General features: G+C 56.7%; 64 protein-coding genes (1 of these 64 running past the window's edge). 7 read left to right on the top strand and 57 right to left on the bottom strand.

Translation table 11 applies throughout. The features are described 5' to 3' along the window. On the top strand, positions 1-810 hold the 3' portion of the coding sequence (locus FCS96_RS18750) for a glycosyltransferase family 9 protein (protein ID WP_138441881.1). 255 nt of this gene lie to the left of the window's left edge; 810 of the gene's 1,065 nt are visible here — the last part of the coding sequence; the start codon falls outside the window, past its left edge; the stop codon is at positions 808-810. 81 nt (positions 811-891) lie between these two features. Here the strand turns inward: FCS96_RS18750 and FCS96_RS18745 are convergent, their stop codons facing one another. The 3 genes from FCS96_RS18745 to glnE all read right to left on the bottom strand — a co-directional run bounded on the left by FCS96_RS18745 (position 892) and on the right by glnE (position 5,294). Then, the gene (locus FCS96_RS18745) at positions 892-1,296 is read right to left on the bottom strand and encodes a DUF6165 family protein (RefSeq protein ID WP_138441880.1); all 405 of its coding nucleotides are present in this window, start codon (positions 1,294-1,296) and stop codon (positions 892-894) included. Positions 1,297-1,384: 88 nt separating this feature from the next. Further along, positions 1,385-2,311, bottom strand: coding sequence for a branched-chain amino acid transaminase (locus FCS96_RS18740; RefSeq protein ID WP_138441879.1), 927 nt, complete (start codon positions 2,309-2,311; stop codon positions 1,385-1,387). Between the two features lie 79 nt (positions 2,312-2,390). After that, positions 2,391-5,294, bottom strand: coding sequence for a bifunctional [glutamate--ammonia ligase]-adenylyl-L-tyrosine phosphorylase/[glutamate--ammonia-ligase] adenylyltransferase (gene glnE / locus FCS96_RS18735; RefSeq protein ID WP_138441878.1), 2,904 nt, complete (start codon positions 5,292-5,294; stop codon positions 2,391-2,393). An 80-nt stretch (positions 5,295-5,374) separates the two neighbouring features. Between glnE and FCS96_RS18730 the strand changes: the two genes are divergently transcribed. Then, positions 5,375-6,523 carry a potassium channel family protein gene (locus tag FCS96_RS18730; RefSeq protein WP_138441877.1) on the top strand — a complete coding sequence of 383 codons (1,149 nt, stop codon included), beginning with the start codon at positions 5,375-5,377 and terminating at the stop codon, positions 6,521-6,523. Positions 6,524-6,538: 15 nt separating this feature from the next. On the opposite strand, the gene FCS96_RS18725 is transcribed toward FCS96_RS18730, so the two are convergent. The 6 genes from FCS96_RS18725 to typA all read right to left on the bottom strand — a co-directional run bounded on the left by FCS96_RS18725 (position 6,539) and on the right by typA (position 13,291). After that, positions 6,539-7,402, bottom strand: coding sequence for a CYTH domain-containing protein (locus tag FCS96_RS18725; protein WP_138441876.1), 864 nt, complete (start codon positions 7,400-7,402; stop codon positions 6,539-6,541). Between the two features lie 15 nt (positions 7,403-7,417). Beyond that, on the bottom strand, positions 7,418-8,221 hold the full coding sequence (locus tag FCS96_RS18720; protein ID WP_138441875.1) for a DUF547 domain-containing protein: 804 nt from the start codon (positions 8,219-8,221) through the stop codon (positions 7,418-7,420). Between the two features lie 127 nt (positions 8,222-8,348). After that, the gene (locus FCS96_RS18715; protein WP_138441874.1) at positions 8,349-9,356 is read right to left on the bottom strand and encodes a porin; all 1,008 of its coding nucleotides are present in this window, start codon (positions 9,354-9,356) and stop codon (positions 8,349-8,351) included. Between the two features lie 520 nt (positions 9,357-9,876). Further along, on the bottom strand, positions 9,877-10,326 hold the full coding sequence (gene dtd / locus FCS96_RS18710; protein WP_138441873.1) for a D-aminoacyl-tRNA deacylase: 450 nt from the start codon (positions 10,324-10,326) through the stop codon (positions 9,877-9,879). Positions 10,327-10,418: 92 nt separating this feature from the next. After that, positions 10,419-11,381 carry a prolyl aminopeptidase gene (gene pip, locus FCS96_RS18705; protein WP_138441872.1) on the bottom strand — a complete coding sequence of 321 codons (963 nt, stop codon included), beginning with the start codon at positions 11,379-11,381 and terminating at the stop codon, positions 10,419-10,421. A 98-nt stretch (positions 11,382-11,479) separates the two neighbouring features. Beyond that, positions 11,480-13,291 (bottom strand): translational GTPase TypA, encoded by a 1,812-nt coding sequence (typA, locus tag FCS96_RS18700; RefSeq protein ID WP_138441871.1) that lies wholly within the window; start codon positions 13,289-13,291, stop codon positions 11,480-11,482. Positions 13,292-13,838: 547 nt separating this feature from the next. On the opposite strand from typA, the gene glnA reads away from it, so the two are divergent. The 4 genes from glnA (at position 13,839) to ntrC (ending at position 18,727) form a co-directional block, all read left to right on the top strand. Continuing rightward, positions 13,839-15,242 (top strand): glutamate--ammonia ligase, encoded by a 1,404-nt coding sequence (glnA, locus tag FCS96_RS18695; protein WP_138441870.1) that lies wholly within the window; start codon positions 13,839-13,841, stop codon positions 15,240-15,242. A 193-nt stretch (positions 15,243-15,435) separates the two neighbouring features. Continuing rightward, positions 15,436-15,960, top strand: coding sequence for a DUF4124 domain-containing protein (locus tag FCS96_RS18690; protein WP_138441869.1), 525 nt, complete (start codon positions 15,436-15,438; stop codon positions 15,958-15,960). Positions 15,961-16,208: 248 nt separating this feature from the next. Beyond that, positions 16,209-17,303, top strand: coding sequence for a nitrogen regulation protein NR(II) (gene glnL, locus FCS96_RS18685; protein ID WP_138441868.1), 1,095 nt, complete (start codon positions 16,209-16,211; stop codon positions 17,301-17,303). Beyond that, positions 17,300-18,727 carry a nitrogen regulation protein NR(I) gene (gene ntrC / locus FCS96_RS18680; protein WP_138441867.1) on the top strand — a complete coding sequence of 476 codons (1,428 nt, stop codon included), beginning with the start codon at positions 17,300-17,302 and terminating at the stop codon, positions 18,725-18,727. Before glnL ends, ntrC begins: the two co-directional genes overlap by 4 nt. A 73-nt stretch (positions 18,728-18,800) precedes the next feature. Here the strand turns inward: ntrC and FCS96_RS18675 are convergent, their stop codons facing one another. The 19 genes from FCS96_RS18675 to FCS96_RS18585 all read right to left on the bottom strand — a co-directional run bounded on the left by FCS96_RS18675 (position 18,801) and on the right by FCS96_RS18585 (position 38,913). After that, complete coding sequence (locus tag FCS96_RS18675) at positions 18,801-23,525, bottom strand: DUF6701 domain-containing protein (RefSeq protein ID WP_138441866.1); 4,725 nt, start codon at positions 23,523-23,525, stop codon at positions 18,801-18,803. Then, complete coding sequence (locus FCS96_RS18670) at positions 23,522-23,935, bottom strand: hypothetical protein (protein WP_138441865.1); 414 nt, start codon at positions 23,933-23,935, stop codon at positions 23,522-23,524. Before FCS96_RS18670 ends, FCS96_RS18675 begins: the two co-directional genes overlap by 4 nt. Then, positions 23,925-24,710 (bottom strand): PulJ/GspJ family protein, encoded by a 786-nt coding sequence (locus tag FCS96_RS18665; RefSeq protein WP_138441864.1) that lies wholly within the window; start codon positions 24,708-24,710, stop codon positions 23,925-23,927. The genes FCS96_RS18670 and FCS96_RS18665 overlap by 11 nt, the downstream gene beginning before the upstream one ends. Next, positions 24,710-25,219, bottom strand: a complete 510-nt coding sequence (locus tag FCS96_RS18660; protein ID WP_138441863.1) for a type IV pilus modification PilV family protein — start codon at positions 25,217-25,219, stop codon at positions 24,710-24,712. The genes FCS96_RS18665 and FCS96_RS18660 overlap by 1 nt, the downstream gene beginning before the upstream one ends. Beyond that, positions 25,216-25,695: a pilus assembly FimT family protein gene (locus FCS96_RS18655; protein WP_138441862.1), complete on the bottom strand. Its 480-nt coding sequence runs from the start codon at positions 25,693-25,695 to the stop codon at positions 25,216-25,218. Before FCS96_RS18655 ends, FCS96_RS18660 begins: the two co-directional genes overlap by 4 nt. Positions 25,696-25,842: 147 nt before the next feature. After that, a complete protein-coding gene (locus tag FCS96_RS20325; RefSeq protein WP_138441861.1) occupies positions 25,843-26,334 on the bottom strand; it encodes a prepilin-type N-terminal cleavage/methylation domain-containing protein in 492 nt (163 codons plus the stop codon). A 35-nt stretch (positions 26,335-26,369) separates the two neighbouring features. Then, positions 26,370-26,879 carry a type II secretion system protein gene (locus tag FCS96_RS18645; RefSeq protein ID WP_138441860.1) on the bottom strand — a complete coding sequence of 170 codons (510 nt, stop codon included), beginning with the start codon at positions 26,877-26,879 and terminating at the stop codon, positions 26,370-26,372. A gap of 33 nt (positions 26,880-26,912) precedes the next feature. Beyond that, the gene (locus tag FCS96_RS18640) at positions 26,913-27,494 is read right to left on the bottom strand and encodes a hypothetical protein (protein ID WP_228264170.1); all 582 of its coding nucleotides are present in this window, start codon (positions 27,492-27,494) and stop codon (positions 26,913-26,915) included. Then, complete coding sequence (locus tag FCS96_RS18635; RefSeq protein ID WP_138441859.1) at positions 27,495-28,724, bottom strand: type II secretion system F family protein; 1,230 nt, start codon at positions 28,722-28,724, stop codon at positions 27,495-27,497. Next, positions 28,724-30,490 (bottom strand): GspE/PulE family protein, encoded by a 1,767-nt coding sequence (locus FCS96_RS18630; RefSeq protein ID WP_138441858.1) that lies wholly within the window; start codon positions 30,488-30,490, stop codon positions 28,724-28,726. The genes FCS96_RS18635 and FCS96_RS18630 overlap by 1 nt, the downstream gene beginning before the upstream one ends. A gap of 2 nt (positions 30,491-30,492) precedes the next feature. Beyond that, complete coding sequence (locus FCS96_RS18625) at positions 30,493-31,608, bottom strand: tetratricopeptide repeat protein (RefSeq protein WP_138441857.1); 1,116 nt, start codon at positions 31,606-31,608, stop codon at positions 30,493-30,495. Further along, entirely contained in the window at positions 31,605-32,444 is an 840-nt protein-coding gene (locus FCS96_RS18620) for an ExeA family protein (RefSeq protein ID WP_138441856.1), read from the bottom strand. The genes FCS96_RS18625 and FCS96_RS18620 overlap by 4 nt, the downstream gene beginning before the upstream one ends. 1 nt (position 32,445) lies before the next feature. After that, entirely contained in the window at positions 32,446-34,155 is a 1,710-nt protein-coding gene (gene mshL, locus FCS96_RS18615; protein ID WP_138441855.1) for a pilus (MSHA type) biogenesis protein MshL, read from the bottom strand. 17 nt (positions 34,156-34,172) lie between these two features. Further along, a complete protein-coding gene (locus tag FCS96_RS18610; RefSeq protein WP_228264169.1) occupies positions 34,173-34,520 on the bottom strand; it encodes a hypothetical protein in 348 nt (115 codons plus the stop codon). A 1-nt stretch (position 34,521) separates the two neighbouring features. After that, on the bottom strand, positions 34,522-35,223 hold the full coding sequence (locus tag FCS96_RS18605; RefSeq protein WP_138441854.1) for an MSHA biogenesis protein MshJ: 702 nt from the start codon (positions 35,221-35,223) through the stop codon (positions 34,522-34,524). After that, positions 35,223-35,828 (bottom strand): PilN domain-containing protein, encoded by a 606-nt coding sequence (locus FCS96_RS18600; protein ID WP_138441853.1) that lies wholly within the window; start codon positions 35,826-35,828, stop codon positions 35,223-35,225. Before FCS96_RS18600 ends, FCS96_RS18605 begins: the two co-directional genes overlap by 1 nt. Then, on the bottom strand, positions 35,825-36,757 hold the full coding sequence (locus tag FCS96_RS18595; RefSeq protein ID WP_228264168.1) for a type IV pilus biogenesis protein PilM: 933 nt from the start codon (positions 36,755-36,757) through the stop codon (positions 35,825-35,827). The genes FCS96_RS18600 and FCS96_RS18595 overlap by 4 nt, the downstream gene beginning before the upstream one ends. A 199-nt stretch (positions 36,758-36,956) precedes the next feature. Continuing rightward, a complete protein-coding gene (ssb, locus tag FCS96_RS18590; RefSeq protein WP_138441852.1) occupies positions 36,957-37,484 on the bottom strand; it encodes a single-stranded DNA-binding protein in 528 nt (175 codons plus the stop codon). Positions 37,485-37,542: 58 nt separating this feature from the next. Beyond that, positions 37,543-38,913, bottom strand: a complete 1,371-nt coding sequence (locus tag FCS96_RS18585) for an MFS transporter (RefSeq protein ID WP_138441851.1) — start codon at positions 38,911-38,913, stop codon at positions 37,543-37,545. Between the two features lie 185 nt (positions 38,914-39,098). Here FCS96_RS18585 and uvrA point away from each other — a divergent pair, with 185 nt between their 5' ends. Then, positions 39,099-41,921: an excinuclease ABC subunit UvrA gene (gene uvrA, locus FCS96_RS18580; RefSeq protein ID WP_138441850.1), complete on the top strand. Its 2,823-nt coding sequence runs from the start codon at positions 39,099-39,101 to the stop codon at positions 41,919-41,921. A 92-nt stretch (positions 41,922-42,013) separates the two neighbouring features. Here uvrA and rplQ read toward each other — a convergent pair whose 3' ends face one another. The 29 genes from rplQ to FCS96_RS18435 all read right to left on the bottom strand — a co-directional run. Continuing rightward, on the bottom strand, positions 42,014-42,412 hold the full coding sequence (gene rplQ / locus FCS96_RS18575; protein ID WP_041341481.1) for a 50S ribosomal protein L17: 399 nt from the start codon (positions 42,410-42,412) through the stop codon (positions 42,014-42,016). Between the two features lie 33 nt (positions 42,413-42,445). Then, complete coding sequence (locus FCS96_RS18570) at positions 42,446-43,450, bottom strand: DNA-directed RNA polymerase subunit alpha (RefSeq protein WP_138441849.1); 1,005 nt, start codon at positions 43,448-43,450, stop codon at positions 42,446-42,448. Positions 43,451-43,485: 35 nt separating this feature from the next. Further along, complete coding sequence (gene rpsD / locus FCS96_RS18565) at positions 43,486-44,106, bottom strand: 30S ribosomal protein S4 (RefSeq protein ID WP_070970489.1); 621 nt, start codon at positions 44,104-44,106, stop codon at positions 43,486-43,488. A gap of 18 nt (positions 44,107-44,124) precedes the next feature. Beyond that, a complete protein-coding gene (gene rpsK / locus FCS96_RS18560) occupies positions 44,125-44,514 on the bottom strand; it encodes a 30S ribosomal protein S11 (RefSeq protein ID WP_007153992.1) in 390 nt (129 codons plus the stop codon). A 13-nt stretch (positions 44,515-44,527) separates the two neighbouring features. After that, positions 44,528-44,884 carry a 30S ribosomal protein S13 gene (rpsM, locus tag FCS96_RS18555; protein WP_012139789.1) on the bottom strand — a complete coding sequence of 119 codons (357 nt, stop codon included), beginning with the start codon at positions 44,882-44,884 and terminating at the stop codon, positions 44,528-44,530. A 140-nt stretch (positions 44,885-45,024) separates the two neighbouring features. After that, positions 45,025-45,138 carry a 50S ribosomal protein L36 gene (rpmJ, locus tag FCS96_RS18550; RefSeq protein ID WP_008174902.1) on the bottom strand — a complete coding sequence of 38 codons (114 nt, stop codon included), beginning with the start codon at positions 45,136-45,138 and terminating at the stop codon, positions 45,025-45,027. A 29-nt stretch (positions 45,139-45,167) separates the two neighbouring features. After that, positions 45,168-46,490: a preprotein translocase subunit SecY gene (secY, locus tag FCS96_RS18545; protein WP_041341470.1), complete on the bottom strand. Its 1,323-nt coding sequence runs from the start codon at positions 46,488-46,490 to the stop codon at positions 45,168-45,170. Between the two features lie 17 nt (positions 46,491-46,507). Then, complete coding sequence (gene rplO / locus FCS96_RS18540; RefSeq protein ID WP_041341467.1) at positions 46,508-46,942, bottom strand: 50S ribosomal protein L15; 435 nt, start codon at positions 46,940-46,942, stop codon at positions 46,508-46,510. A gap of 1 nt (position 46,943) precedes the next feature. Then, on the bottom strand, positions 46,944-47,132 hold the full coding sequence (rpmD, locus tag FCS96_RS18535) for a 50S ribosomal protein L30 (RefSeq protein ID WP_138441848.1): 189 nt from the start codon (positions 47,130-47,132) through the stop codon (positions 46,944-46,946). 4 nt (positions 47,133-47,136) lie between these two features. Next, positions 47,137-47,637, bottom strand: a complete 501-nt coding sequence (gene rpsE, locus FCS96_RS18530) for a 30S ribosomal protein S5 (protein ID WP_041341461.1) — start codon at positions 47,635-47,637, stop codon at positions 47,137-47,139. Positions 47,638-47,649: 12 nt separating this feature from the next. Further along, positions 47,650-47,997: a 50S ribosomal protein L18 gene (rplR, locus tag FCS96_RS18525; protein WP_041341459.1), complete on the bottom strand. Its 348-nt coding sequence runs from the start codon at positions 47,995-47,997 to the stop codon at positions 47,650-47,652. A gap of 9 nt (positions 47,998-48,006) precedes the next feature. Beyond that, on the bottom strand, positions 48,007-48,540 hold the full coding sequence (rplF, locus tag FCS96_RS18520; RefSeq protein WP_138441847.1) for a 50S ribosomal protein L6: 534 nt from the start codon (positions 48,538-48,540) through the stop codon (positions 48,007-48,009). Positions 48,541-48,549: 9 nt separating this feature from the next. After that, positions 48,550-48,942 carry a 30S ribosomal protein S8 gene (gene rpsH, locus FCS96_RS18515; RefSeq protein WP_041341454.1) on the bottom strand — a complete coding sequence of 131 codons (393 nt, stop codon included), beginning with the start codon at positions 48,940-48,942 and terminating at the stop codon, positions 48,550-48,552. Positions 48,943-49,030: 88 nt separating this feature from the next. Continuing rightward, positions 49,031-49,336, bottom strand: coding sequence for a 30S ribosomal protein S14 (gene rpsN / locus FCS96_RS18510; RefSeq protein WP_138441846.1), 306 nt, complete (start codon positions 49,334-49,336; stop codon positions 49,031-49,033). Positions 49,337-49,349: 13 nt separating this feature from the next. Next, a complete protein-coding gene (gene rplE, locus FCS96_RS18505; RefSeq protein ID WP_041341448.1) occupies positions 49,350-49,889 on the bottom strand; it encodes a 50S ribosomal protein L5 in 540 nt (179 codons plus the stop codon). 15 nt (positions 49,890-49,904) lie between these two features. Then, entirely contained in the window at positions 49,905-50,225 is a 321-nt protein-coding gene (gene rplX, locus FCS96_RS18500) for a 50S ribosomal protein L24 (protein WP_041341445.1), read from the bottom strand. Between the two features lie 17 nt (positions 50,226-50,242). Continuing rightward, positions 50,243-50,611: a 50S ribosomal protein L14 gene (rplN, locus tag FCS96_RS18495; protein WP_041341441.1), complete on the bottom strand. Its 369-nt coding sequence runs from the start codon at positions 50,609-50,611 to the stop codon at positions 50,243-50,245. A 15-nt stretch (positions 50,612-50,626) separates the two neighbouring features. After that, positions 50,627-50,893 carry a 30S ribosomal protein S17 gene (gene rpsQ / locus FCS96_RS18490; RefSeq protein ID WP_012139774.1) on the bottom strand — a complete coding sequence of 89 codons (267 nt, stop codon included), beginning with the start codon at positions 50,891-50,893 and terminating at the stop codon, positions 50,627-50,629. Between the two features lies 1 nt (position 50,894). After that, complete coding sequence (rpmC, locus tag FCS96_RS18485; RefSeq protein ID WP_041341437.1) at positions 50,895-51,086, bottom strand: 50S ribosomal protein L29; 192 nt, start codon at positions 51,084-51,086, stop codon at positions 50,895-50,897. Beyond that, complete coding sequence (gene rplP, locus FCS96_RS18480) at positions 51,086-51,499, bottom strand: 50S ribosomal protein L16 (RefSeq protein WP_008174875.1); 414 nt, start codon at positions 51,497-51,499, stop codon at positions 51,086-51,088. Before rplP ends, rpmC begins: the two co-directional genes overlap by 1 nt. Positions 51,500-51,511: 12 nt before the next feature. Next, positions 51,512-52,195 carry a 30S ribosomal protein S3 gene (rpsC, locus tag FCS96_RS18475; RefSeq protein WP_041341433.1) on the bottom strand — a complete coding sequence of 228 codons (684 nt, stop codon included), beginning with the start codon at positions 52,193-52,195 and terminating at the stop codon, positions 51,512-51,514. 11 nt (positions 52,196-52,206) lie between these two features. Then, positions 52,207-52,539, bottom strand: a complete 333-nt coding sequence (gene rplV / locus FCS96_RS18470) for a 50S ribosomal protein L22 (RefSeq protein ID WP_041341430.1) — start codon at positions 52,537-52,539, stop codon at positions 52,207-52,209. 16 nt (positions 52,540-52,555) lie between these two features. Continuing rightward, on the bottom strand, positions 52,556-52,831 hold the full coding sequence (gene rpsS / locus FCS96_RS18465; RefSeq protein WP_007154011.1) for a 30S ribosomal protein S19: 276 nt from the start codon (positions 52,829-52,831) through the stop codon (positions 52,556-52,558). A gap of 23 nt (positions 52,832-52,854) precedes the next feature. Continuing rightward, a complete protein-coding gene (gene rplB, locus FCS96_RS18460; RefSeq protein WP_138441845.1) occupies positions 52,855-53,682 on the bottom strand; it encodes a 50S ribosomal protein L2 in 828 nt (275 codons plus the stop codon). Between the two features lie 17 nt (positions 53,683-53,699). After that, positions 53,700-53,993, bottom strand: a complete 294-nt coding sequence (rplW, locus tag FCS96_RS18455) for a 50S ribosomal protein L23 (protein ID WP_041341428.1) — start codon at positions 53,991-53,993, stop codon at positions 53,700-53,702. Continuing rightward, the gene (rplD, locus tag FCS96_RS18450) at positions 53,990-54,595 is read right to left on the bottom strand and encodes a 50S ribosomal protein L4 (protein ID WP_138441844.1); all 606 of its coding nucleotides are present in this window, start codon (positions 54,593-54,595) and stop codon (positions 53,990-53,992) included. The genes rplW and rplD overlap by 4 nt, the downstream gene beginning before the upstream one ends. Before the next feature lie 11 nt (positions 54,596-54,606). Further along, positions 54,607-55,245 carry a 50S ribosomal protein L3 gene (rplC, locus tag FCS96_RS18445; RefSeq protein ID WP_138441843.1) on the bottom strand — a complete coding sequence of 213 codons (639 nt, stop codon included), beginning with the start codon at positions 55,243-55,245 and terminating at the stop codon, positions 54,607-54,609. A 76-nt stretch (positions 55,246-55,321) separates the two neighbouring features. After that, positions 55,322-55,633, bottom strand: coding sequence for a 30S ribosomal protein S10 (rpsJ, locus tag FCS96_RS18440; protein WP_041341420.1), 312 nt, complete (start codon positions 55,631-55,633; stop codon positions 55,322-55,324). Between the two features lie 188 nt (positions 55,634-55,821). Then, a partial coding sequence (locus FCS96_RS18435) for an EF-Tu C-terminal domain-related protein (RefSeq protein ID WP_456085599.1) occupies positions 55,822-56,174 on the bottom strand: 353 nt, incomplete at its 5' end.

The raw sequence follows: 56,174 nt of genomic DNA, 5'->3' as shown, positions 1-56,174 counted from the left end.
GTAGCACTTCGAGCCAACCTTGCGGCGGCCTGCATTCCAGCCAAGGTAAAAGTCGGCTACGACAAGGCCCGCAGCAAAGACCTGCACAGCCTGTTCATCAACAAGCGGATCGCGCCGACCCCACATCAGCACGTTCGTGACTGCCTGGCCAGCTTCCTGGAGCCGCTCGGCCTTACACCAGCAGCACCTCAATGGAACATTCCGCTCAGCGAGGGCGACCACGAATTTGCCTATCAGCAGCTGGCAGCCGACCGCCAAAATCTGGTGATCAGCCCGTGCGCCAGCCACACCCTGAGAAACTGGCCGGCGGAGCGCTACGCACAACTGGCGGATCATGCCATCCGCGAGTATGGCATGAAGGTGATTCTGGTCGGCAGCCCGGCGCCGTTCGAGGCGGAGTACTGCGACGCCATTGAGGCCGCGATGAAGGAAAAGGCACACAACATCTGTGGCAAGGATACGCTAAAGCAGCTGGCAGCCCTGATGACCCACGCTGATCTGGTGGTGGCGCCAGACACCGGCCCCGCCCACATAGCAAGTGCCGTGGGCACGGACGTGCTAGGTATCTACGCCGCCAGCAACCCCTACCGCTCAGGCCCTTACAACTCACTGGAGTGGTGCGTGAACCGCTATCCGGAAGCGCTGGAACAGTTCACTGGCAAATCCGTGGATCAGTCTCGATGGGGCGCGAAAGCGGAGTTTGAAGGCGCGATGGAACTGGTGACGGTGCAGGATGCCAGCGACATGCTGGATAAGTGGGTGGAAAGCCAGCGTGCAGCACAACCAAAAACGGCGTCGGACCTAAGCTGATCCAACGCCGTTTTTGATGTCCGGATTACACCAGGTGAATCCGGACCCTCAGCGAGTCATCGTTTGAGAGTCACTGAAAAGTCACTTACGAGCGGTGTAATCCTGATAGGATTTTTCTTCCACGAAACGTGAACCCAGGGCCAGGTTCACGTCTTTCTTGATGGCCGCGCGCTTGTCGTTGGTCACGTATACTGCTCGGGCAAGCTCAATGAAGCGGTCACCAAAATTCTGCGCGGCTTCCTGATCCCGGATATCGTCCTCAATGACCCACAGTTCCTCGTTCACAGCCTTGAGCTGCTTTCTCAGGTCGGCGATTGCGCTCTGATCGGTAACGGCTTCGTCCCAGGTGGCACTGAGCTCGTCCAGCTCCAGACGAACGTTCTTGAGTTTGGCCTCATCCTTGATGCGCTCAGACTTGATTTCGAGGATGGTGATTTTGTCGAGAACCTCGCCGAAGGAGACGGGGACTTTAATGACGTCTGCCATTTGCTGTTCCTGAAAATAGTGTGAATTTAAACAACAAGGCCGCCTGACTGCTGCAACACAGAAAGCGGCCTGGCTAATCCTTCGCCGATCAGCCCTTAACGTGGGTCAACCAGCTGCTGTGGGATTCGAGCTTGCCCTTCACCGCATCAAAGTACATGGCCTGCAACTTCTCGGTTACCGGGCCACGCTTGCCAGCACCAATAGCACGGCCGTCCAGTTCGCGGATCGGCAGAACTTCGGCCGCGGTGCCGGTGAAGAAGGCTTCATCGGCAATGTACACTTCATCACGGGTGATGCGGCGCTCTTTCACCGGAATATTCAGCTCGCTGGCGAAATCCAGGATGGTCTGGCGAGTAATACCTTCCAGACAGGAGGTGAGTTCAGGCGTATGCAGTACACCGTCTCGAAGAATGAAGATGTTCTCACCCGAACCTTCCGCCACATAACCTTCGTTATCCAGCAGCAACGCTTCCTCACAACCACTGGCGATGGCTTCATTCAGCGCCAGCATGGAGTTGATGTAATTGCCGTTCGCCTTCGCCTTACACATGGTGATGTTGACGTGGTGACGGGTGTAGGAAGACGTCCGCACCTTAATGCCCATTTCCTTGGCTTCCGGCGACATGTAGGAAGGCCAGCTCCAGGCGGCGACCATCACATGAACCTTAAGGTTATCGGCGCGCAGGCCCATGCCTTCGGAACCCAGGAACACCATGGGGCGCAGGTAGGCTTCGTCCAGGTTGTTTTCACGTACGGCCGCGCACTGCGCTTCGTTCAGCTCTTCTTTGCTGAACGGCATCTTCATGTTGAGGATGTGTGCGGAGCGGAACAGCCGATCGGTATGCTCTTTCAGGCGAAAAATAGCCGGACCGTTGGCGGTGTTGTAGGCTCGCACGCCCTCAAAACAGCCCAGACCGTAATGCAGGGTGTGGGTCAGCACGTGAGTTTTGGCTTCCCGCCAGGGAACCATTTCGCCATCCAGCCAGATGTGGCCATCGCGATCAGCCATCGACATTCTTCGTTGCTCCTAAAAAAGCGGTTTTCGGGGAGCTCGCATTCTAGCAGGAAACTTCGCAGGAAGAAAACTTAGCAAGCTAATCAATCATGATATCCTGCCAAAGTCCGCGGACGTAATCACGCTCATCGGGGAAGAGGCCTGCTTCCACCTCACTGTTCAGGTTCTGCAGCGCCCGCCGATGAATGGTCGAACGCAAGGCAATAAAGACATCACGCAGCTTCTCAGTATCCGCCACCGACATCACCCCAACCTGCCCCAACGCCTCCATCTGGCGAATATTGTCGGACCACTGGGTCAATTCCGGGTGGTCGGCGCAATTGGCCAGCATCAGGTACTGCACCAGAAACTCGATATCGACGATGCCGCCGGTGTCGTGCTTGATATGAAACACGTCCTGCTGACGGGACTCCGGCGTGCCCAGACTGGCGCGCATTTTCTCCCGCATATCGACCACTTCCTGCCGGAGCTTTTCCCGGTCTCGAGGCTGGCACAGGACATCGTGCCTAATCGATTCGAACGCCTCCAGTGTTTCCCGGCAACCCGCTACCCCGCGGGCTCGGGCCAGGGCCTGATGTTCCCAGGTCCAGGCTTCGCTGCACTGGTACTTCTCGAACGCTTGCAACGTGCTCACCAGGAGGCCCGAATTACCCGAAGGCCGCAACCGCATATCCACTTCATACAGCAGGCCCGAAGGCGTCTGGGTGTTCAGGATATGAACGATGCGCTGACCCAACCGGGTATAGAAAACCGCATTATCAATCGATTTTTCGCCATCGGTTGCGAGCTCGGGATCGGCCCCGTGAACAAACACCAGGTCAAGATCCGAGGTGTAACCAAGCTCAATGCCGCCAAGCTTGCCGTACCCGATGATGGCGAAGTCGGTCTCGCACACCGAGCCATCAGCCCGCTTCGGGTAACCGTGCCGGCTCACCAGGTTGGAGAAAGCCACGTCCACCACATGATCCAGCACCACTTCCGCCAGCCAGGTCAGATAATCGCTGACCTTCATCAAAGGCAGCGTGCCCTTCAGCTCCGATGCCGCCAGACGCAACAGGTGCGCCTTCTTGAAATGACGCAGGGACTCCATCTGCTCTTCCAGATCCTCAAACGGAATCCTCAACATCTGTTGCCGCAAATCATCCTGCAGCTCGGCTTTGGCCGGCGGATGGTAAAGACTCTCGGCATTCAGCAGCTCGTCCAGCAACAACGGTGTTTCCGCCAGCTGTTGAGCGATCCAGGGACTTTCACTGCAGAGACTGACCAGTTGCGTACAGGCCCCGGGATTTTCCAGCAGCAGCACCATGTAGGCGGTTCGCCGAAGTATGGCTTCCACCAGCTGCAGCACGCGGGACAGGGTTTCGGAGGGATTGTCGACCTGGGTCAAGGCGTCGAGCAACATCGGCATGAACTGGTTCAGTCGCCTGCGCCCCTGGGTCTGGAGGGTCTGAACCGTCCGGTTCTCGCGCAACTCACGGAGCAGCGCATAGCTACCGGCCGCGTCTTCGTAGCCGTGGTCGGCCAGCCAGCGGACCGAGGCCTCGTCATCCAGCTCGGCCAACCAGAGCTCCTGCCAGCCCTCCTCCAAAGCACCCGAACCTTCCTCATCGTCGTCTTCGGTGGCAATGATGTTGGCAAAATGGGTGGCAACGCGCTGGCGATGGGCTTCCAATGCCGATTCACAGCTCGGCCACTCGTCGAAGCCCATAATCAGCGCGACCCGCGCTTTGTTCAGCTCGTCCTCGGGCAGCAACTGGGTTTGCTTGTCGGCCATTCCCTGCAGCGCATGCTCGAGATTACGCAGGAAGACATACGCCTCCCTCAGCTCCTTGACGACTTTGGGAGGCAGCAGCTCAAGTTCCTCAAGCTCCTTGAGGATAACCAGCAATTCACGCTGCTGGAGTTCACGGTCACGACCACCACGAATCAGCTGGAACGCCTGGACCACGAATTCGATCTCCCGAATGCCACCGCTGCCGAGCTTGATGTTGTTTTCCAGCCCCTTGCGACGAACCTCCCGGCCAATCATTGCCTTCATGCTTCGCAGCGATTCGAACGCACTGAAGTCGATGTACTTGCGGTACACGAACGGGCGCAGACTCTCCATCAACACCTTGCCCGCTGCCTGATCACCGGCAACCACGCGGGCTTTCACCATGGCGTAGCGCTCCCAGTCCCGGCCCTGATCCTGGTAATAGGCTTCCAGTGCGGCAAAGCTCAGGGCCAGCGCGCCACTCTGGCCATAAGGCCGAAGCCGCATATCCACACGGAAGACAAAACCGTCGGAGGTGATCTGGTCCAGCGCCTGAATCAGGCGCTGGCCAAGACGGATGAAAAACGTCTGGTTGTCAACGGAACGGCGGCCACCCCGGGTCTCACCCTTTTCCGGAAAGGCAAAGATCAAGTCGATATCCGAGGACACATTCAGTTCGCGGCCGCCGAGCTTGCCCATGCCCAACACCACCATTTTCTGGGGCGCATCCTCGCCGGTCACCGGGTCCGGCCCATAGGGCGTACCAGATTGCTCACAGGCATCCTCGTAAAGCCAGTGCAACGCGCCCTCAATACAGGTATCGGCAAAGGCACTGGTTGCCGCCACGGTTTCAGCCAGGTCAGCCCAGCGCAGCAAATCGCGCCAGATAATCCGGAACTGAACCTCCCGGCGGAACTTGCGCAGGGCCGAATGCAGGGACGACTCATCAGTCACGGGGCCCAGGTAATCCTGCCAGCGCTGCGAAAGGAACTCAGGGGTTGTCGGTTCTGTCAGAGGATGTGCTTGCACCATGATCTGGACGTGCTCGGGATACCGTTCCAGCACCTGACGCACGAAAAGGCTCCGCGCCACGGCCCCGGCTGCCGTTTCTTCCGACCGCCCCGCCTTGCCAGTCAGCCAGCTCGGCACACCATCAGGAAACACCGATCCCCAGCACGAGGCAACGTCGTCAGCTAAGAGTGTTGGAAGGGAGCTCCACGGCTCAGACATAATGCAAACCCCTGTCTCTCTGTTATATTTCCGGTACTGTATAACGAACTCAACTGCGACTGAACAGGCCGAACCGACGGATGCAGAGATACCGCCGCCCGCTGAACCCGGAACACCAACAGACCCACCTCCCAATGGGCGGCCTTATCCGGAGGCGGATGAAACGCCTGTTCCTGATCCTGGCAAGTCTCTTGTGCTTTCAGGTGCTGGTCATCTGGAGTGTCGAGGACCTGAGCTTCTTCGAATCCGTCTGGATCACCATGACCACGGTCTCGACCGTCGGTTACGGCGATTTTGCTCCAAAAACAACGATCGGCCGGCTCAGCACCATTGCCATCATGTTCGTTGGGGCAATCACCCTGTTGACCCTCATTATCAGTGACTTTATCGAGTACCGCTTCTATCGTCGCGAACGCATTCTTACCGGAAGATGGATCTATAACATGAACGACCACATCGTCATCATCAATACGCCCCGGAACGGGGGCGCGCAGTATTTCATGCGATTTGCCTCGCAGGTCCGCTCGGTCCCAGGCTATGAGACGATTCCGATCATGCTGCTAACACGGGAGTTTCCCAACGGGCTGCCCACGGAACTGTCCGATGTCGGCGTGGTTCACTACCACGGCTCAGGTTTCGATCCAGAGGCGCTGAAGGCCGTCCATGCCGGCAGCGCCCGACACATCATTGTGCTCGCCGCAGATGAGGCCGACCCCTACTCCGACAGCCTGACGTTCGACATCGCCCATCGACTCAGTGAGCTCAACCTCGGAACCCTGACCACGGTGGAGAGTGTCAGTGACGACAACCGCGCGCGGTTCAAAGCGCTTGGCATTCGAACCATCCTCCGGCCAGTGCGGACCTACCCCGAGATCATGGTGCGCTCCGTGGTTGCACCTGGTTCCGAGAAGGTCCTGGAGGACATGTTCAATTATGAGCGTGATCACCCCCACAGGTACGACTTGAAGCTGGATGACCTGAACTGGGCCGACATTGTCAGCGCCCTGGTCAGGCACGGAATTGGCACCGCACTGGCGTATATCGACGAGGATGACGAGGTGATCTGTCACCCGCCGACTACGGAAGAAATTGAGGGGAAGGGTTTGATTGTACTGGTTAAATCCGCAAACACACCAAGCGTTGAACTGGTTCAGGAAGCCCTGGAGCGGTATAGGGCGTTCATTGCCCAGTGGCACAAGGCGGGCGCCGACAAAGCCTCTGCCAGTTAACCGGCCTGAATTTGATCAGGCAGTCGCCAGTCGGATCTGAAGCGATCCCAGACTGCCTTTTGCCGCCAGTTCAGGAACGTGAGTGCCAGCGTCAAGATCACTGAGCATCTCATTGAGCTGATCAGAAAGCCCTGCCTCCGCCGCCCTGCTGGATACTTCAGAGAGGTCAACCCGCGAGACCGGATAGACGATGCCTCGCATCCAGGCCACGCTCAGGCCTTCAAGGAAGCCGGTAACCGACACAGGACTGCCATCGTTTTTGGCAACGGCAACTTCGGGCAGGTATTGGCCCGCCAGCAAATAACCCTGCTCCGCCTTACTGACCAGATTCAGGAATACCGGCACTTGTTCGGCCAACTCCAGAGCGCTTCGCAACAATACCTCCGGCTCCCCTGATTTGAGCTCAAACTCCACTTCGTACAGTGGACGTATTTTATCGCCGGCCAAAATTGAGCCATGGTCGACCGCCACTTCGATTTCCGCGCCATCACGGTGAAGCATGAAGATCTGGCGTTCAAAATTAGTTTCGAAGACAGGCTGAAGATGCTCCAGCGCCTCATCGCCAGCCAACGGCGTATCTGCCAACAGCGAAATATCGAGTGCTGCACCTGGCAGAGTCCACTCCCACTCATTACGGCGGTGAGCCCCACCGGAAAATTCGCCTTTGGTTTTCAGGGTCTGGATGAACTGGTCATCCTGTTGCCGGAGCCGCAAAGCAATCCGACGCTCATTCAAGGACCCCAAGGGCGTATCGTAGTAGCAGTTGCGGAGTTTCTTCGTGCCAGCCGGCACGACATTTGCCCGATTAGCCAACCACTTGGTCGCCTGGGCAAGACTTGCCTCTGTGAGCGTCAGTTTAATTTCCAGCTCAACCGCCATACTGCTCCCAATTGTTTAAAATTCGTCTCGCATTGCCCGCAGCGTATGCGCTGAGAGCTTACCATTCACGCCCCAGTTATAGGGCAGGTCTGCGTCCATCTCCCACGCCTCGGGGAGACCAGGCCGATAGTTCCTAACAAACTGCTCTACCCCGCCCACGGATTCGAAATCTTCTTCGAACCAGTCAAAAATGGACGACAGCCGCACCCTCTGGTCCTCAGAGTCGAGTAATATGCCTTTGTAGTTCTGATCCAAAAAGCGCACCACCTGGTCATCCAGCTGCTGATCGATCACCGCCGCCTGATACGGCTCGTGGCGCAGATCCGGGCAGCTCAAAGACGCACAATTGATCGCCATGTGAACTCTTGGATCGCCCATGGCACGGAGCACATCATGCTCCAGATAACTGAGAGTCACTGGCTCTCCGGCAACCACCCCGGCATCGTGCTTCCACACCGGATTTACAAGCGAACCGACCGATCTCAGGCTCCGCAACGGCCAGTTACTCAACACCATATCCATGGCCAGGATGTTGTAGGCATTCAGGTAAAATGCCTTGCGCGCCTTCAGTGAATCGAGCTCTTCTTCGGGATAGCTTGCGAGCAGGGTCATGAGACGGGACCAGCGCTCGTCGCCGGTGAGCGCCGGATAATCCACCAGCCGCACGGCCAGTCCGTCGTCCCGGCCTTCGCGGGTATGGTCTTGCAGCAATGCCCCATACAGATCATTCAGTTCACTTTCAGGGGCCTTGGCCGCGTGGGCGTGGTGCCAGAACAGGAACACGGACAGGAAGGAGATCAGTTTGGTCAGATTACGCATACGCACACCGCTGAGTGTTATCAATCTAGCCTATTAAACTATCACGAAACTCGACACAAAAAAAAAGCCGACCCCGGAGGATCGGCTCTTTTGCTGTGTTACTCAACTGATCGTCAGGTGTGACGGATCAGAAGTAGTAAACACCACCAACGGCCAGCGCAGAACGCTCGCTTTCGTCGGCAACACCGTATACACCGTCGTCACCGTTACCCAGGTAGCCTTCAACGTACACGTACATGTGGTCAGACAGGTTGTGCAGCGCCTGCAGAGTGATGGTGTCACGCTCAGTGTCGTTCGCATCGTCAGCAACATCCAGCTCGTAAGTAGCTGCGAACTGATTCGGACCTACAGAATAGACAGCGTGGATACCGTAACGGTCACCAACGTCTTTGCGAGTCTGGTACTGACCGGTCAGGCTCAGAGCGTCCAGGCCGACAGTAGCGCGCAGGCCATAGGTGTTTTCATTGTTACCACCGCCGGCGCCGTCGTTGGAATCCATGGCCACAGCCACTTCAACATTGTCAACTGCATAGGTAGCGGCCAGCTGGTACGGATAGGACTTGTCGGCGCCCTTGTCCGGCAGGGTGGCGTCGTCCAGATCGCCGTTGATCTGAACGGCGGCGCCCAGAACCAGACCACCGAAGGACGGAGTCTTGTATTGAATCAAGTCACCTTCGCCAGTTTCATAGCCACCACCGAAGTTGAAGGCACCGAACTCGTAGAAGTTGGCGATCTTGTCGATGGCGCTTTCATAAGTGGAGTCGTCAGAGCCAACCCACAGCTGACCAAAGCTGTCACCCTTAACACCGATGTATGCCTCATCGACGTCTTCCAGACCGGATTCACGGTCCTTGTCGTCAGCGGCCAGACCTTCAAGCTCCAGCTTGAAGAAACCGGTGATGCCAGGAGCGATTTCGTGGTCGTGCTTTACACCGATGGTTGAACCGTTGTCAGCGTGCTCAATACCGTTTTCGCCACCCTTAACATCGGAATGGTAAACAACGTACTGGATGTTACCGTAAACAGAAGGCATGGAATCCATGCGTGCGGCCAGTTCAGAGGCGCTCTCCATAGCCAGCGCGGAGCCAGAGAAGGTCGCTGCTGCAATAGCGGATGCGATGAGCGTTTTTTTCATTTTGCGTCTTCCTTTTTGAGTTAACTCAGGTTTTAGCGACGGGTTCTTGTCCCGATTTTGTAAGGCATTACCAGTCTTCGCTGGATAGGCCCGATTCTGTATTACCCCCATGTCAGTTTCGTGACAATCAGGATAACTTTTCTTCTAGTTATTAAGATCCGCTTCCCAGCAGATCTTTTAAGCTCAGTTACTTACAGGTCTTTGTTAAAGCCCTGCATGATGAACCTGTTTTAATACAAGCCACCTGTTTTTGCAAACTTTCAGCGCTGCATTTTTAGCTCGTTTTGCACCAGAAAGGCAAGTGTTTATGCCATTCAGCACTCAGAAGCCACCTCACGTTCTTTCTACAATATCGGGGCCAAAATTTAGTTACCCCTTACCAATCAATATCTTAATAATTACAAAGTCATGACAGAAGCTCTTGCCCGCAGATCACGCGCCGTGAAGCGCACCAATCAATTTCACCAGGGGCTTGTTCGCCTCATCATGGTGCAAAGCACAATTCTTACGGAAAGCTTATTCAGTCCGTAACCTCCAGCATGAAAGTTACCGGGCCGTCATTGATCAGTTGAACTTTCATATCGGCACCGAACCTGCCCTCGGCTACCCGCTCGCTGCCAAGCTCAGCCTGCGCAGTCGTTATAAACGTGCGGTAAAGCGTTTCCGCCAAATCAGGAGCAGCCGCACTGGAGAAGCCAGGGCGTGTGCCCGAGGCCGTGTCGGCAGCAAGTGTAAATTGGGGAACAACAAGAAGCTCTCCACCGGTATCCAGCAGGCTCCGGTTCATGCGGCCCTGGTCATCAGGAAACACTCGGTAAGTCAGTACCTTTCGGCACAATTCCCTGGCCTGCGCATCCGCATCGCCGCGTTCAACGCCCAACAACAGAAGCAGGCCGTGCCTGATGGCGCCAACTCGCTGGTTGCTCACGACGACACTGGCTTCCGATACTCGCTGGATGAGCCCTTTCATGCACTTCTCTAGAAATTGTTAAGCAGGAGAACGTCGAATGGATACTGAGTCTATCGGCAGGATTAACGAACCGCAACCATCAAAAAGTACGACTAGCTCGCACTTTCTCCAGATTTGGCGACCACCTCTTCCACCCCTCGGATCAGGGCATCAACAATCGCCGGTTCAGAGGCAGAATGCCCAGCATCCCGGATAATCCGAAGATCGGCTCCGGGCCAGGCTTTGCTAAGCGTGAGTGCGTTATCCAGCGGGCAAACCATGTCGTAGCGTCCATGGACAATGATGCCCGGAATATCAGCCAAAGTACGAGCGTCCCGCACGATCTGATCTGGCTCCAGGAAAGCACGGTTCATGAAGTAATGGCACTCGATGCGTGCCAGAGCAATGGCAACGTGAGGATGCCCGAAATGCTCCACCACCCGCGGATTGGGGTGCAATGTAGCGCAGCGCCCTTCCCAGACGGACCAGGCCTTGGCCGCCTGAATTTGTTCCAATTCGTTAGAACTTGTAAGTCTTTTGTAATAGGCCGCAACCATGTCACCCCGCTCTTCAAACGGTATCTGGGCCTCAAAGTCTTGCCAGTAATCTGGAAACACCCGACTGGCACCGTCCTGATAGAACCATTGGATATCTCGCGGACGACACAGGAAGATGCCCCGCAATACCAGACCCAGGACTCGCTCAGGATGGGCCTGTGCATACACCAGACTGAGTGTTGACCCCCAACTGCCACCAAACAGGAGCCACTTGTCGACCCCCAAGAAGGACCGCACCGTTTCCATATCTTGGACCAGCTTGTCCGTGCTATTACCTTCAAGCTCCGCCAGGGGAGAAGAACGCCCTGCACCTCGCTGATCCATCAGGATGATGCGAAATCGCTCGGCGTCGAAGAAGCGCCGATGAAAATCTTCGCAGCCGCCACCGGGGCCGCCATGAACCACCAGCACCGGAATACCCTCTGGATTTCCACTCTCTTCCACGTAGAGTTCGTGAGGCGGGTCCACCGCAATGCGGTGCTGGGCGTTGGGCTTGATGTCGGGGTAGAGGGTGAGCATGACGCGATCCGGAAAAGGGTTTAACCGGAGTGTAGCTGATATGAACAAAAAGGGGCGGATCAAACCTGACCCGCCCCCTTAGCAATCCCTACTGGGATTTACTTCTTCTTGGCGCGTTTGCGCTCGTTCTCCGTCAACAACTTCTTACGCAGGCGAATGGACTTGGGCGTCACCTCCACCAGCTCGTCGTCATCGATGAACTCCAGCGCCTGCTCAAGGGTGAACTTGATCGGCGGCACCAGGCCAATAACCTCGTCCTTGCCAGAAGCACGCATGTTGTCGAGCTTCTTGCCTTTGGTCGGGTTCATGACCATGTCGTTGTCACGGCTGTGAATGCCGCACAGCTGACCTTCGTAGATTTCCTGACCCGGATCCAGGAACAGCTTGCCGCGACTCTGCAGGGTTTCCAGCGAGTAAGTCAGCGCCGTGCCTGTCGCCATGGACACCAGAACACCGTTCTGGCGACTGGTAACGTCACCGACCTTGATCGGGCCGTAATGACTGAAGGTGGAGGTCAGGATACCGGTGCCTGAAGTCATGGTCAGGAAGGTGTTGCGGAAGCCAATCAGACCACGGGCCGGGATAGTGTAATCAAGACGCATGCGTCCTTTACCGTCCGGAACCATGTTGGTCAGATCGCCTTTACGCAGACCCATCTGCTCCATGACAGGACCCTGGTGCTGCTCTTCAATGTCGACGATGACATTTTCGTACGGCTCTTGCTTCACGCCGTCAACTTCGCGGATAACCACTTCCGGCCGGCCAACCGCCAGCTCGAAATTTTCGCGACGCATGTTCTCGATCAGAACCGACAGGTGTAGCTCACCACGACCGGACACTTTGAACTTGTCGGCGGACTCACCTTCTTCCACGCGCAGAGCAACGTTGTGCAGCAGCTCCTTTTCCAGACGCTCTTTAATGTTACGACTGGTCACGTACTTGCCTTCCTTACCTGCGAACGGCGAGTCATTGACCTGGAAGGTCATGGAAACGGTCGGCTCGTCTACGGTCAGTGGCGGCAGCGCTTCAACCTGGGACTGGTCACACAGGGTATCGGAGATAAACAGCTCATCCATACCGCTTACGCAGACAATATCACCCGCCTGGGCTTCCTCAACTTCAACGCGCTGCAAACCGGAATGCCCCATGATCTTGAGGATACGGCCGTTGCGCTTCTTGCCGTCGGCGCCAATGGCGGTCACCGGGGAGTTGGTCTTGACCTTGCCCCGCATGATGCGACCGATACCGATTACACCCAGGAAGCTGTTGTAGTCCAGCTGGGAGATCTGCATCTGGAACGGGCCGTCCATATCAACGTTCGGCGCGGGCACGTGGTCGACTATTGCCTGGAACACGGCATCCATGTTGTCGTCCAGGTTTTCGTGATCCATACCGGCAATGCCGTTCAAGGCGCTGGCATAAACAATCGGGAAGTCCAGTTGCTCTTCAGTGGCACCCAGGGCATCAAACAGATCGAACACCTGATCAACGACCCAGTCCGGACGTGCGCCCGGACGGTCGATCTTGTTCACGATAACGATCGGACGCAGGCCAGCCGCGAATGCTTTCTGGGTTACAAAGCGGGTTTGCGGCATCGGGCCATCGATAGAATCGACCACCAACAACACACAATCCACCATGCTCATTACCCGCTCCACTTCGCCGCCAAAATCGGCGTGGCCCGGGGTGTCGACGATGTTGATATCGTACTCATTCCATTTCAGGGCCGTGTTCTTGGCCAGAATGGTGATACCACGCTCTTTTTCCTGGTCGTTGGAGTCCATAACGCGCTCGTTTTCGAGCTCTTTGCGGTCCAACGTGCCGGATTGGCGCAGCAGTTTGTCAACGAGGGTCGTCTTACCATGGTCGACGTGCGCGATGATGGCGATATTACGAAGCTTTTCAATCACAACTATAATCCTGCGGCATGCTTTCATTGACCTGAGAGGGTCTTAAGGAGGAAAAACCTCTCACATGCCGTCTCAAATCCGTAAAGTGAACCCATTGTCCGATACCGGGCGGCATCGGTGCGTCCCAACCAGCTAGAAAGGTTCGGGAGCAAATGAGGCGGTGCGCAGTATATCGAAAAGTCCAGACTGATTATATGCAGATAAACGACTATATCTGCGCCGAGCATCCCTGCACCACAAACGAACACGCTTCAGCATTGATGCGCTATAGTGGTGCAATGGCCGCAAGGGTTTGCGCCAGAACAAAGCCCCGCCACACCCAAAGAAGCGCCACAAGCCGCACCACTGTGCGCTTTCGGAGCACGCCCCAAAAATTGGCAAGCGCCTTGCTTAACCGAAACCAGCCGAAATTTGCAGGGTAAGTGGCTAGAGCTTTTGCTAAGCTGCAATGCCTGAATAAAAGATCGGATATCAGTCACGCTGAACGATCCGGCAAAACGAACACGTATACGCCCGCCAATGCGGGATAACTAACGGAGCATGCACAATGTCCAAGACAATTGATCTGATCAAAGAACACGAAGTGAAGTGGGTAGACATGCGCTTCACCGACAGCCGTGGTAAAGAGCAGCACGTGACCCTGCCCGCCTCAGAGGTGGACGAGGACTTCTTCGCAGACGGCAAGATGTTCGACGGTTCTTCAATCTCCGGCTGGAAGGGCATCAACGAATCCGACATGATTCTGATGCCAGACGATTCCAGCTCTGTCCTGGACCCGTTCACTGAAGAAACCACCCTCAACATCACCTGTGACATTGTTGAGCCTTCAACCATGCAGGGTTATGAGCGCGACCCGCGTTCCGTTGCCCGTCGTGCTGAAGAGTACCTGAAGTCTACCGGCATCGCCGATGGCGCCCTGTTCGGACCGGAGCCTGAGTTCTTCGTATTTGACTCGGTCAAATGGGAAGTGGACATGAAAGGCGCTGGCTACTCTATCCACTCCGAGGAAGCCGCCTGGGTTTCGGGCGAAGATTTCGACCGCAACAACATCGGCCACCGTCCGGGTGTTAAAGGCGGTTACTTCCCGGTTCCGCCGGTCGACAGCCTGCACGACCTGCGTGGCGCCATGTGTGCCGCCATGGAGTCCATGGGCCTGGACATCGAAGTACACCACCACGAAGTGGGTACAGCTGGCCAGTGTGAAATCGGTGTTGGCGCCAACACCCTGACCAAGAAAGCCGACGAAGTACAGATCCTGAAGTACTGCGTACACAACGTGGCCCACGCCTATGGCAAAACCGCCACTTTCATGCCGAAGCCGGTAGTGGGTGATAACGGTTCCGGTATGCACGTTCACATGTCCCTGAGCAAAGACGGCAAGAACCTGTTTGCCGGCGACAGCTACGCGGGCCTGAGCGAAGCGGCTCTGTACTACATCGGTGGTGTTATCAAGCACGCCAAGGCCATCAACGCCTTCACCAACAGCTCCACCAACTCTTACAAGCGTCTGGTTCCGGGCTTCGAAGCTCCGGTTATGCTGGCCTACTCTGCCCGTAACCGCTCTGCCTCCATCCGTATCCCGTACGTGAACAGCCCGAAAGCACGTCGCATCGAAGTTCGCTTCCCGGATGCCTCTGCCAACCCGTACCTGGCCTTCGCAGCCCTGATGATGGCTGGCCTGGACGGCATCCAGAACAAGATCCACCCTGGCGATGCCATGGACAAGGATCTGTACGACCTGCCGAAGGAAGAAGCACTGAACATTCCGGTTGTTGCCGAAACTCTGGCCGAAGCACTGGATTGCCTGGAAGCAGACCACGAGTTCCTGACCCGTGGCGGCGTCTTCACTGAAGACATGATCCAGGGCTACGTGGACCTGAAGCGCGGTGAAGTAGAGCGCCTGAACATGACCACTCACCCGGTCGAGTTCGAGCTGTACTACTCTTGCTAAGCAGTCCGCTCTGCTAATTCAAACCGGACCCTCCGGTTTGTGACAAAGCCCCGCCCAGTGCGGGGCTTTTTTATGGCCTAATAAACAGTGCCTGCCGTCCTTAACGATATGTAACTAACAACCTGCCTCAGGGACGTTGAATTGATGACGGGGGCCGCAGATAATCGAGAAAACCATCAATACAGGTGTGCTTATGAAACCAAGGACCGGACTATTCGCCGCAGCCCTGATTTTGCTGGCCGGCCCCGCGGTCGCAGAGGTTTACCGGAATGTGGATGCCCAAGGCAACGTCACCTTCTCCGACGAGCCGTCGGACGGCTCCGAAGCCGTAGAGGTCAAGCCGGTCACAACCGTGACTCTACCGAAGCCGCAAAATGTGCGTGAAACCGACAAGCTGCGCGAGGAAGTCAAACGCGAAGGTTCGGTGTACGAAAGCGTTGGCTTCGCCTACCCCGAAAACAATCAGGCCTTTCACAGCGGCAGCGGCGACATCCAGTTTGAAGTCCGCAGCACTCCGGGCCTTCAAGCCGGCCACAAGTACGAGGTTACGCTGGACGGACAACCGGTAGGCCAGAGTACTTCCGGCTCTGTTAGTGTACGCAATGTGTTCCGAGGCACCCACAACGCCCGCGTACACATCGTTGATGAAAATGGTGTTCAGGTGAAAACCGGCCCAGCCATCAGCTTTACCGTTCACCGCCCATCCGTCGCTAACTAGCCTGTCGCACTATTTTGGTGCGCCCGCACCACAAACACGCCATACTCTGACCAGCAACAGGGCGCAACTGCCGGGCTGGTCAACTATTCCCCTCAACTAGCGCACCAGCGTACGGCACAACTCGGCGCTGTTTGACGCACATGCCCGCCGTTTGCCCACTCTTTCTATACTGACCTTTAAAGTGGTTCGCTTCTTGCAAACATTGGAAGGTCATCACACTCACAATGTCGAACCAACGGGATTCATACATGGCACTGCCCACGGCCACCACAAACGCCGATAAGCGCATCCTGGACAGCCTCACCACGGCGGTCCTGGTGCTGGAGGACAGCCTGAGGATTCGTTACTTCAATCCGGCCGCAGAAAGTCTGTTCGAAACCAGCATGACCCGGAGCCGCGGTCAGCTATTTGATGACATCCTTATTGATTCCGAAGACGCCCTGAAAACCCTTCATTTCGCCGCTGAAAATGGCCAATCCTACACCCGGCGAGAAGCCGAGTTCGTGCTGGCCAGCGGATCACGGTTGACGGTGGATTACTCGGTAACCCCCATTAGTCTAGATCCCGTTGAATTGCTCATTGAGATCCAGCCTCGGGATCGCCTGCTTCGCATCAGTCGGGAAGAAGACATCATCTCGCAGCAGGAAACCACACGAATCCTGGTGCGCGGCATGGCCCACGAAATCAAAAACCCACTGGGCGGCATTCGGGGCGCAGCGCAACTGCTCGATCGCGAACTGAACGACGAAGACCAGCGCGAATACACTCGCGTCATCATCGATGAGGCCGACCGCCTGCGCAGCCTTGTTGACCGCATGCTCGGCCCGAACAAGGCACTGAAGCTGGCTGAAACCAACGTGCACGAAGTGCTGGAACGGGTTGGCACACTGCTGGAAGCGGAGAGCAAAGGTCGTCTGTTGTTCCGCCGTGACTACGATCCCAGCATTCCCGAATTTTCGGGCGACAAGGAACAACTGATTCAGGCGTTCCTGAACATCGCCCGCAATGCCATGGAAGCCGCCTTCGAGAACCAGACCGGTCACCGGGGTGAAGCGCCGCCCACCATCACTTTCCGAACCCGCGCCTTGCGCCAGTTCACCATCGGCAACCGGCGCCATCGCCTCGTCTGCCGAGTCGACGTGATCGATAACGGGCCCGGCATACCGCCGGACCTGTTGCAAAACATCTTCTACCCGATGATCAGCGGCCGTGCCAGCGGCACCGGCCTGGGGCTATCCATCACCCAAAGCATCATCGGGCAACATCGCGGTCTGGTCGAGTGCGAAAGCGAGCTCGGCCGAACCGACTTCATCATCTTCCTGCCTCTGGAGGACACCCCATGAGCCAACCGGCAAACGTCTGGATCATAGACGACGATCGCAGTATTCGCTGGGTGCTGGAGCGCGCCCTTAACCAGGCCGGTTTACAGCCCCGGGTTTTCGAAAGTGGCGAGAGCATCATGATGCGCCTCGAGCACGAACAACCAGACGCCATTATCAGCGATATCCGGATGCCCGGGGTTGACGGCATTACCCTGCTGTCCCAGATTGTTGAGGCCCACCCCGATCTGCCGGTGATCATCATGACCGCGCATTCGGATCTTGAGAGTGCGGTGACCAGTTACCAGACAGGCGCCTTCGAGTACCTGCCCAAGCCGTTCGACGTGGATGATGCAGTTGCGCTGGCCAAACGGGCAGTGGCCCACAGCCACGAGAAAAAAGCCAGCGCCGAGCCACTTGCCGAAAGCGCCCAGCGCAATACCGAGATCATTGGCGAAGCCCCGGCAATGCAAGAGGTCTTTCGCGCCATCGGCCGGCTGTCGCACTCCAACATCACGGTGCTGATCAACGGTGAAAGCGGCACCGGCAAGGAGCTGGTAGCCCAGGCGCTACACAATCACAGCCCGCGCTCCAAACATCCGTTCATTGCCCTGAACATGGCGGCCATCCCGAAAGACCTGATTGAATCCGAACTGTTCGGACATGAGAAAGGCGCCTTCACCGGTGCCGGCGCCGCGCGCCAGGGACGGTTTGAGCAATCCAACGGCGGCACTCTGTTCCTGGACGAAATTGGCGACATGCCCGCCGACACCCAGACCCGCCTATTGAGGGTACTCGCGGATGGCGAGTTCTACCGAGTGGGCGGCACCACGCCCATCAAGGTGGACGTGCGCATCATTGCCGCCACGCACCAGGATCTGGAAAAACTGGTCCAGGCCGGCTCCTTCCGGGAGGATCTGTTCCACCGTCTGAACGTTATCCGGGTGCACCTACCCAAGTTGGCGGAACGGCGTGAAGACATTCCCCGGTTGATGCAACACTTCCTGAAGCGGGCAGCCAAGGAACTGGCGGTGGAATCCAAAATCCTGCGGCCAGACGCCGAGGAATACCTCACCACCCTGCCCTGGCCCGGCAACGTCCGCCAGCTGGAAAACACCTGCCGCTGGCTGACGGTGATGGCCAGTGGCCGCGAGATCCACATAGATGACCTGCCGCCAGAACTGCTGCATCAGGCGGAAACACCCACCGTGGGCACCACCTGGCAGGAAGGCCTGCGTAACTGGGCCGAACAGGAACTGAAGCGCGGCAAGAAAGGCATTCTCGATAATGCGATACCAGAATTTGAGAAGATCATGATCGAAACCGCCCTGAAGCACACCGGCGGCCGCCGCCGGGATGCGTCGGTGCTGCTGGGCTGGGGGCGCAACACCCTGACCCGGAAGATCAATGAACTGGGGCTGGACCACCCCGAAGGAGATGACGATTGAGCCACCGGGCTCGTTTTCCAGGGGCAGTCTGAGAGGGCTGCCCCTTTTTTGTGGGCGATGTCGCCAGACCCGCTCAGCGTTCCTGCCAGTAGATGACCCTGTCGTGCCCGCGATAGACGCCAAACGTGGCAATCGCCGACGGATCTTCGATGGTGCCATCACCGTCAAAATCGTCCTGCCAATACGTCGGCACCGGGTATTCAACCCGCACAGAGCCAGTGTTGCCGTTACCCGGCATCGTAAGCACCAGTTCCCCGCCTGACGCGGCGATCCCATTGGTTAGAGTGCCGGATCTGGCATCAACCGACGTATTAGGCGGCGTGTTGGTCACCCCCGCATCGGCAGTGTTGTAGGCCCAGCAGTTTTCATCGGTATGGCGTGTGAAACGGGAGCCATTCCAGATCTGCGCCTCAAATGGCACCTGCAATGCCATGGTCTCCGGGCCGTAGGCGTTTTCCAGCGCCAGCCGTCCGTAGCGGATCGAGGTGCCCGTTGAGGGTAGTAACACCGGCAAATTGGCGGCTGACAAGGCCACACTATCGCTGTCCTGAACGCTGGTAACGTCCACCTCAAGCGCAGCATCAAATGGGGCGATCCGAGCGTTGTTGTTGCGGGTGTACACAAAAGTGTCAGCGCCCTGCCTATACACCAGGGACCCATTACCCAGCGGCGTTAACGTCGCCGTGCCCGGGCTGGTTGCAACTGCCAACAGACTGCCATCGAGGCCTGTCTGGATGCTGTCAGCGGTAGGATCATTCCGGGAAACATCGGCCAACGCCAGCTTTTGCCAGTCGTCCCGGTAATTCCGGGTGATGGACCCAAGGCCGGGGCCGCCACCGTTATAAGCTCTTGCCGCGATTGTGAACTCTGGCGCCGTGGCGTAGCCGAAGCTCTGGCCGGTGTAGGTGAACCCATTGCACTGGGCCGCCAGCACACCGTCCATCTGCCCCTCCAGAGAAAAGTGTTCCGGATGGAAGCGTCCCACCGGGCCACTATCACCGACCAAATCAATCGAGCGGCCCAGATAGGCGCTGCTGAATGCCGCAGCCACTTCAATGACACCCACCTCGTTGTAACGCGCAGTACCGCTAACTGAACCACCACTGAATCCACTCACTCCACTCAACCCCGCCAGCCCGGGATCAGCTGGATCAGGCGGGCCAGGGGGCCCCGCAATCAGGTAGCCGCTCAGCACTACGGAATCATCGAAGCTGACGACGGTGGCATTGTCAGAAAGAGTCGCGTTGTTGGTCGCCAGAGCCACCGTTTTATCGGCAGTATTATCATTATGCCCGTCGGGCTGACCGTCGAAATCACTGTCATCAGCACTGTCGTACTGAACAGCCCTGACCCCGATATTAAAAGATCGACCTGCGGCCACAAAAGCGGTTCCGGCCGAGCCGGTTGCCGCCGGATTGCCGGCCACCGTAACCGCAAACCCAAAGGGTCGAACCGACAGCGCCGCACTGGTACCTGCTATGGTGCGCGGTGCGTCATTTTCGTCCAGAATAAGGCCCGACTCACGGTCTTCCAGCTCAAGCACATAATGGCCTACGTCCGACGGGCTTAGCTGTAGCTGCGCGAGTCCCTGGGTAAAGTCCACTGTGAGATTGGTCTCGCCGGGCCGCGACGACGGCAAAGTGACAGAGCCGGCACCACCGTTCAGACCAGGCGCAGCTCCGCCCGGATCATCCCCTTGACGATCCAACCAAGCTCGAAGATCGATGGGGCCGTCGTAGGCCTCAACACGGCCACATTCGCCACTGATGGGGTCCCGCCTCAATACTTCCGCTTCCAGGCTATGGGGCCGGCCGGCAATCACGTCGGCACCGAAGCTGTCAGCCAGTGACACCACAAGGGCATTTTCCCGGAACTCCACCACACTGGAGACTCCGGATTGTCCCCCGGAGGTATCCTGGGCGGTAATGGTCAATCGATCTGCCCGACTGTTGGCAAGGCCCAGGGTGACCGCGCCGTTGTCGGCCGGATCGAACTGATACCTCGCCTGGCCATCGTCGTCGGTGTCCGGATCAGGCGTCAGGGGACCACCTGCCATAACCTTCTGCCAGTTACCGTGGTCGGTGCTGGTGCTCAGACTTACGGTGCCCTGATAACCCACCAAAGGGTTATCACCCGCATCTTCGGCCTGGATCTCGACATCGATCGGGGCGCAAACACTTCCTGTGGCCGGAACCGTTATCCGGAAATGATCAAGGACCTGGGCACAGGGGCGGCTGCGGTTGGCCTCGCGTAAAATGGCCGCATCAGACAGCGCCCGGCCATACAGACGTACCTCATCAATCTGGCCCTCAAACTCACGACCACCATAGCCCTGGTCTGCGCCAATCTGAAAAGGGTCTGTATTGAGACTCAGCGACTCACCGCTGTAGTTCTGTCGTGCCCGTGCAACCCCATCCACCACGATACGCTGCTCGCCGTCTCGCCGAGAATAGGTGATGGCGGTATGTACCCAGGTATTTGTTGGCAGGCGATAACCAGAGGTAAACGACCGGGTAGCGCCAGTACTGGTGTTCCACCACCAGAACAACTCGCCGTTACTATTCACATGGTATTCGTAATTCTCATCTTTCGAGACAATGGTTTTCAGGTTGCCACTGGAAGGCAAAGTCCCAATATTGATCCACGCCATGACGGTGAATTCTTCGTCCACCGACAACTCAGAATTGTGCGGAATGTCGATGTAAGAGCCACCACTTAAAGTCGCGCCATAACAAACTTTGGCCGGTTCGGCGCTGGGATTGTTTACGCCCCGACCGTCCAGACCTGTTCCTCTAAGCTCACGAACTTCGCCTGGGCTTCCCTGCCAACTCGGCCCCTCCAGCCCATAGATGGCCCGAAGCGAAAAGTCTGCGGCAAAATTCTCGGAGAAAGCCAAAAAACTGGCTCGTTCGGTGGTATGGCTAAGGTCGCGATCAATAGCCCAATCCTCTTCAATTTTAAGGTCAACACTCGCAGTACCGACCGAACAACGACGAAGCCAGCCACCATCGCCACCATCTCGAGTCGCCTGAGAGCCAATCACCCTCGGAGGCGCAGGATACGACTGCAGGAAATTTATGGAGTTGCAGTTCACGGTACCGCGTATTTGATCGGCCGTGACCTGAGCTTCGGCGCTGATTATCTGACCATCGTTATCCACGAAATCGCTAATCACGCCCTGCTCTACCGCCAGATAGGCGACAGTTTCCGGGCTGGAAATTGAAATGCTGATCGTTTCTGCTCGATCCAGAGCGAGATCCACACCGGATGGCCCCAACTGGTCTTGGGCCACTGTAAACCAAGGATTCGACCGATCCGCTGGGGCCGAGGTTTCATTGGCTGTAGTCTGGATATGACTGATAACGGCGGGCGTGTTACTAAAGGGAGTTAGAAAATTCAGTCGTGACCAATTGGGCCCCAACAGATTAAGGAGAGGATCTGTCTGCAATGGTAACTGCCCTACTTCCAATCGGGTGCCGTCGGGAAACTGGTGCTGGCCATAAGTGACAGCGAGGTAGTGAATCGTTGTTGGCTGGTCGGCCGCAGGGGGATAAATAAGTGCCAGGGGCGGCTCCGCCGGAAACACCTCAAAGCCCTGGTCAGTCACGTTGCGAATACGCACCGCAGATGGTTCGGGATTGTTGTCATCACCTAGCACAAAAACAGCCGGTGGCGAGGGATAAACCTGTTCAAAATTTACGCTGGTTGCGACACCCGGCTGCACGGTCACCGAGCGGGATTCCAGCATCAGGGGTTCGGCCACCGGTGGCCGCGCTTCCGAGTCATAGGTAAACGCCTGCGAGAACGCCAACAGACTGGTGTCTTCGGATACGTGGCTACGCTCACGGTCCTGGGCATCGTCTTCATCGATAACCAGGGATAACGAAGCACTGGACACCGAACACTGACGCAACCAGCCACCGTCTGCCTCACGTCGGCTGATCTTGCTGGCTAGGGCGACCGGCGCCGAGCTAAAGCCGCTGCTGAAATTGATGGATCTACAGCCATCATCCCAACCCCTTACCACGTTGCTTACGGTGCGGGCCTCGAAAATCACGTTTACATTCCCTACGGTTCTGAAAGCAGATCCAGAAGTATTCTCGAAGGCAATGTAGCCAATGGTTTCAGGGCGACTCAGGGGATTGAAAAAGTAGTTACTGCTGTTGCCTGCCCGGCTATCGTACAGCTCACTCCGCTCCAGAGCGTAATCAAAGCCGATGCTGTTAACGTCGTTGAATACGGTGGTTAGCCAGGGATTCGACGACTCGTCCGGAATCGCGTTGGTTTCGTTATTCAGGGTCTGGATTTCCCCCAGCACCATGGGCTGGCCGGTGAATCCCGAGGCAAAGGTATGACGTCCCCAAGCGGTGGTGCCCCGGCCGTTGAACTGCACGAAATCACCGCCAACGGCAGGCCGACTGGAGAGCATACCTGCTTCCAGGCTGGTGCCATCAGGCAAGGTATGGCTGCCCGGTTCTACCGCCACATAGCTGACAGTCATGTTGGTGTGAGGGCCATCCTCGGAGAACGGCTCTACCTGGGCCATCTGGAACCCCGTGGCGGTGACATTGGTAATACGCAATGCCGAAGCGTTTGGGCCGTCATCGGTGGGCAACGCCACCACGATGGGCGGCGAAGCGTACGTTTGCTTGAAGGAAAAGGAAAACAGGCTGTTGACGTTCGTGGTCTGCGGAAGATCCAGGGTGCCGGCTTCCATTTTCCAGGCATGCGCCCATCCGGGGACCAACATAACCAGAATCAACAACGCACAACGAACCCAGGTTACGACTGCAGTCATCGGACTCGAACCTCCACGGTACGGGATGCGGCCTCGGTGCCGGAGCCACACTGGCCGACACTGACCAGGGTGTAGACGCTCTCCAGGGTTGAGTCGCCGTCAATGTCTGCCTGCACCGATGAACAACTCAGACTGGCATTGCAGCCAGCAAGAGCCGCTTGAGTATAGTTCACTGTTCCCGTCACCGAGCCGCAGCTGCCGCCGTCCAGCGCCTCGGTCACCGCCACCTGGGCGCCGCTCTCGGCGGCATAGAACGCCCGCTGGGAGAGGATCTGTTGGCCGACAGCTGCCCCGGCACTCTCCTGCTGCTGGGCCATGCTGACGACAATTAATGCCAGGACGGTAATCACAAACAAGGCGACCGGCAGACCGGCGCCGCGCTGTCGATTCGGGAAGGTGTCAGGGAACATTGCGGATCTGAACCTCCTGGCTGACCGTGGTTGTTTCATTGCCGTCGTCGCTGGCCAACTCAAAGGTAAACTGTACGACAGCCGCCCTTTGTAATGTGGCCGGCTGGAAATCGAAATCCACCACACCAATCAGGTTCGCCGCCAACACCTCGGGTGTACCCGTTGGTGGCATAGGTTGGGTAGAGGCTGGCGCATAACCACTGTACCGGTAAAGAAAGCGTCCGCTCTGGCAAAGACTCACCGGCGCCCCTACCACAAACAGACGTCGTGCCGGTGACGTGGAACTGAACCGATGGCTGCCGGATAGAGTTATGGTTGCGGGCGAGGTCGAGTTGTCGATCGATGATATGGTCTCCGACACCGGACCGGGGTCGGCTCCTCCGTATAGCTCAGCCGTAGTGGTGGGACTTGTACCGTAGCCGTAGACGACAGCCTGTATATTTCCTACGGCGGGAACCTGGGCAAAGGACGCAATCTCGATTTCATCGAAACTGGGGCCAGAGGTCAGATTCAGGTAGTTTGTGCCGGCTTCCAAGGGCAGCCATTCTAGACAGGAGCCGTTGTTGCGCACCGATAGCGGAAACGCTTCCCGCAGTTCGCGGGTGATCTGCTCACTGATCACAACGGCCTGAAGCGCTCGTAGCTGGCGAGCACTGGTATCCAGAGCGCCTCGGGTCGACAGGCTGACAAACCGCACTGAAACAGTGGCCACAATGCTCAGCAGCACGATCACCATTAACAGCTCGATCAGGGTGAATCCGTCGCGTCGGCGCATCAGTAATTCGCCCTGTAGACCGAGAAATTATAGCCCTGTCCGCTGGGATCGGTGATGGCAAGGTCAATACGCTTGGCATCGTCCCCGGCAAGCCCTACCTCAGCACCGGCGCACTGGACGGCCACAGAAATTCGGAAGTTGTTGTAGTCCGCCCCCAGAGAATCACCTTCGGCGTTTTCAGGCGTGGCATCTGTGATGGCGTTGTAGTCATCAACGTCGTCGTAGTCGGCACGGTCGGCCTCTTCGGTATTCACATTACACCCGGGCGCCTTGGGAACACCGCCCACGGGAGTGGCTTCGTCGTAACCTCGTCCCAGAATTTCATCCATGTAGATCTGTGCCAGTGCAACAGCACGGGTCTGATTCAGCGGATCCGCACTGCGCCCGGCAATCAGGGAGAACGCCCCCACGGTTCCGGCAATGGCAACGCTGATGATAACGATAGTGATCACAAGCTCTACCAGAGTTGCACCGGTTTGGTCTTCCGAGAAGCTCGCCCGACACCTCATGGGCACGCCTCACCAAACACCGCGCCCAAAGAACTCAGGCACAAATTGAAAGTACTATCCCCGGTAATCCGGAAATCGATGTTGGTTCGTGCGGCAGGAGAGGCAACTCGACCCAGAGGGCTGAAGCCAATATCGATACCGCCTGCTGGCACGTCAGCAAAGGGATTGCCTGCGACGCGATAGGCCAGAGTGGAACCACTGCGAGGCAGACTGAATTGGGATGATGCGGCCAGGAAAATCAGCTCGTCGCTGGTCTGGCGGATGGTTAATGTTGAGGAGGAATTCCCCGCCAGCGCTGCCTGTTGGGCAAGCAGCGTGGCGGAGGAGAGTTGTTGGGTGGCCAGTAATGGAGAGAAAGCAGAGCGACCGGCGAACAGACCGACCCCGAGCGCGGATAGGACACCAATCAGAATGATGACCAGCACCAACTCGACAAGAGTAAACCCCGACGAATTTGGAGCGGCCGCCATTCTCATTCCCTTCTCCCAAATATTAAAGGGCGTCTAAGCAGGTTTACTAGGCTCCATCCTCGCCGACGAACGCGTATTTGCACTTGCTGCTCGTCGGCAACGGACGGATATAGTATTAGTGCTAACACCATTGGCGTTGTCAGCTACCTCGCTTTAACAACCTGAAGTATCTACAGCAACACTGTACGGAGCAGTAAGCGGCGGCGTATTGTCGGTTGCGGCGTTTGCAGAAGTGTAGCTAGCCGTGCAATTTGCTTGCAAAGTGAATGTGATAGTGTTGCCGCCAGCTGTTCCACCACCCGAGCTGGGGTAATCATTCGTCGTGTCTATGTCTGCAGCTGCGACAATGCCGGCAGCATTAGCTGTCGGGTAACCATTCACCATCGTGATTGCTTGACCATCAAGCGTCACCGTCGTTCCAAGGGTTGCACCATCAGACAATTGATCTGCATGGGCAATCGAAGCTGCCGACTTCATTGCACCAGCGAGTGCTTGAACAGATGCGCTGCGCGCATCACCGCCGAAATCCGCAAACCTCGGCAAAGCAAACGCCGCCAAGATGCCCAAAATTACTATCACCATCACCAATTCGATGAGGGTAAAGCCTTTGTCTTTTCTCGCTGTCATTGCGGTCATAGCATTCATGGTACTTCTCCGTTATTTACTCTGCGTGAGCCGTGTTAATTCACTGTTGTTATGATTTCGCCGTTATCTGCGTCGTATTCGATGGTGCTGTTCTGAGCATCGGCCTGGTAGGTATAGACACAGTCACCCGCGTTAACCGTCACCGAATACTCCGGGGTGGCGCCGGTCACGGTCGGCGCATTTGATTGCAACACGCCAAGCCAGACTTCCTGGCACTTCGCTGCCGTCATCGTGGTGCTGGTGTCATCAGATACGACCGAGGTAGGCCAGCCATCGGCGCCTACATCCACGTCGTCGTCACCAAACCCCTGTAGATCGGTCGACGCCGCAGTAAATCCGTTCGACACCCACTGGGTCTTAGCCAGCGCGACACCAGCAGACAATGCGCCCGATGTCGCCCGAATATTGGACTGATGCGCCTGTTCCGAAAGTTGCGCAAATCTCGGAAGTGCAAAGGCCGCCAGAATCGCCAGAATTGAGATCACGACGACCAATTCGATCAGGGTAAAGCCCTTTTGTCTTTGTATTGTTCGGTACTGCCTCATAGGTCAGCCTCTTTCCAGGTTTTGTCCGTCTTTTCAGTGTCGTGCATCCTGCATAAGCACTGATTGTTCCGCAGACGATACCGGCGACAGCTTTAGCCCCGTTGATCGCTCGCTTTGCTCCCGCTGTCCGTTTTTATTGCGGTCTACATATTCTGTGGTCACCTTCCAGGCCAGCGACTCGCTCGCCTCGGCGCCACGCCCGTTCAAGGTTATCGGCTGGTTGGCGGTATAAATTAACCATCCCCGGTCAGTCTTTGCTGTTACTTTTTGTTCTTCTTGCAGGAAACACCAGGTTCCCGGCTCGTATTGCGGCCCTTTGCACAGTCCCGTATAACTCGGCCATTGGTGGTTTACCAGCTCAAACGGGTTTATTCCCTGATACTCTTCGAGCCGGCCATTCCGGCTCAACATCACCTCAGCACCTTTGATGACCAGAGACGCCCGTAGCTGATTAAGGATCAAGTTAGCGGACTGTTCTTCCGCCTTTCGGGCTTCCCTTTCCAACACACCCAATAAAAACCAAACGAGCAGCGCCAATAATGAAAACGACACGGCCAGTCGTAACAGGCGGGCCGACTCCAACCCTTCGGCGCTGAACAGACGCTGCCCTTTCACTTAGCCACGCCCCATGGCGGCGGCCCCCAAATCCCAGATCGGCAGGAACACGCCAAGTGCGAGAATCAGCACCAACACACCCATGGCCACGATAAGGATCGGCTCGATGGATTCAGCCAGCCGTTTGAGGCCGTAATCCACATCTTCGTCGTAGAAATCGGCAACGTTGTTGAGCATGTCATCCACGGAGCCAGTTTCTTCCCCCACGGCAATCATCTGTAGGATCAGGGGCGTGAACATGCCACTTTGACGAGCGGTACGCAACAGGCTCTCGCCGCGCTCGATGCCTAATCGCATGTCTCTGATATGTTTAGAGATCCAGGCATTGTCTGTAGCATCTGCCACCACGGTCAACGCGGTGGTTACCGGCATGCCAGCCGCCAGCACGGAGGCAAAATTGCGAGCGAACCGGCTCAACGTTATCAGCTCCAACAAGGGACCAATGACCGGCATTCGCAATTTATACCTGTCCCAGGTCAACTTGCCCTGCTCCGTGCGCTTCCACTGGCGCAACAGAAGGCCACCAGCGGCGACCACAAACAGCATCACGTACCAATAGCCGATTAGGAAATTCGAGGTGCCGACCAGCACCTGTGTCAGGAATGGCAGGTCCGCGCCCAGCTTATTGAACACCGCGGCGAATTTTGGGATGACCAGAAAGTTCACCACCATCAGCGCCGCCAGCAAGGCAACCACCACAAACGTGGGGTAGCGCAGAGCCTGTTTGAGGCGGCGCTTGGTGTCCCGCTCCAGCTCCAGGATCTCTGACAGCCGCTTGAAGGCGTCGTCGAGCATACCGGTGTTTTCGCCAACGTGGATCATGGCAATGAACAGCTCAGAAAACACACTGGGGTGCGCCTGCATGGCAGTAGCCATGGTGGTTCCGCCCTCCAGCCGGGATGTTACATCTTCCAGCACTTCCGCCAGAACCGGTGACCGGGTGGTGTCTGCCAACCCCCTCATGGTGCGTATCAGCGGTATGCCCGCTTTAGTGAGCGCGTACATCTGACGGCAAAAAACGATCAGCTCATCCAAGGTCACTTTCTTTCGGAACAACGGCATGCTGTTCAGCCGGTCGCCCAAAGACGCTTGCGCTTTCTGCTCTCGAATGGTGAGCGGGGTGATACCCTGACGCATCAACTCCGAGGCAGCGGCATCCGCATTGGCGGCCACCAGCGACCCTTGCTGCAGAATTCCGCGATCGTTTTTGCCCCGGTAGCTAAACTGCATCAGACGGTGCTCCCCTCGCGCTCATCCAGAAGCGGCACTTCGGCAGTATCTTCAAAGTCGCTTTCCGAGGTTGCCGCCACACGGGCGACTTCTTCCAGGGTGGTTACCCCTTGCAGCGCATAATCCATGGCGCAATGGCCCAACGGGCGGTAAAGCTCGCCCTGACGAGCAGCCTGGGTGAACGCCGAAACGTCCTGGCGCCGAAGCGCATCAAGCATGCTTTCATTCAACTCCAACAACTCATAGACCCCGGCACGGCCTTTATAGCCGGTATTGCTGCACTGGTAGCATCCTCGCCCATAAACAAAACCCGCCTCCCGGTCCAGAGGGTCGAGATCAAAACTGTCCAGCCAGATCTGTTCCTGATCGGTGGGCTGATAAGTCTCGGAACAATTTTCACAGATCCGCCGTACCAGGCGCTGTGCGACCACACCCAGCAATGAGCTGGCCACCAGGAACGGTTGCGCGCCCATATCAATCAGGCGCATGGCACTGCTGATGGAGTCGTTAGTGTGCAGGGTGGACAACACCAGGTGACCGGTCATGGCGGCCCGAAGCCCAATGTCCACGGTTTCCTGATCACGCATCTCGCCCACCAGAATCACATCGGGATCCTGGCGCAGCGCAGAACGCAGGACGCCGGCAAACTCCAACCCGATTTTCGGGTTCACCTGAACCTGGGTAATTCTCGGCAACCGGTATTCCACCGGGTCCTCGGCGGTAATGATTTTCACTTCTGGCCGGTTTAGCTCACTCAGTGCGCCGTAAAGCGTGGTTGTCTTACCACTACCGGTCGGCCCGGTAACCAGAATCATGCCATGGGGCTTGTGAATCATGCGCCGGAACCGTTCCATCAGCTCGGGTGGCATGCCCGTGGCATCCAGGTTCAGTATGCCCTGGCTCTGATCCAGCAGTCGCATCACCACCGACTCACCATACTGAACCGGCATGGTGGAGATTCGCACGTCGATGCTTCGTCCTTTCACCCGAATATTGAAACGGCCGTCCTGGGGCAACCGCTTTTCCGAGATGTTCAGCCCTGCCATCAGCTTCAGGCGCAGAACCAGCGCGGCATTCACCCGCTTCTCCTTCATTACCTGTTCCTGGAGGACGCCGTCGACCCGCTGACGAATCCGGACGACGGTTTCATCCGGTTCGATATGAATATCCGAACTCCGAGCCTGCACCGCATCTTCAAACAGCGTCTGCAGCAGTTTGACTACCGGCGCTTCGGTGCTTTCGGACTCGGCGGACAAGTCGGCGAGGTCAAAGGCATCGTCGCCCAGCTCGTCTTCGAGCTCCTCCGCTAACGAGGCAATCTCTTCCGTTCGGCGGTAGACCAGATCAATAGTGCTGAGCAGTTCGCTCTCCCGGACCACGGCCTGACGGATCGGCTGTTTCAGAATCCGAACCAGCTCGTCGTAGGCGAAGATATCGAGGGGGTCGGCCATACCAACCAACAGCTCGCCACTCTGCTCCGCCAGCACGATGCTGCGAAAACGTCTGGCCATGGCTTCCGGCAGCTTTTTCACCAGCTCGTTATCGAACTGGTAGTGCCGCAGCTGAACGAAAGGAACTTCAAGCTGCCGGGACAGAATGTTGAGCAGGTTATCTTCATCCACGTACCCCAGATCAATCAGGGTACGGCCAAGCTTGCGTCCGGTGTTCTTCTGTTCCCGCAGGGCGGTCATCAGCTGCTGTTCGGTGATGACATCGTTCTGGACCAGCAGGTCACCTATACGGATTTTTTTCTTCGGCTCCGTCATCTCTATCCTGCCTGCAAAAGTGTCAAACGGTTACGAACATAGTCCGCCAGCGACGGCGACAACCCGGGCAACTGGGCTGCCTGGGAGTAGGCTTTCAAGGCACCACCAGTCTGCCCTTCGGCCTCAAGGGCTATCGCAAGCCCCACCCACCAGGTTGGCCGGCTGTCGTCCACGGAAATCAAAGCTGACCAATGCCGTGCCGCTTCAACATTCTGGCCTGCTTGCTGCATCAGGGTGGCGAGCGTGATCCGGTACTCGATGTTGTCCTCCACCCCCGGAATATCCTGGGACATGGTAATCACGGCTTCATTCAAGCGGCCCACCGACAGCAATGCCCGGGCTCTCAGCAAGCGTAACTCCGCGTAGCCCCGGGCTTCTTCACCGGAGACCCAAGGCAGCGCCCGCCCCGGAGACTCCTGCAGTAACATGGCCCGAGCGTAGACGCCTCGACTTACCGGTGCTGCCTGATTAGAAGTCACATCCGCCAGCCGCTGCTCGGCCGCCCTCGATTCGCCCGCGCGCAGCAACCGGGCCAGTTCCCGGCTAACCCGCAGGTCGATTGTCTCCGCGGTCTCGCGAACCTGCTTAACTTCCGGCGCATTGGTCTGGACAGTTCGGCGCTCGGTCTCTGGCGTCAGCTCAACCGGCTGGGATACCACCTTGGCCGGTTCCTGAGGCTGCAGCTTTGTCTCAGCGTTATTGGATGGCGCAGCTGGCTGCGGCGCTGGCTGAGTTGCAACCGGCGCAGTGTCGGTAATCTCAGGCTCGGATGGCGGCTCTGGCGAGACGGCATTCGGCACCGGGCCGCTCAGTTGCTGCGGCACTTCCGGAGCCGCCGCGGGTAGCGGTGCTGCCGCGCTCTCACTCTCAATCTCCCCGCTTTCCGTACTTTTCACGCTTGCCGTGCGTTCTGTTACCTGGATCTCGGCTACCGGTGTACGGAAGAAATAGCCATACACCGCGACGACCACAAGAATGACCAGCAGCAACGTCATGACCGGAACCAACCAGCGACGAGCCGCCGGCTGCCGATTTACCTGACCGGTGTAGGCGGACGAAACATCCGGGCGACCCTGGCGCTGTTCAGCGGCTCGCAGAGCATCATTGAGCAGACTCATAGCCACCTCGCCAACAAGCCAGGATACCGGACGCTTTCCGTGTCACGAATCGCCCGGGCCACGTGCCGACGATTCACCTGCCGATCACCCACACCCCAGGCGGACAGCATGGCCTTATGCGCCAGTATGTTCACCAACCTGGGAATGCCTCCGGACGACCGGGTAATAAGACGCAACGCCGCAGCCGAGAACAGGTCACCACCGTTATAGCCAGCTTGGGACACGCGATGGCGCAGGTACTGGGCCACCGACTGTCGATCCAGCGCGGCCAGCCGATAGTGGAAGGTAATGCGCTGGCGCAACTGGCGCAGGCTGTCCTTCTGCAGCAGGGCATCCAGCTCCGGTTGCCCGAACAGAACGATTTGCAGCAGCCGCACGCTTTCAGTCTCAAGGTTGGTCAGCAGCCGAAGGGCCTCAATGGTGGCCTCCGGCATGGCCTGGGCTTCATCGATCACCAACACCACCTGTTTCTGCCCCATCGCCAGGCCAATAAGCTTTTCGTTCAGGGCTTTCAGGATCTGATGAGTGTTGGCACAGGCCGAAACATCAACCCCCAACTCCTCAGCGACCGCTTCATACAGGGTGTCGGGATCCAGGTGCGGATTCGGGATGTAAGCGGTATGCGCTTTCTGTTCCAGCTCATTCAGCAGCAATCGGCACAGCAGTGTTTTGCCGGTGCCGACTTCGCCGGTGATCTTGATAAAGCCTTCGCGCTCGCTCAACGCCACCAACAGCAACTCCAGCGCATCACTATGACTGGGCGCCCGCAAAAAATAGCGGGTGTTGGGCGTCAATGCGAACGGTGCTTCCTGCAGTCCGAAATGGGCTTCGTACATGCTAGCGACGGGCTTTCTCCGGTTCCGGGGTAACAGATTTCGACGATTGCAGCAGCTCGCGTAGCACGTTCATGCGCTCACGGCTGGCGGCAATGTCCGCGGTAACTCGAGCAGGTTCTGAAACAACCGGGCGCAAAAGGATAACCAGTTCGCTTTTCCGGGACTTGAACCGGCGCTGCTTGAACAGCTCACCCACTACCGGGATGTCACTGAAGAACGGCACCGCCGAGTTGCTGTCTTCACTGCTGTTCTGGATCAGGCCACCAATGACCACAATTTGGCCGCTCTCGGCGCGGATTACGCTGTCGGTTTCCCGCACGGTGCTGATCGCCAGCGGCAAGGTGACATCGCGCTCACCAATGGTGATGACTTTGTTCTGGTCGTCCACTTCGCTCACCGAGGGGTGAACATGCAGGGTGATACTGCCGGATTCCGAAATCTGCGGCGTGACATCCAGGGAGATGCCGGAGAAGAACGGCGTCAACTCTACCGAAGTGGAGGTGCTGTCGGCCCCGGTCACGGCCGAGTTGTCATCATCAAAGTCGATATCCGTGACAAAAAACTCGTCGGTGCCGACCTTGATCACCGCCTTCTGGTTATTGACCGTGGATATCCGCGGGCTGGAAAGAATCTGCACATTGCCCTGCTCACCCAGCAACTCGATGAGCGCGGTGAAGTCCCCGGCGCGAACACTGGCCGAGAACAGGCCACCAATGTCTGAGGTCCGGATCACCTGCCCGCTCAACGCCTGGGCAGTAAAATCTTCGGGCAGGCCGTCAGAGGCGGTAACGCTGGAAGCGCTTTGCAAATCAGACCAGTTGATGCCCTGCTGATAGCCCTCGTTGAGAATAATCTCGAGGATTTTCGCCTCAAGCACCACCTGGCGCTGCATGATCAGTTCAGTGCGGCGAAGGTATTCCTCCACCAGGCGCAAATCGTCGGCGCCGGCACGGACCATCACCAGCCCGGCGCCGGGATTGACGATCACCTGGCTATCGTCGCCACGGCCGATGATCATACTCAAGGCCTGATCAATGTCGGACCAGAAGTCCGATTCCGTTACCGTGGAGATGGTGGTGCCCACCAGGTTACGAGTCTCGTTGCTGCCGTTGTCGCCCGCACCGTTCGAAGCGTTTCCGTTGTTGCTCTGGGTTCCGCTCACCTGACCGGAACTGACACGGGTTTCCGAGCCACCTTTGCGCTTGAAATGCAGGTAGTCGATCGGGAACATCCGGGTCTGAACCCGGTCGCCATTCACTTTGTACAGCCGACCACTGCGCTGGATATCCAGGCCGTAGAGGTCGGCAGCAATGTCCATGACGTCGGGTACCGTCACATCCCGCAGGCGCAGATCAATGACCGCTTCGACACCCGGATAAACCACTACGTTGTAACGGGTGCCATCCACCAGGGATTCGAAGAAACTGCCGGCGGGGATGCCGCTGGCATTCACATCAAACCGTTCGTCCAGATCCTGGCCCTGAGGCAAGGGCGGCAACAGAGCCGCACTGACCTCGGCGGGTAGGGCCCTGGCTTTGTTGTCGGCTATGTCGGCGGCTACCGACTGCCACTCGGCCTCAGCCAAACTGCGTTGAATGTCATCGGCCACGTCGGTCGACGTCCCGCTAGATGTACGCATGAGCGGATTGTTACTGCACGCCGTCAGAGTCGCTGCTATCAGCAGCACCGCCATTGGTCTCATCGAAGTCATGATTTTCCGTTCATTGGTCATTGAGTTCTTCGTACCTGCGGTAGCTTGTCGAGATACAGCGTGCGAACGCGCCCGCGGTCGATAACCTCAACCCGGTCCCGATGGATTCTGCGCACACGGATGCCATCGAAAGACTGGCCCTCGGCACGGGGCTCGCCGTTGATGACTGCAACACGACGCTCGGCGCCTACCAGAATGGACTGTAGGGCAAGGTCAGCCACGGGCGCGGCTTTTACCGGTGCATCGTCAAACCCCGGTGGCCGGGTCGGATCCTGAAGTGCAGAGGCGGGCGCCGCCAATCCAAGGCCCCAACTTACCAGCACCAGAGCCAACCAAGGCCGACGGCCCGCGTTCAATCCAATCATGTCACACCCCCAACCAGGCCGGCTCAAGACTGAGCGTTCGGACCCGGATAACGGCCTCACCAGCCGGCCAGTTTTCTGCATCGTATTCAAACACCACCCATCCGAGCCGGTTATCCAGACCCTCAAGGCGCTTGAGATACGCCAGCACCTCCAGGTAGCTACCCAAGATACTGAGTTCCACATCGTGAGCGTACAGCAGCGGCCCACCTTCTTTTTCCAGTTCGGCAGCTGTCGTTTCCGCGCCTGCACCTCCGTTATCCGGACCATACACCGGCGTCGGCGTTTTCAATTCAAGCGCCTGGAGTTCCAGCGACGCTTGGGCCGCCAGCATGTCCTTTAGCAGCGAAACCATGGCCCTCGGCGCAATCAGCTTACCGGTGGTATCGGCAATCTGACGATCAAGCCGGGCCAATCGCTTCTGGCGCATGTCCAACTGGTCTCTCAACGCCTCGGTCGGATCGGACGCCAGCTGATTGGCTAAATCTTGCTGTTGTGCCAGCAGGCTGTCCCTGCTGGCAGACAGTGTGCCGAGCCGGGATTCAAGCCGGTCCTGCTGGTTCATGGCCGGGGTAATGGCCAGCTCCCAGCCGATAAACAGCACCAGCACCAGCAGGGTGACGGTGACCAGTACCCGTTCCCGTATTGGCCGTTCGTTGAACAGGTTCGCGCCGGTTTGCAAAGAATCGCGCCAGGAAGTCGCCATCAGTTGTTCTCCCCTGCCCGTTTCGTGGCCACGTGAAATTCAATCCACCGGCCTTCTTCGGGCCGCGTCAGTCGAAAGGCACCGAATGTCTGCCCGGTGAAGACCGGCTCGTTACCAAGATTCTCGAGGTAGGTTGGCACCAGCGCACCTGAACGCGCTCTGCCCTCAATGGTCACCAGCGAGGGCTGGGCATTGAGCCGAATGCCGGTCAACCAGACATCCTTCGGGATTTGCCGCGCTAGCGCCGCCATTTGCGGGGAGAATCGGCCGCCATCATTGAGGATGAGGCCCTCAACTCTCACCAGCAGTTCTTGACGACGTACCAGGATTTCAGTGACCCGGTCCAGCGCGTCCTGGATTTCCGGCGCAGGTTGCCGGGCACTGACACCCTCTGATAGCCGGACCACGTTCTGTTCCAGGGTCTCGGTCTGTGACCCCAGCGCGTTGACCCGTACTTCAAGCTCGCTGTTGTGGTAGCGGATAACCGCAGAACCAAGCCCAAGGGCAACCACCAGCAGGACCACCAGCGCTACCAGGGCGCCGGCCTGCAGAGTCTCCTTCCGGGGCCTGAGCTCTTGGGTGTACAAATTCACTTGTTGCGTCATGACAGCTCCCCCGATTGTTTCGAGAGACTGGCACTCCAGGCAGGGAGGCAGCGACCATCAACGGGCTGATCGACCCCCAGTGCTGCCCAGTCGAGCATTTCGACCCCAGCCGCGACATAAGAAGACACCATGGACGCCAGGGGCAACGCATTGTCCTGGGCCACCAGCCTGATCATTGCCGGTGGCACTTGCCCCAGCTGACTTTCGTAATAGTCCAGTGACCGCTGCATTTCCAGCGCCAGCGACTGCACCGCGTTTTCCTGGCGGCCGGCGTCGCGCAGGTCTTCTGCTGCGACATCCAGACGACGGGACAAGTACAGGGTGTCTTCACGGCACACCACCATCTGGCCATAACTTTCCCGCAGGTGCACCAGTGCAGCGCCGCGCTGATTGTTGTCCAGCCGGCTGACCAGATTGCGCAGCGCAAGCTCGGCAATATCCACGCATTCCAGCTTCAAGCCAGAGTCATTCACCAGGGCAACCAGTTCGCTGACCAGGGACTTTCGCGCGGCAACCACATTGACCAATTCGCCACGGCCACGGGAGGCGTCTTCGGGGAAAGGAAAAATATCGGAGACCGCGTCGGTCGGACTGAAGTCCAGAAGGTCCTTCAGTTTCCATCGCAGGGCATCACCCAGTTCGGATTCGTCGATGCCATCCGGACGATCCATCTGGAACACCTGATACTGGTCCAACGGCAACACCAGGGTGGTGATCGTCCCGGTCCAACCGCGCTTACCAACCAGATCCTGTAATACCTGGGCACGCTTTGCTGGCCGACAATCTTCGAAACCAAACCCTGGCACAGCAGTTCCGGAAGCTTCAGCCCAGGCTATGCCGTCAGGTCGAATTTCAAGACTTACGCGCAGGTGGTCGTTGGTGCCACTGAATTTATCGGTGATCTTCTTAAGAATGGAGCGTTTTATCATGAAGGTCTTTCAGGTAGATGCTGGGCCACACGCCGACCCTAATTTATTATTTTTCTGAGAGTAAAAGCACTGCTCGTTACATTAAATGACATCATAAATTAGAAATTGAACCTAACTCCACGTTTATCGGACAATTTCACGTGTTTTTGCACCTCTGTAACAAAAAGGCCTCCGTAAACGGAGGCCTGGACAACCCTTCTTAAAACGGGATGTCATCATCAAAGTCATCCACCGGCTCAGGCATGCTTCCCTGAGAGGGCTGGTTGTAGCCACCCGACTGCTGCTGTGGCGGCGGATTGTTGTTCTGCTGCTGCGCCGGTGCGTTGTAATTGGACTGCTGCGGGCGTCCCGCGGGCGCACCCTGGTTCATGCCGCCTTCACCGCGGCTGTCCAGCATCTGCATCTGGCCATTGATGTCCACCACCACTTCTGTGGTGTAAACATCCTGGCCTTCCTTGTTCTGCCACTTGCGGGTTTGCAGCTTGCCTTCAATATAGACCTTGGAACCCTTGCGCAGGTACTGACCCGCCACTTCCGCCACTTTTCCGAACAGCACAATACGGTGCCACTCGGTTTTTGGCACCATTTGTCCGGTCTGACGATCCTTGTAGCTCTCGTCAGTGGCAAGGTTCAGGTTGACCACCGCATTGCCGTTCGGGGTATAACGGGTATCAGGATCCTGACCAAGGTTCCCGATAAGAATGACTTTGTTTACGCCTCGTGCCATGTTCCGCTCCTGACTCTGTTTTCAGGGACGACCCGCGCTCCTTGCAGGTCTCCAAATTTCAAGATTTGCTACCGTGCCGGACAAAAGAAAAGTCCGCCAGTAACGCTTCATCAAAGTGCCGTCGATCCACCTTAAGGTAGGCGGTTGCAGCACCTTCAACAATGACCACATCCTGGACACCGGGAAGCCGGCGCAGGCTGTCGTCGATTTCGTCATACTCACCAGCTACAGCCTGCTGCAACTGTAACACGAAACTGGAGGTGTATCCCGGCGATGGCATGGTCAAGGCAACCAGGAACCAGGTGCCCAGAACTGCGACCATAAACCAGAGCACGCCGGTGAGACCAAACTGCTCCAACAGCACGCCGCCCAGGGCCCCGCCTAGAAAGGCGCCCATAAACTGAGAGGTGGAATAGACCCCCATCGCGGTGCCCTTGCTGGCCGCCGGCGACTCCTTGCTAATCAGCGACGGCAGACTTGCCTCCAGCAGGTTGAACGCCATGAAGAAGAAAAACAGCAAGCCCCACGCCGCCAACAAACCCACCGCGACACTGGCCAGACCCGCGGTCGCCAGCATCAGTAAGGCGATGGCACCGCAAAGCACGGGCTTCATCTTGCGTTTCTTTTCACCAATGATGATGAACGGCACCATCGCGAAGAATGACGTCACCATGACACTTAGGTAGAACCACCAGTGGGAACTACTGGCCAGCCCCAAACCGTCCTGAAGAATTAAGGGAAATGCCAGAAACAGAGCTGTCAGCACCAGATGAAGCGCGAAGATCCCAAAATCAAGACGCAGCAGACGGCGATCTGACAGCACCTTACCCAGCATCTCCCGGGCCGGATGGGTATCGGCACTGATTCGATGCTGATGCGGCGTCGGCACCACCCGATGGACCACCACCAAAGCGATAGCCGCGAGTGCAGCGGTAATGTAGAAAATGCCCGACAGCCCCCAGACCGAGCCGATCAACGGCCCCAGGACCAGCGACACCGAGAACGACAAACCGATCGAAATCCCGACCGTCGCCATCGCCTTGGTTCGCTCTTCTTCCCGGGTAAGGTCACTCAGCAGCGCCATCAGCACACTGGCAATCGCTCCGGCGCCTTGAAGAATCCGACCAGCGATCACAACGTATATGGAGTCAGCGGAAGCGGCCAGCAGACTTCCGGCGGCGAACAGGACCAGACCGATGTAGATCATCCGCTTGCGACCAACCCGATCGGACAGCATGCCGAACGGAATCTGCAGCAGTGCCTGGCTCAGGCCATAGGCGCCAATGGCAAAACCCAGCAGTGCAGGGGTCGCGCCATCCAGATCATTACCCAGCAACATGAACACAGGCATGACCATAAACAGGCCGAGCATCCGCATTGCATACACAGACGCCAGGGCTGAAACCGATCGTTTTTCCAGCGCGTTCATTGCAGCACTACCTCAGCTGGGGTTGAAAAGCAGACGGGCGCAAAAGCGGCAGACCTCCGCAGGCCGCGCATTGTATCAGAAGGCAGCCAATCGCGGCACAGCCACCCGGGTGGCTAAACACCCGGTTTCTTCGCCGCAGCCTCTCGAACGCGGTATAATTTTCGTTTTTATTTGAGCGAGGTACTATGGACCACATCCAGATCAAAGGGGCACGCACCCACAACCTGAAGAATATCGACCTCGATATGCCTCGGGATAAGCTGATTGTGGTCACCGGCCTGTCCGGCTCCGGCAAATCGTCCCTGGCCTTCGACACCCTCTACGCCGAGGGTCAGCGCCGGTACGTGGAATCCCTGTCGACCTACGCCCGCCAGTTTTTGTCGATGATGGAAAAGCCCGACGTTGACCACATCGAGGGCTTGTCCCCGGCGATTTCCATTGAACAGAAATCGACATCCCACAACCCCCGCTCAACCGTCGGCACCATTACTGAAATCTACGATTATCTGCGACTGCTGTTTGCTCGCGCTGGTGAACCCCGATGCCCAGACCACGACCAGCCACTGGAAGCCCAGACCATCAGCCAAATGGTTGATCAGGTGCTGGCCATGCCGGAAGACAGCAAGCTGATGATCCTGGCACCGGTGATTCGTGATCGCAAAGGCGAACACCAGCAAATCATCGATACCATGAAGAGCCAGGGTTTTATCCGCCTGCGCGTCGACGGAACCGTGTACGACATCGACGACATTCCGGCCCTGGACAAGAAGCGCAAACACCAGATCGATGTGGTGGTTGATCGGTTCAAGGTCAAACCCGGGCTGGAACAGCGGTTGGCAGAAAGTTTTGAGACCACGTTGGAGCTGGCCGACGGCATTGCACTGGTGGCGCCCATGACTGGTGAAGGTGAAGAACACACCTTTTCGGCTCGGTACGCGTGCACCCAGTGCGGCTATTCCCTCAGCGAACTCGAGCCGCGGATCTTTTCATTCAACAACCCTGCCGGCGCCTGCCCGACTTGTGACGGCCTGGGCGTGAAGCAGTTCTTCGATCCGGAGAAGATCATTCAGCACCCGGAAGCCACTCTGGCTGCCGGCGCTATCAAGGGCTGGGATCGCCGGGCCGTTTATTACTTCCAGATGCTCGGCAGCGTTGCAGACCACTACGACATCGATCTGGAAACCCCCTGGATCGACCTGCCGGAAAAATTCCAGGACGTTCTGCTGAATGGATCGGGCAAGGAGGACATTCCGTTCCGGTATGTCAACTCCCGTGGCCACATCATGGAGAAGGCACATCCGTTTGAAGGCATCCTCCCCAACCTTGAACGCCGCTACCGGGAGACCGAGTCCCAGAGCATGCGCGAGGAGCTGGCCCGCAACCTGAGCACCCAGCCCTGCAAGGCCTGCCATGGTTCACGACTGCGTCGCAGTGCCCGGCACGTGTTTATCGAAAAACGGAACCTGCCCGAGGTCACCCGGCTGCCGGTCGGTGAGGCCCACCATTACTTTGAACACCTGGCGCTGCCAGGTCGCAAGGGTGAGATAGCGGAAAAAATCCTGAAGGAAGTGCGCCAGCGCCTACAGTTCCTGGTCAACGTTGGCCTGGAATATCTGACCCTGGAGCGCAGCGCCGATACGCTCTCGGGCGGCGAGGCGCAGCGGATCCGGCTGGCCAGCCAGATCGGTGCCGGCCTGGTAGGCGTCATGTACATTCTGGACGAACCCTCTATCGGCCTGCATCAGCGGGACAATGACCGGCTGCTGGCCACCCTGACCCACCTGCGGGATCTCGGCAACACGGTGATCGTGGTCGAGCACGACGAGGATGCTATTCGGGCGGCGGATCACGTCATTGATATCGGCCCAGGTGCCGGCATCCACGGAGGCAAAGTCATTGCCCAGGGCACACCCCAACAGATTCTCGACCATCCCGATTCTCTGACCGGACAATACTTGAATGGCACCCGCGAGATTGCAGTGCCCAAGACCCGGAATACAGGCAACGGCAAATCGCTGACCCTGACCGGAGCCACTGGCAACAACCTGCAGGACGTCACCTTAAACCTGCCCCTGGGCATCATGACCTGCGTCACTGGCGTATCGGGCTCCGGTAAGTCGACACTGATCAACAGCACCCTGTATCCAGTCTCGGCCGCCAAACTGAATAAGGCCACAAGCCTCAGCCACGCCCCTTACCAGTCACTCAAGGGGCTGGACCACCTGGACAAGGTCATCGACATTGACCAAAGCCCCATCGGCCGCACACCGCGCTCCAACCCTGCGACTTACACCGGTCTGTTCACCCCAATTCGCGAACTGTTCGCCGGCACACAAGAAGCCCGCTCGCGGGGCTATAAACCGGGCCGCTTCTCGTTCAACGTAAAAGGTGGTCGCTGTGAGGCCTGCCAGGGCGACGGCGTCATCAAGGTGGAAATGCACTTCCTGCCGGACGTGTATGTGCCCTGCGATGTCTGTAAAGGCAAGCGCTATAACCGGGAAACCTTGGAGGTTCGGTACAAGGGCAAGAACATTCATGAAGTACTGGAAATGACCGTTGAAGAGGGCCGGGTATTCTTTGACGCCGTGCCGTTTCTTGCCCGCAAACTCCAGACCCTGATGGATGTCGGTCTCTCCTACATCCGCCTGGGTCAAAGTGCTGTCACTCTCTCAGGTGGCGAAGCCCAGCGGGTCAAGCTCGCGAAAGAGCTGTCCAAGCGGGACACCGGCAAGACCCTGTACATCCTGGACGAGCCGACCACTGGCCTGCACTTCTATGACATCCAGCAATTGCTGCATGTACTCGAGCGGCTGCGCGACCACGGCAACACCATCGTGGTGATCGAGCACAACCTGGATGTGATCAAGACGGCGGACTGGATAATCGACCTGGGACCAGAGGGCGGTTCAGGCGGCGGCCAGATCATCGCAGAAGGCACACCGGAAGCCGTGGCGAACAACACGGCCTCGCACACCGGCAAGTACCTGAAGTCGATGTTGAGCCGATAATCGGCGGGCGGGTCTACCCCGCCCATCATTCAGGCACAAAAAAACCGGGAACCTTTCGGAACCCGGTTTTTTATTGGCCAAAGCCGAGGAACTTACTCCTCGCCTTCGTCCACTTCTTCCGCTTCGATATCCAGCGGACGACCAACCAGCTCTACGAATGCCATAGGGGCATTGTCGCCAGCACGGAAACCGCACTTCAGGATACGAAGGTAACCACCCGGACGCTCGTTGTAACGGGGACCAAGCTCGTCAAACAGCTTGGCAACCGCTGCATCGTCACGCAGGCGAGAGAACGCCAGACGACGATTCGCGACCGAATCATTCTTTGAGAGCGTGATCAAAGGTTCAGCTACTCGACGAAGCTCTTTGGCTTTCGGCAGCGTTGTTTTGATCAGCTCGTGTTCAACCAGTGACGCAGTCATGTTACGGAACATGGCCTTGCGATGCGCACTGGTCCTGCTGAACTTACGACCACTCTTACGATGACGCATTGCTCTTATTCCTTACCTTAAACTAATCGGCGATTAACCGCCCAACACCCGGTCGTCGCCACGAAGGCTAGCCGGCGGCCAGTTATCAAGACGCATGCCCAATGAAAGACCACGAGACGCCAAAACGTCCTTGATCTCGGTCAGCGACTTTTTACCAAGGTTAGGCGTCTTCAGCAGCTCAACTTCAGTGCGCTGGATCAGATCGCCGATGTAGTAAATATTCTCAGCCTTCAAGCAGTTAGCTGAACGCACTGTCAATTCCAGATCATCAACCGGACGCAACAGGATCGGATCAATTTCTTCCTCTTCCTCTACGCGCTCTGGCTCTTTTTCATGATCGAAATCGACAAATACCGCCAGTTGCTGCTGGAGGATGGTCGCGGCCCGGCGAATTGCTTCTTCCGGATCGATCGTCCCATTGGTCTCCAGATCAATCACCAGCTTGTCCAGATCAGTCCGTTGCTCTACCCGTGCACTTTCCACGGAGTAAGCCACACGACGAACCGGGCTGAAAGTTGCATCCAGCTGCAGGCGTCCAATGGCGCGAGTTTCGTCCTCGTCGAGACCACGCTGGTCTGCCGGCTCATAGCCGCGACCGCGATTAACGCGGAGACGCATGTTCACTTCACCATTTTCACTCAGGTGACAGATCACGTGCTCCGGGTTGGCGATCTCAACATCATGGTCGAGCTTGATATCACCGGCGGTGACAACGCCCGGGCCTTTCTTGCTGAGCGTGAGCTCAGCATCATCCCGACCGTTCATTTTCACGGCGACGCCCTTGAGATTCAGAAGAATCTCGATGACGTCTTCCTGGACACCCTCAATGGCGCTGTACTCGTGCAAGACGCCATCGATCTGCGCTTCAGTTACAGCGCAGCCCGGCATCGAGGACAAGAGAATGCGGCGCAGCGCGCTGCCCAGAGTGTGCCCAAAGCCTCTTTCCAGAGGCTCGAGCGTCACCTTGGCACGCGTGGCGCCGGATTCTTTCACGTCAATGGTACGAGGTGTCAATAACTCATGTACTGAACGCTGCATAGACGCCCCTATCTGCTATCGTTGCTAACTGGGCTTTACTTAGAGTAAAGCTCGACGATGAGGTTCTCGTTGATGTCGGCCGGCAGTTCAGTACGCTCAGGTACTGACTTGTAAACGCCGGACATCTTGTTGGCGTCGACCTCTACCCAGCTCACCGGTGCACGGCTTGCAGACAGATCCAGCGCGCCTTTTACGCGAAGCTGGTTCTTGGCCTTTTCACGCACGCTCACAACGTCGCCCGGCTTGACCTGGTAGGAAGCAATGTTCACTACCTTGTCGTTCACCAGGATCGCTTTGTGAGAAACGAGCTGACGGGATTCAGCACGGGTAGAACCAAAGCCCATGCGGTATACAACGTTATCCAGACGGCCTTCCAGAAGCTGCAGCAGGTTTTCACCGGTTGCACCTTTGATTCGGGCTGCCTCTTTGTAGTAATTACGGAACTGCTTCTCGAGTACGCCGTAGATACGACGAACTTTCTGTTTTTCACGAAGCTGAACGCCGTACTCGGACAGACGACCGCGACGCGCGCCGTGCATACCCGGCGGAGTCTCGATGTTGCACTTGGAATCGAGCGCGCGAACACCGCTCTTTAGAAAAAGATCTGTCCCTTCACGACGAGACAGCTTGCACTTCGGGCCTATGTAACGAGCCATAATTCACTGTCTCCTGTGTTAGACGCGGCGCTTTTTGGGCGGACGACAACCGTTATGGGGAATCGGCGTCACATCAGTGATGTTAGTGATCTTGTAGCCGCACGCGTTCAGCGCACGAACTGCAGATTCACGTCCGGGCCCAGGACCCTTAACCTCTACGTCCAGGTTTTTAAGGCCGTATTCAGCAGCCGCGTTACCGGCTCTTTCAGCTGCTACCTGCGCAGCAAAAGGTGTACTCTTGCGTGACCCACGGAAACCGGAACCACCAGAGGTAGCCCAGGACAGGACGTTGCCCTGACGGTCAGAAATGGTCACGATAGTGTTGTTGAAGGACGCGTGAATGTGCGCGACGCCATCAACAACCGTCTTTTTCACCTTTTTACGGGTACGTGTACCTGGCTTTGCCATGTTTGCCTACCTGTTACTTACGAATAGGTTTGCGTGGACCTTTACGGGTGCGAGCGTTGGTCTTGGTGCGCTGGCCACGGACCGGAAGGCCATGACGATGACGCAGACCACGGTGACATCCGAGATCCTTCAAACGCTTGATGTTCATCTGTACTTCACGACGCAGATCGCCTTCGACAGACACCTTGCCCACTTCGGTACGAAGTGATTCAAGCTGCTCGTCGCTTAGGTCTTTGACCTTGACGTCCGGCTTAACGCCGGTTGCATCGCAAAGCTTCTGGGCTGTTGTCTTGCCAACACCAAAGATGTATGTCAGCGAGATAACAGCATGTTTGTTATCGGGTATATTGACACCGGCTATACGTGCCATCCAAATTACTCCGCGTTCAAAGCTTTGCTGTGTGAATTTTCCGCCACAAAAAGGGCGCGAAATAATAGCGCCTGACTCCTGTCGAAGTCAAGCGCCAGTATTCCGAACCCCTTTGCGTTATCAGGTTTTGTCCCGAAGGATTAACCCTGACGCTGCTTGTGGCGAGGCTCCGAGCAAATGACTCGTACTGAGCCATTGCGACGAATTACTTTGCAGTTACGGCAAATTTTCTTTACCGAAGCGCGTACTTTCATTGTCGACTCCAGTTTTCAAGGGGAACAGCTTAGCCGTTCCGACCATAGCCCTTGAGATTGGACTTCTTCATCAGCGATTCATACTGATGAGACATCAGGTGTGACTGTACCTGCGCCATGAAATCCATCACCACGACTACCACAATCAGCAGTGAGGTGCCGCCCAGATAGAACGGTACATTCCCGGCCACCATCAGAAACTGTGGGAACAGGGACACTGCTGCAATGTACATTGCACCGAACAGCGTTAGGCGAGTCAGCACACCATCGATGTACTTGGCTGTCTGATCGCCCGGACGAATGCCCGGAATAAACGCTCCAGAGCGCTTGAGGTTATCCGCAACTTCTTTCGGATTGTACATCAACGCTGTGTAGAAGAAGCAGAAGAACACAACTGCTGCTGCGAACAGGATGATATACAACGGCTGGCTGGGCGCCAATGCCTGAGAAACATCGCTGAGCCACTCCATGCCCTCGCCCTGGCCAAACCACTGCCCGATCGACGCCGGGAACAGCAGAATGGATGAAGCAAAGATCGGCGGAATAACCCCGGCCATGTTCACCTTAAGTGGCAGATGGCTGGATTGCTGTGCAAACACACGGCGACCCTGCTGACGCTTGGCGTAGTTGATGGTCAGACGACGCTGACCACGCTCCATGAACACCACGAAGCCGATGACGGCTACCGCGAGGACACCAATTCCCAGTACCACCAGGAGACTCATCTCGCCATTTCTGGCTTGCTCAAGAGTCTGACCAATGGCGCCAGGCAAGCCGGCCACAATGCCCGCGAAAATCAGCAGGGAAATCCCGTTGCCAACGCCGCGCTCAGTGATCTGCTCACCCAGCCACATCATGAAGACTGCACCACTCACGAAGGAAACAACTGCCACAAAGTGGAAGCTGAAGCTGTCGTTAAAGGTCACGCCTTGTGATGCCAGACCGACAGAAATACCAGCGCCCTGAACCAGGGCGAGGATAACCGTACCATACCGCGTGTATTGACTGATCTTGCGACGACCAGCCTCACCTTCTTTCTTCAGCTGCTCAAGCTGCGGGCTAACCGCAGTCATGAGCTGCATGATAATCGAAGCCGAGATGTACGGCATGATACCGAGAGCGAAGATACTCATGCGCTCAAGCGCACCACCAGAAAACATGTTGAACATGCTCAGGATTGTGCCCTGATTCTGTTCAAACAGTGCCGCCAAACGGTCGGGGTTGATCCCCGGCACCGGAATATGGGCACCGATCCGGTACACCAACAATGCCAGGAAGACAAACCAGAGCCGCGATCGCAGCTCTGCCAGTCCCTTACCCGCGCCCGCAGGCAATGATGCTGTCTTGGCCATTTAGTCCTCGACTCGCCTTAGTCTTCGACTTTACCACCCGCGGCGGCAATTGCCTCGCGTGCGCCTTTGGTTACCCGCAGGCCCTTAACGGTTACTGCACGGCTCAGTTCGCCGGACAGGATAACCTTGGCTTCGCGAATTTCTTCACGAATGATATCTGCCTTCTTAAGAGCTTCCAGGTCGACCACATCGCCTTCGACCTTCGCCAGTTCATTCAGGCGAATTTCGGCAACGTAACGCTGCTGACGAGAGGTAAAACCAAACTTCGGCAGACGACGAGCCAGAGGCTGCTGACCACCCTCGAAACCAGGAGCTACGCTGCCACCTGAACGGGCCTTCAGACCCTTGTGACCGCGACCACCGGTTTTACCGAGACCGCTACCGATACCACGACCGACTCGCTTAGGAGCCTGACGTGAACCGGGTTCCGGACTAAGTTCGTTCAGACGCATCTTAGTTCTCCTCAACCCGAACCAGGTAATTTACCCGGTTGATCATGCCGCGGATGGAAGCTGTGTCTTCCAGTTCCACGGTGTGACCGATTTTACGAAGACCCAGGCCCTTCACACATGCTTTGTGCTTAGGCTGGCAGCCGATTGGGCTGCGGGTCAGAGTTACTTTGATCGTTTTTGCGTTCGCCATGACTTCAACCCAGAATCTCTTCCACGGTCTTACCGCGCTTGGCTGCGATATCTTCAGGCGCTTGCGTTGCCTGGAGACCCTTGATGGTGGAACGTACCACGTTGACCGGGTTGGTAGACCCGTAACACTTGGACAGTACGTTCTGAACACCTGCCACTTCCAGTACAGCGCGCATCGCGCCGCCGGCGATGATGCCGGTACCTTCGGAAGCCGGCTGCATGTAGACTTTAGAGCCGCCATGCTGTGCCTTCACCGCGTACTGCAGAGTAGTACCGTCCAGCGGGACATCAACCATGTTTTTACGCGCAGCTTCCATAGCCTTCTGGATAGCGACCGGCACTTCACGCGCCTTGCCACGACCAAAACCAACGCGACCTTTACCATCACCCACTACAGTCAGTGCGGTGAAGGCGAAAATACGGCCACCTTTTACTACCTTGGCGACACGATTGACCTGAACCAGCTTTTCCTGGAGCTCAGGCGCCTTCTGTTCGTTAACGCTCATCTTCTCCACCTCTTAGAATTGCAAGCCAGCTTCACGGGCTGCGTCGGCCAGAGCCTGAATACGGCCGTGATAACGGTAACCGGAGCGGTCAAAAGCGACCTGCTCAACACCTGCTGCCTTGGCACGCTCAGCGATTAGCTGACCAACCTTCTTGGCAGCGTCCACGTTACCGGTTGCACCCTGGCGCAGTTCCTTATCCAACGTGGAGGCAGAAGCCAGCACCTTGCTGCCATCTGCAGTCGTAACCTGGGCGTACATGTGACGCGGTGTGCGATGAACGCACAGGCGATTGGTACCCAGCTCACGGATCTTCATGCGCACTTTGCGTGCGCGACGCAATCTTTCGTTATTCGCGCTCATAGTCCCGCCTTATTTCTTCTTGGCTTCTTTGCGTCTGACCTGCTCATCCGCATAACGAACACCCTTACCCTTATAAGGCTCGGGCGGACGGAACGCGCGGACATCAGCAGCGACCTGGCCAACCTGTTGCTTGTCGATACCGCGGATAACTACTTCCGTATTGGACGGAGTTTCTGCGGTAATCCCCTCGGGCAGCTCATATTCAACCGGGTGTGAAAAACCCAGTGTCAGATTGAGCTTCTTACCTTGCGCCTGGGCACGGTAACCTACGCCCGTCAGCTGGAGCTTGCGCTCAAAGCCTGTGGATACACCAGTCACCATGTTGTTGACCAGTGCACGAGTAGTACCAGCAAGAGCGCGGGACTGTTTAGCACCATCACGGGCAACAAAGCGCAGTACGTTTTCGTCCTGCGTTACTTCGACCGCTTGGTGAATGGTGATTTGAAGCGCTCCCTTGGAGCCCTTCACACTAATTTCCTGTCCGTTCAGCTTAACCTCAACACCGGAAGGCAGCACGACAGGATTATTGGCAACCCTGGACATGTGTATCTCCTAGAATACGGTGCAGATGACTTCGCCACCCACGCCAGCAGCTCGTGCGGCGCGGTCTGTCATAACGCCCTTGGACGTTGAGACAATCGCGACTCCCAAACCACCGGATACTTTCGGCAGTTCCCCAGCGCCGTTGTACTGGCGCAGACTCGGACGGCTGACCCGCTTGATCTCTTCGATAACCGGCTTGCCGCCGAAATATTTCAGAGTGATCGTCAGCTCGGGCTTCGCGTCGGCTGAAACGGAAAAGTCTTCCACGTAACCTTCGTCCTTAAGGACCTGGGCTACGGAGATCTTCATTTTTGAAGATGGCATCGTAACATCTGTCTTAGACGCCATCTGTGCATTACGGATACGGGTAAACATATCCGCAAGCGTGTCTTGCATACTCATTGGTATGAGGCTCCTGATCTTTTTAGTTGTGCAGCGGCGTGCCGCACCGCTTACCAACAGGCACCTGACCGAAGTCAGGATGCCTATCTTACCAGCTTGCCTTGGTCAGGCCCGGAACGTCACCGCGCATGCCGTATTCACGGAGTTTAATCCGTGAAAGCTCGAACTTGCGGAGAACGCCGTGGGGGCGACCAGTCACCTGGCAACGATTCCGAAGACGCGAGGGGCTTGCATCGCGAGGAAGCTGTTGCAGCTTCATCTGTGCATCCCAACGGTCATCATCGCTGGTATTCGGGTTCTTGATAATCGCCTTGAGCTCAGCACGCTTCGCTGCATACTTCGCAACGGTTTGTTCGCGCTTTTGCTCACGGTTTTTCATGGAAACCTTAGCCATTACACTCGTTCCTTTATTTCTTGAACGGAAAGCCGAAGGCTTTCAGCAGTTCACGACCTTCATCGTCGGTACCGGCAGTAGTGGTAATGGTGATGTCCAGACCACGGATCTTGTCGACCTTGTCGTACTCGATCTCTGGGAAAATGATCTGCTCACGCACGCCCATGCTGTAGTTACCGCGACCGTCGAACGACTTGGGATTCAGACCACGGAAGTCACGAATGCGGGGTACCGCAATGTGAACCAGGCGATCAAAGAAGTCCCACATACGCTCGCCGCGCAGAGTAACCTTGCAACCGATCGGCCAACCTTCACGGATTTTGAAACCCGCAACGGATTTACGTGCCTTGGTAACAACAACCTTTTGACCTGCCAGGCGCTCTAGATCCGCCACGGCATTCTCAATCAGCTTCTTGTCACCAACCGCTTCGCCGACACCCATGTTAAGGGTGATCTTTTCGATACGCGGCACCTGCATGATGTTCTTGTAGCTGAACTCTTTCTGCAGGGCGGGTACCACTTCCTTACTGTACTGCTCTTTCATGTTAAGCATCGTAACCACCACCGCTTACTGGTTATCGACAGCTTCGTTCGTGGACTTGAAGATCCGCACTTTAGCGCCGTCTTCCTTGGTCTGGAAGCCTACACGATCGGCTTTGCCGGTCTGCGGATTAAAAATAGCCACGTTGGAAGCCTGGATAGGTGCTTCTTTTTCGACGATGCCACCTGGGGTGCCCAGCATCGGGTTAGGTTTGGTGTGCTTCTTGATCATGTTGATCCCAGAAACAAGCACTCGACCATCGTCCTGAACTTTCAGGACTTTACCACGTTTGCCTTTATCTTTCCCCGTGGTGACGATTACTTCGTCATCTCGTTTGATCTTTTTCATAACCGGCCTCTGGTCCTTTAAAGTACTTCGGGTGCCAGTGAAATAATTTTCATGAACTTCTCATTACGCAGTTCACGGGTAACCGGTCCGAAGATACGGGTACCAATAGGAGCGTCCTGAGGGTTCAGAAGTACCGCCGCGTTTCCGTCGAAACGGATCAGCGAACCGTCCGGACGGCGAACACCCTTACGAGTGCGCACCACCACAGCTTTCAGGACCTGGCCTTTCTTCACTTTACCGCGGGGGATGGCTTCCTTAACGGTCACCTTGATGATATCCCCTACGCTGGCATAACGCCGATGTGAACCGCCCAGGACCTTGATGCACATCACCTGACGCGCACCGCTGTTATCCGCGACTTCAAGCATTGTTTGAGTCTGAATCATGGTTGTTCTCCGGCGTTACACCTTGGATGCACGTTCGGTAACTTCCACCAGGGCCCAGCTCTTGGTCTTAGAGACCGGACGGGTTTCCTGGATGGTCACAGTGTCACCAACGTTGCACTGATTGCTCTCATCGTGAGCGTGGATCTTGGTAGAGCGCTTCATGTACTTACCGTACAGAGGGTGCTTAACCTGACGCTCGACCAGAACGACGATGGATTTCTCCATCTTGTTGCTCACGACCTTGCCGCTCAGAGTTCTGGCAGTTTGGGTAGCTTCAGTCATGTCACTGTCCTGCCTTTTCATTCAATACTGTTTTCACGCGAGCGATCTCACGCTTCACCTTGCCGAGAAGGTGAGACTGATTCAGCTGACCTGTCGCCTTACGCATGCGCAGGTTGAACTGCTCCTTCAGGAGGTCGATCAGCTCTTTGTTCAGCTCCTCGACTGACTTTTCACGCAGCTCTGTTGCTTTCATCACATCACCGTCCTCGTTACAAAGGTGGTCTGTACCGGCAGTTTGGCCGCAGCGAGAGTGAAGGCATCACGAGCGATTTCCTCAGATACACCTTCCATCTCGTAGAGCATGCGGCCTGGCTGAATTTCAGCGACCCAATACTCGACAGAACCCTTACCTTTACCCATTCGTACTTCCAGCGGCTTACCGGTGATCGGCTTGTCCGGGAATACCCGGATCCAGATCTTCCCGCCACGCTTAATGCGGCGAGTCATGGTACGACGCGCTGCCTCAATCTGGCGCGCAGTTATACGCCCACGACTGGTAGCTTTCAATCCGTATTCACCGAAGCTCACCTTGTTAGCGCGGTGAGCAAGACCGGTGTTACGGCCTTTCATTACCTTGCGAAATTTGGTGCGTTTTGGTTGCAGCATAAGAGTGCCCCTTTACTTAGAACCTTTCTTCCCAGAGGCTTTCTTGTCAGCACGGACCTGCTCCATACCACCAAGAATCTCACCTTTGAAGATCCATACCTTGACGCCGATTACGCCGTAAGTGGTATGCGCTTCGTAGGTTGCGTAATCAATATCTGCACGCAGCGTGTGCAGAGGTACACGACCTTCGCGATACCACTCGGAACGCGCAATTTCAGCACCCCCGAGACGACCACCTACCTGGATCTTGATACCCTTGGCGCCTTGACGCATGGCGTTCTGTACCGCGCGCTTCATAGCACGACGGAACATCACGCGACGCTCCAGCTGACCGGCAACGTTTTGTGCTACCAGGCGGGCATCCAGGTCCGGTTTGCGGACTTCTTCGATGTTGATGTGCACAGGCACACCCATCATGTCGCTGACTTCGCGACGCAGACGATCAACATCTTCACCCTTCTTACCGATAACAATACCGGGACGGGCAGTATGGATCGTGATACGGGCGTTCTGAGCAGGGCGCTCGATCACAATCTTGCTGACAGACGCCTTAACCAGACGCTTGTCGAGGAATTCACGAACCTGAATGTCATTCAGCAGGTTTTGTGAGTATTCCTTTTTGTCGGCATACCAGACTGAGTTGTGCTCTTTGATCACACCCAGGCGAATGCCGGTTGGATTTACTTTATGACCCATCTGAGCATCTCCTACTTGTCGGCGACCTTGACGGTGATATGGCAGGTGCGCTTGAAAATCCGGTCAGCGCGCCCCTTGGCTCGAGCTTTGATTCGCTTGAGCGTCGGACCCTCATCCACCATGACGGTGGAAACCCGCAGTTCGTCAACGTCCAGACCTTCGTTGTGCTCAGCGTTAGCGATGGCAGACTCAAGAGCTTTCTTGAGTACGACCGCCGCCTTCTTTGGGCTGAAAGTCAGAATGTTCAGGGCATCCTCAACCGCCTTGCCGCGTACTTGGTCAGCGACAAGACGTGCTTTCTGAGCTGAGAGGTTAGCGCCCTTATACTTGGCTGCTACTTCCATTTCTATTCCCTCACAATCAGCGTTTAGCTTTCTTGTCGGCCGCATGACCACGATAAGTACGCGTTGCCGCGAACTCACCCAGCTTATGTCCAACCATATCTTCGGTGACATAAACCGGCACGTGCTGCTTGCCGTTGTGGACTGCAATGGTCAGGCCTACCATCTCCGGAAATACTGTCGACCGGCGCGACCAGGTCTTGATCGGTCGCTTGTCGTTAGCTTCCAGAGCTGCCTCGACCTTCTTCAACAGATGCAGGTCTATAAAAGGACCTTTCTTTAAAGAACGTGGCACAGCAATTACCTCTATGTAGTCGTTTACTTGGCCGAACGACGACGTACTATCATTTTATCAGTACGCTTGTTCTTACGAGTCTTATGCCCTTTGGTCGGAACACCCCACGGAGTAACCGGGTGACGTCCGCCAGAGGTACGCCCTTCACCACCACCATGCGGGTGGTCAACTGGGTTCATAGCAACACCACGTACTGTTGGGCGTTTGCCGCGCCAACGTGATGCACCCGCTTTACCAAGCTGCTTGAGACTGTGCTCGCTGTTGGATACTTCACCCAACGTTGCGCGGCAATCTACAAGCACCTTTCGCATTTCACCTGAGCGCAGGCGGATGGTGGCATATGCACCTTCACGCGCTACCAGCTGTACGGATGCGCCCGCAGAGCGAGCCAGCTGAGCACCTTTGCCAGGCTTGAGTTCAACGCAGTGGATTACGGAACCGACCGGAATATTCCGGAGCGGCAACGTGCTACCCACTTTAATCGGCGCGTCGATACCGGAGCGCACAGGATCACCGATCTGCATACCTTTGGGAGCGATGATGTAACGACGCTCGCCATCGGCGTACTTAACCAGTGCAATGTGCGCAGAGCGGTTAGGATCGTATTCCAGGCGCTCAATGACCGCCGGGATACCATCTTTGGTCCGCTTAAAATCAATTACGCGGTAGTGCTTCTTGTGACCACCACCGGTGTGACGCGTGGTAATGCGACCCGCATTATTACGTCCACCCGTCTTATTCTTTCTTTCTACCAACGGCTCGTAAGGGCGCCCTGTGTGCAGATCCGGGTTGTAAAGCTTTACAACGTGACGGCGTCCGGCAGATGTTGGTTTGGTTTTGACGATCGGCATATTACGACCCCTTTACCTTATTCCACATCCAGAAAATCGATGTCCTGACCTTCAGCCAGCTTTACGTAAGCCTTACGAATGTCATTACGCTTGCCGAACCCGCGGATAGTACGCTTAAGCTTACCCTTACGGTTCAGAACCTGAACACCTTCGACGGTGACGTTGAACAGTTGCTCAACGGCTTTCTTGATCTCGGGCTTGGTCGCGTCCGGGGCTACCCGAAACACTACCTGGCCGTGCTCGGCCACCAGAGAAGCTTTCTCAGATACGTGCGGTCCAAGCAGGACCTTGTAAATACGCTCCTGATTCATCCCAGCATCTCCTCGATCTTCTTCAGAGCAGGCACAGTGATCACGACGCTGTCGTGAGCAACCAGGCTAACCGGATCAAGACCTGCGATATCACGAACATCAACGTGCGGGATGTTGCGTGAAGCAAGGTGCAGGTTCTGCTCAACGCTTTCAGACAGGATCAGCGCATTGCTTACACCGAGATCCTTCAGCTTAGCGGTGAATGCCTTGGTCTTCGGGCTGTCGACACTCAATTCATCGACAACTACCAGACGCTCTTGGCGAACCAGCTCAGAAAAAATAGAACGCATTGCTGCGCGGTACATCTTCCGGTTTACCTTCTGCTCAAAACCGCGAGGCTTGGCAGCAAAGGTAACACCACCGGCGCGCCAGATTGGGCTGCGGATAGTACCGGCACGGGCACGACCAGTGCCCTTCTGACGCCATGGCTTCTTACCACCACCGCTGACTTCAGAACGCGTCTTTTGAGCCTTGGTACCTTGGCGGCCAGCTGCCATATAAGCAGTAACAACCTGGTGCACCAGCGACTCGTTAAAATCTTTGGCAAATGCAGCGTCGGAAACAGAAATTCCCTTGCCGCTACCTGTAATAGTCAATTCCATCGCACCGCTCCTCAGGCTTTAACTGCAGGCTTGATGACAACGTCGCCGCCAGTAGCACCAGGTACGGCACCACTCACCAGCAGCAGGTTGCGCTCGGCGTCGACACGGACAATTTTCAGGTTCTGCACAGTTACCTGCGCGTTACCCATCTGGCCCGCCATCTTCTTGCCTTTGAATACCTTACCCGGAGTCTGGTTCTGACCAATGGAGCCCGGAGCACGGTGAGAGAGGGAGTTACCGTGGGTAGCGTCCTGCATGGAGAAGTTCCAACGCTTTACGCCGCCCTGAAAACCCTTACCTTTGGACCGACCGATGGCATCAACCACCTGACCGTCTTCAAAGATTGAAGCTGTGATCTCGCCGCCGGCGGCCAGGTCTTCACCCTCACCTTCAGACAGACGGAATTCCCACATACCACGACCGGCTTCAACGCCCGCCTTAGCATAGTGGCCAGCTTCACTCTTGGTTACACGTGAGGAACGACGGGTGCCTACAGTGACCTGAACGGCACGATAGCCATCGCTTTCAAGAGTTTTAAGTTGGGTAATCCGGTTGGGCTCAACCTCGATTACCGTTACGGGCAATGCCTGCCCATCTTCCGTAAAAATACGGGTCATACCGGCCTTACGACCGACAACACCAATTGCCATGTTTCACCTCTTAAGTGTACGGGGCTCGCACCCTCTATGGCCTTATGACAGTTACACAGACTAATACCTGGCGGTATTAGCCGAGGCTGATCTGAACGTCTACACCTGCTGCCAGGTCCAACTTCATCAAAGCATCTACTGTCTTTTCCGTCGGCTCAACGATGTCGAGCAAACGCTTATGCGTACGAATTTCATACTGGTCGCGCGCGTCTTTGTTGACGTGCGGAGAAACCAGAATGGTGTACTTTTCCTTCCGCGTCGGCAGAGGGATAGGTCCACGCACTTGAGCGCCGGTCCGCTTCGCGGTATCGACGATCTCCTGTGTAGACTGGTCGATCAGGCGATAATCAAACGCCTTCAACCGGATTCGAATTTTTTGGCTTTGCATGATGCACCAAACTCCACTCGTAGCAGCTACTTGTTAGCCGACCTTCAAAAAAAGGAGCCGCATTGTATGCATAATACCCAACCCTGTCAACAGGCTTCCTGTTTGACCGGGTCGGGCACAAGCATCGCGACTGAAACAGAAAAAGGGGCTGAATAGTTCAGCCCCTTTTTCCTGATCACACGAGCGACTTACTCGATGATCTTGGCGACCACGCCGGCACCAACGGTACGACCACCTTCGCGAATCGCGAAGCGCAGGCCATCTTCCATGGCGATCGGAGCGATCAGGGTAACACTCATCTTCACGTTGTCACCCGGCATAACCATTTCCACGCCTTCCGGCAGTTCACAGGAACCAGTTACGTCGGTGGTACGGAAGTAGAACTGAGGACGGTAGCCCTTGAAGAACGGAGTGTGACGACCGCCTTCATCTTTGCTCAGTACGTACACTTCGCACTCGAACTTGGTGTGCGGCTTGATGCTACCCGGCTTACACAGAACCTGACCACGCTCAACGTCGTCACGCTTGGTACCACGCAGCA

The organism is Marinobacter alexandrii (assembly GCF_005871205.1).
Classification (GTDB): domain Bacteria; phylum Pseudomonadota; class Gammaproteobacteria; order Pseudomonadales; family Oleiphilaceae; genus Marinobacter; species Marinobacter alexandrii.
The sequence above is the reverse complement of the archived record's forward strand: the minus strand, read 5'-3'. Positions and strand labels throughout refer to the sequence as shown.

Coding starts and splice junctions, on each gene's coding strand:
- pip (WP_138441872.1), bottom strand. CDS start 11,381: ATGCTCACCCTCTACCCCGACATCAAGCCCAACGCCCAGCACCGCATT.
- FCS96_RS18665 (WP_138441864.1), bottom strand. CDS start 24,710: ATGCGCCGACGCGACGGATTCACCCTGATCGAGCTGTTAATGGTGATC.
- rpsD (WP_070970489.1), bottom strand. CDS start 44,106: ATGGCTCGTTACATAGGCCCGAAGTGCAAGCTGTCTCGTCGTGAAGGG.
- rplF (WP_138441847.1), bottom strand. CDS start 48,540: ATGTCCAGGGTTGCCAATAATCCTGTCGTGCTGCCTTCCGGTGTTGAG.
- rpsC (WP_041341433.1), bottom strand. CDS start 52,195: ATGGGTCATAAAGTAAATCCAACCGGCATTCGCCTGGGTGTGATCAAA.
- FCS96_RS18645 (WP_138441860.1), bottom strand. CDS start 26,879: ATGAGGCAGTACCGAACAATACAAAGACAAAAGGGCTTTACCCTGATC.
- FCS96_RS18745 (WP_138441880.1), bottom strand. CDS start 1,296: ATGGCAGACGTCATTAAAGTCCCCGTCTCCTTCGGCGAGGTTCTCGAC.
- FCS96_RS18585 (WP_138441851.1), bottom strand. CDS start 38,913: ATGAACGCGCTGGAAAAACGATCGGTTTCAGCCCTGGCGTCTGTGTAT.
- FCS96_RS18610 (WP_228264169.1), bottom strand. CDS start 34,520: ATGATTGGATTGAACGCGGGCCGTCGGCCTTGGTTGGCTCTGGTGCTG.
- FCS96_RS18690 (WP_138441869.1), top strand. CDS start 15,436: ATGAAACCAAGGACCGGACTATTCGCCGCAGCCCTGATTTTGCTGGCC.
- rpmC (WP_041341437.1), bottom strand. CDS start 51,086: ATGAAAGCAACAGAGCTGCGTGAAAAGTCAGTCGAGGAGCTGAACAAA.
- rplR (WP_041341459.1), bottom strand. CDS start 47,997: ATGAGCGCGAATAACGAAAGATTGCGTCGCGCACGCAAAGTGCGCATG.
- dtd (WP_138441873.1), bottom strand. CDS start 10,326: ATGAAAGGGCTCATCCAGCGAGTATCGGAAGCCAGTGTCGTCGTGAGC.
- rpsQ (WP_012139774.1), bottom strand. CDS start 50,893: ATGACTGAAGCTACCCAAACTGCCAGAACTCTGAGCGGCAAGGTCGTG.
- glnA (WP_138441870.1), top strand. CDS start 13,839: ATGTCCAAGACAATTGATCTGATCAAAGAACACGAAGTGAAGTGGGTA.
- FCS96_RS18625 (WP_138441857.1), bottom strand. CDS start 31,608: ATGAGTCTGCTCAATGATGCTCTGCGAGCCGCTGAACAGCGCCAGGGT.
- FCS96_RS18740 (WP_138441879.1), bottom strand. CDS start 2,311: ATGTCGATGGCTGATCGCGATGGCCACATCTGGCTGGATGGCGAAATG.
- FCS96_RS18635 (WP_138441859.1), bottom strand. CDS start 28,724: ATGCAGTTTAGCTACCGGGGCAAAAACGATCGCGGAATTCTGCAGCAA.
- rplB (WP_138441845.1), bottom strand. CDS start 53,682: ATGCCGATCGTCAAAACCAAACCAACATCTGCCGGACGCCGTCACGTT.
- rplV (WP_041341430.1), bottom strand. CDS start 52,539: ATGGAAGTAGCAGCCAAGTATAAGGGCGCTAACCTCTCAGCTCAGAAA.
- FCS96_RS18675 (WP_138441866.1), bottom strand. CDS start 23,525: ATGACTGCAGTCGTAACCTGGGTTCGTTGTGCGTTGTTGATTCTGGTT.
- FCS96_RS18660 (WP_138441863.1), bottom strand. CDS start 25,219: ATGAGGTGTCGGGCGAGCTTCTCGGAAGACCAAACCGGTGCAACTCTG.
- rplP (WP_008174875.1), bottom strand. CDS start 51,499: ATGCTGCAACCAAAACGCACCAAATTTCGCAAGGTAATGAAAGGCCGT.
- rplN (WP_041341441.1), bottom strand. CDS start 50,611: ATGATTCAGACTCAAACAATGCTTGAAGTCGCGGATAACAGCGGTGCG.
- mshL (WP_138441855.1), bottom strand. CDS start 34,155: ATGACTTCGATGAGACCAATGGCGGTGCTGCTGATAGCAGCGACTCTG.
- rpsH (WP_041341454.1), bottom strand. CDS start 48,942: ATGAGTATGCAAGACACGCTTGCGGATATGTTTACCCGTATCCGTAAT.
- rpmJ (WP_008174902.1), bottom strand. CDS start 45,138: ATGAAAGTACGCGCTTCGGTAAAGAAAATTTGCCGTAACTGCAAAGTA.
- secY (WP_041341470.1), bottom strand. CDS start 46,490: ATGGCCAAGACAGCATCATTGCCTGCGGGCGCGGGTAAGGGACTGGCA.
- rplC (WP_138441843.1), bottom strand. CDS start 55,245: ATGGCAATTGGTGTTGTCGGTCGTAAGGCCGGTATGACCCGTATTTTT.
- rpsN (WP_138441846.1), bottom strand. CDS start 49,336: ATGGCTAAGGTTTCCATGAAAAACCGTGAGCAAAAGCGCGAACAAACC.
- rpsM (WP_012139789.1), bottom strand. CDS start 44,884: ATGGCACGTATAGCCGGTGTCAATATACCCGATAACAAACATGCTGTT.
- rplW (WP_041341428.1), bottom strand. CDS start 53,993: ATGAATCAGGAGCGTATTTACAAGGTCCTGCTTGGACCGCACGTATCT.
- FCS96_RS18600 (WP_138441853.1), bottom strand. CDS start 35,828: ATGACGCAACAAGTGAATTTGTACACCCAAGAGCTCAGGCCCCGGAAG.
- glnL (WP_138441868.1), top strand. CDS start 16,209: ATGGCACTGCCCACGGCCACCACAAACGCCGATAAGCGCATCCTGGAC.
- FCS96_RS18605 (WP_138441854.1), bottom strand. CDS start 35,223: ATGGCGACTTCCTGGCGCGATTCTTTGCAAACCGGCGCGAACCTGTTC.
- FCS96_RS18720 (WP_138441875.1), bottom strand. CDS start 8,221: ATGCGTAATCTGACCAAACTGATCTCCTTCCTGTCCGTGTTCCTGTTC.
- rpsK (WP_007153992.1), bottom strand. CDS start 44,514: ATGGCAAAGCCAGGTACACGTACCCGTAAAAAGGTGAAAAAGACGGTT.
- FCS96_RS18725 (WP_138441876.1), bottom strand. CDS start 7,402: ATGGCGGTTGAGCTGGAAATTAAACTGACGCTCACAGAGGCAAGTCTT.
- rplE (WP_041341448.1), bottom strand. CDS start 49,889: ATGCTTAACATGAAAGAGCAGTACAGTAAGGAAGTGGTACCCGCCCTG.
- FCS96_RS20325 (WP_138441861.1), bottom strand. CDS start 26,334: ATGAATGCTATGACCGCAATGACAGCGAGAAAAGACAAAGGCTTTACC.
- rplX (WP_041341445.1), bottom strand. CDS start 50,225: ATGAAAAAGATCAAACGAGATGACGAAGTAATCGTCACCACGGGGAAA.
- rpmD (WP_138441848.1), bottom strand. CDS start 47,132: ATGGCGAACGCAAAAACGATCAAAGTAACTCTGACCCGCAGCCCAATC.
- uvrA (WP_138441850.1), top strand. CDS start 39,099: ATGGACCACATCCAGATCAAAGGGGCACGCACCCACAACCTGAAGAAT.
- FCS96_RS18620 (WP_138441856.1), bottom strand. CDS start 32,444: ATGTACGAAGCCCATTTCGGACTGCAGGAAGCACCGTTCGCATTGACG.
- FCS96_RS18730 (WP_138441877.1), top strand. CDS start 5,375: ATGCAGAGATACCGCCGCCCGCTGAACCCGGAACACCAACAGACCCAC.
- FCS96_RS18655 (WP_138441862.1), bottom strand. CDS start 25,695: ATGAGAATGGCGGCCGCTCCAAATTCGTCGGGGTTTACTCTTGTCGAG.
- rplD (WP_138441844.1), bottom strand. CDS start 54,595: ATGGAATTGACTATTACAGGTAGCGGCAAGGGAATTTCTGTTTCCGAC.
- glnE (WP_138441878.1), bottom strand. CDS start 5,294: ATGTCTGAGCCGTGGAGCTCCCTTCCAACACTCTTAGCTGACGACGTT.
- rplQ (WP_041341481.1), bottom strand. CDS start 42,412: ATGCGTCATCGTAAGAGTGGTCGTAAGTTCAGCAGGACCAGTGCGCAT.
- rpsE (WP_041341461.1), bottom strand. CDS start 47,637: ATGAGCGTTAACGAACAGAAGGCGCCTGAGCTCCAGGAAAAGCTGGTT.
- FCS96_RS18570 (WP_138441849.1), bottom strand. CDS start 43,450: ATGCAGCGTTCAGTACATGAGTTATTGACACCTCGTACCATTGACGTG.
- FCS96_RS18715 (WP_138441874.1), bottom strand. CDS start 9,356: ATGAAAAAAACGCTCATCGCATCCGCTATTGCAGCAGCGACCTTCTCT.
- FCS96_RS18595 (WP_228264168.1), bottom strand. CDS start 36,757: ATGATAAAACGCTCCATTCTTAAGAAGATCACCGATAAATTCAGTGGC.
- ntrC (WP_138441867.1), top strand. CDS start 17,300: ATGAGCCAACCGGCAAACGTCTGGATCATAGACGACGATCGCAGTATT.
- rpsJ (WP_041341420.1), bottom strand. CDS start 55,633: ATGCAAAGCCAAAAAATTCGAATCCGGTTGAAGGCGTTTGATTATCGC.
- rplO (WP_041341467.1), bottom strand. CDS start 46,942: ATGCGTCTGAACGAACTTAGTCCGGAACCCGGTTCACGTCAGGCTCCT.
- FCS96_RS18630 (WP_138441858.1), bottom strand. CDS start 30,490: ATGACGGAGCCGAAGAAAAAAATCCGTATAGGTGACCTGCTGGTCCAG.
- FCS96_RS18670 (WP_138441865.1), bottom strand. CDS start 23,935: ATGTTCCCTGACACCTTCCCGAATCGACAGCGCGGCGCCGGTCTGCCG.
- ssb (WP_138441852.1), bottom strand. CDS start 37,484: ATGGCACGAGGCGTAAACAAAGTCATTCTTATCGGGAACCTTGGTCAG.